A 57,671-nucleotide genomic window follows, 5' to 3' on the forward strand; every position below is an offset into this window, starting at 1 on the left:
CCCCCACGCCCACCCCGGAACCACCCGCCGTCGCCCTCAACATCCTGCTGATCGGGAGCGACAGCCGGGTGAATGAGCGGGCGGCGGCGGCCCGCGGCACCACCTCCGACCAGCGCGGCGACGCTCTTGTGCTGATCCACCTCCCGGCGGACCGGAAGAGCGTCTACGGCATCTCGATCATGCGCGATCTTTGGGTGGACATCCCCGGCCACGGAACCTCGAAGGTGAAYGCCGCGCTGGAACTGGGCGGACTGCCGCTGATGACGCGGACGGTGGAGGCGCTGCTGGGTGCGCACATCGACCACACGGTGATGCTGGATTTTCAAGGGTTCGCGGCCATGACGGACGCGCTCGGCGGTGTCGACGTCAACATCAAACAGTCATTCACCGCCACCGCAGATGACAAGGTCCACTTCCCGGCGGGCGTGAACCACCTCAACGGGCTGCAGGCCCTGGCCTTCGTCCGCGAGCGCCATGCCTTCGCCGATGGCGATTACCAGCGGGTCCGGAACCAGCAGACGTTCTTGAAAGCCATGATGGCCAAGTTGGCTTCCGAAGGCGGCCTGGCGGACCGCGGCACCGTCCGCAAACTCATCAAGACGGTGCTGCCGCACGTGACCCTGGACGCAAGCTTCACCCTGGAGTCGCTGGAAAACCTCGCCTTCGGCCTGCGGAGCACGCCGCCGGGACGTGGCGTGTTCTTCACCCTGCCGACCGCCGGCACCGGGACCAGCCGGGACGGCCAGTCGATTGTCCTGAAGGACCCTGCCGCGACCGCAGCGCTCTCCGCCGCACTGCGCTCGGGAACGCTTGCCGGCTACGTGGCGGCCAACAATCTGCAGAACGGCAATTGAGGCGCCGCTCTTCGGTAGATTGGGTCCATGACCCAGACTCCCGCCCAGCCGTCCCCGCAGCCTCCCGTCGCCCGGAAAGTTCCCTCGGTGCGCACCCATCACGGCGACGCGTTCGAGGACAACTACGAGTGGCTCCGCGACAAGGAGTCCGCAGAGGTCGTGGACCTGCTCAAGGCTGAAAACTCCTACCAGGAGTCCGTGACCGCGCACCAGGAGCCGCTGCGCGAGGCAATCTTCCAGGAAATCAAGGGCCGCACCCAGGAAACTGACCTTTCCGTCCCGAACCGCAAGGACGGCTGGTGGTATTTCACCCGCTCGGTCGAGGGCAAGGAGTACGGCATCCACTGCCGCGTGCGCGGCCAGGACACCGGGGACCGCGTCGCGGACTGGACTCCCCCGGCCGTGGAGGCCGGCGTCGTCATCCCCGGCGAGGAGGTCCTGCTCGATGGCAACCTCGAGGCCGAGGGCAAGCCGTTCTTCGCCGTGGGCGGGGCCGCCACGACCATCGACGGCACCCTCTACGCCTACGCCGTGGACAACGCCGGCGACGAGCGCTTCACCCTGCGCATCAAGGACCTCCGCACCGGCGACTTGCTGCCGGATGTGATCGAGAACGTCTTCTACGGCATCTCCTTCTCCCCCGACGGCAGCCGGATCTTCTATACCGTGGTGGACGATTCGTGGCGGCCGTACCAGGTCAAGTCCCACGTGCTCGGCACACCCGTCGGCGAGGACACGGTCATCTACCAGGAGGACGACGTCGCCATGTGGCTCGGCTTCGAGCTCTCTGCCGACCGGCGGCACCTGGTGCTCAGCATCGGCTGCTCCGAGTTCAGCGAGACCCGCCTGCTGCGCTTTGATGACCCCGACGCCGGCCTGCGCACCGTGATCTCCCGCGACGAGCGCATCCTCTACGAGGCCGAGCCGTTCCTGCTGGCGGAAGCCACGGGACGGGGCCGGGAGCGGATTCTGCTCACGCACAACAAGGACGCCATCAATTCCATGGTCTCGCTGGTGGAGCCGGCCGAGCTCGCAAAGCCGCTCGCCGAGCAGCACTGGGATACCGTCGTCGCCCATTCCGACCAGGTCCGGGTCAACGGCGCTGGCGTCACGTCGACCCACGCGGTGGTCTCCGTGCGCAAGGACACCATTGAACGGGTCCAGGTCCTGCCCCTGGCAGGACTGGGCACCCCGGAGCAGGGCGCCGCCGTGGAACCTGCGTTCGCCGAAGAGCTGTATACCGCCGGCGTCGCGGGCTCCGACTACGAGGCGCCCGTCATCCGGATGGGCTACACCTCCTACTTCACCCCGTCGCGGGTCTACGACTTTGTGCTGCCCACCCCGGAGCTCCCGGCCGGTGAACTCCTGCTGCGCAAGGAGAGCCCGGTGCTGGGCGGCTACACGCCGTCGGACTACGTCGCCACCCGGGAATGGGCGGTGGCGTCCGACGGGACCCGGATTCCGCTCTCGGTCCTCCGCCATGCCTCCGTCCGGCAGGATTCGACGGCGGCCGGCCTGGTGTACGGCTACGGCTCCTACGAAATGAGCATGGATCCGGGCTTCGGGATCCCCCGGTTGTCCCTGCTGGACCGGGGCATCGTGTTTGTGATCGCCCACATCCGGGGCGGCGGCGAGCTGGGCCGGCACTGGTACGACGACGGCAAGAAGCTGCACAAGAAAAACACGTTCACCGACTTCATTGCGGCCACGGACTGGCTCGCCGGTTCCGGCTGGGTCGACCCGGCACGGATCGCGGCGATGGGCGGCTCCGCCGGCGGCCTGCTCATGGGCGCGGTCGCCAACCTGGCGCCGGAAAAGTACGCGGCGATCGTTGCCGCCGTCCCGTTCGTGGACGCATTGACCACCATCCTGGACCCCGACCTGCCGCTCTCGGCGCTGGAGTGGGAGGAATGGGGCAACCCGATCACCGACCCGGCCGTGTACGCGTACATGAAGTCGTACACGCCCTACGAGAACGTCCGTGCCGTGGCGTACCCGAAGATCGCCGCGGTCACCAGCTTCAACGACACCCGCGTGCTCTACGTGGAGCCGGCCAAGTGGGTGCAGCGGCTGCGCGAGGTGAACACCGGCAGCGAACCCGTCGTCCTGAAAATCGAGATGGAAGGCGGCCACGGCGGCGCGTCGGGTCGGTACGTGCAGTGGCGCGAACGGGCCTGGGACTACGCGTTCGTCGCCGATTCCCTCGGCGCCACCGAACTGCTGCCCGAATCCGGACTGAAGTAAGAACCCCATCGGTTGCTCCGTGGGCGCCCTTTGGGACCTCCATGAGGGCACTTACGGAGCAATCGATGCGTTTTCCGGCCGGTCAGCAGACTTTCCGGCAATAATCCGGGAGCCCGCTACCGATATTTGGTCATCATGCTTACTATTTACTGGCATGATGGGCACTTCGACGTGGAACCCGTCCGCTGGGGGCGGGGCGTCGTAGGGCTTTGACCGGGCACAGGGTGCCGGAGATGGAGTTTGTTATGAGCGTTGAGCAGGGAATGACCCCGTTGACTGATGATGAGCTGATGGCGCAGGGCGGCACGGCTCTCCCGGACAAGGAAGTCGCCTCCGTCCTGGACCTGAACGCCGACCTGAACCTGGGGATCAGCGCCGCGGCGCCGATCGACCTCGGCATCGCGGCCAACGCCAACGTTGCCGCGCCGATTGATGCGGCTGCCTCGGCAAACGTGCTCTCTTTCGGGTCTGAGTCCCAGGCCCTCGCCGACCAGGGCACCATTATCAACCAGGGCGTCACAGGCGATGCCACGGCAGACTCCACCCAGGACAGTGTCATCGACCAGGGCACCGGTACGGATGCCGGGACCACAGCAGATTCTGCCGCAGCGCCTGCCCCCACCGATGCGGCCACGCCTGCCGCCACGGCCGATCTCGGCGACGCTGTACCCGCCGGCACGGTACCCGCCGATGCCACCGGCGTCTTGCCGGATGGCACGGCCCCGGACCTGGGCGGTGCGCTGCCGACTGACGTGGGAGCCGCTGCCGGCGCCGCGGGTGCCCTCAACGGCAACCTGCTCAACGTCGATGTGAACCTGGACGCCAACGCTGGCATCGCAGCACCGATCAACGGTGCGGTGGCCGCCAACGCCAACGTGGCCGCGCCGATCGACGCTGCCGTCGGCGCCAACATCGGCTCTATCGACAGCAACGCGTTCGCCGTCGCCCAGCAGGATGCCATCATCAACCAGGACATCCATGGTGACGCTACGGCGTCGGCTGACCAGCAGTCCGACCTGAAGCAGTAGCACCTAGATGAGCACTGTGCACGGAGGGCCGTCCGGGCAGGACGGCCCTCCGGCCCTGTCTGCCACCGGCGGCGCCACATCCGCCGCCACATCGCCCGGCACCGACTCCGGAGCCGGTGCACGCGGCGACGCTGCCGGCCCGGCGGCGTCCGCGGCGGTCGGCCTGCACCCGGTTCCGGTGCGGGCCGCCGGCGTCCAGCTGATCGGCGAGGCGAAGGGGTCCGGTTACAAGGAAGCCCCGTCCCTCGTGCGCCGTTCCGACGGCCAGACCATCCAGCTCACCCGACTGCTGTACCTGGTGCTCGAGGCGATCGACGGCGAGCGGGGCCTGGAAGAAATCGCCGGGCACGCCAGCGACAGTTTCGGACGGCTCGTCAGTGCCGAGAACGTCCGCACCCTGATCACTTCCCAGCTGCTCCCCCTCGGCCTTCTGCAGCTGGCGGACGGCTCCGAGCCCGCGGTAAAGAAATCGAACCCGCTGCTGGGTATGCGCTTCCGGTACTCGGTGACCGATCCGGACCGCACCCGGAAGATCACCGCGCCGTTCGCCACGCTGTTCAACCCCTTGATCGTGGTGGCTGTGACCGCGGCCTTCCTGGCCACGTGCTGGTGGGTGTTGATGGTCAAGGGTCTGGCATCGGCAACGCATGAGGCCTTCGCCAACCCMGGCCTGGTGCTTCTGATCCTGGTGGTCACGGTGCTCTCGGCCGGTTTCCATGAGTTCGGCCACGCCGCCGCCGCCCGCCGCGGCGGAGCCACCCCCGGCGCCATGGGGACCGGCCTGTATCTGATGTGGCCGGCCTTCTATACCGACGTTACGGATTCCTACCGGCTGGGGCGCGGCGGCCGGCTGCGCACGGACCTCGGCGGACTGTACTTCAATGCCATCGTGGCCGTCGCGATCATGGGTATCTGGTGGGCCACCGGCTTCGATGCGCTGCTGCTGGTGGTGGTCACCCAGATCCTGCAGATGGTCCGGCAGCTGATGCCGCTGGTCCGCTTCGACGGCTACCATATCCTGGCCGACGCTACCGGTGTCCCGGACCTGTTCCAGCGCATCAAGCCCACGCTGCTGGCCCTGGTGCCGTGGCGGAAGACAGATCCCGAAGCCGGGCTCCTGAAGCCCTGGGCGCGGGCCGTGGTCACCATCTGGGTGCTGGTCACGGTCCCCCTGCTGCTCTTCAGCATGGCCACCATGGTGCTCACCCTGCCGCGCGTCCTGGGCACCGCCTGGGACAACGGCCTGAAACAGCAGGCCATGCTGTCCCACAGCGTCGCCACCGGGGACGTCGCCGACGCCGCCGTGCGGGTGATCGCGATCGCCTGCCTGGCGCTGCCGGTGCTGGGCATCTTCTACATCCTGCTGCGCCTGGTCCGCCAGCTGGCCACCGGCCTGTGGCGCAAGACCCGCGGCAAGGCCCTCCAGCGTGCCACCGCCATCCTTGCGATCGCGGCGGTGGCGGCGGGCCTCGCCTGGGCCTGGTGGCCGGGAGCTGACACCTACCGCCCGGTCCAGCCCTACGAGCGCGGCACCCTGGCCGACGCCACCACCGCCGTCTTTCCGGCCTCCGCCGCGTCCCGGATGGCCGAGGGCCAGTCGGGAACGACCGTTGCCCTGTGGCCGGAGGGCGCCCGGCGGCCCACACGCGAGGACCCGCAGCTGAGCATGGTCCTGGTGCCCCGGCAGTCCGGCACGGCCAGCACCGCAAACCAGACCGGCCCCGCGGCGGCGCCGGCTGCCCCTTCCTGGGTCTTCCCCTTCGACAAGCCGGCCGCTCCGGAGGACGACGGCAACCAGTCGCTCGCGGTCAACACCACTGACGGTTCCGTGGTCTACGACGTCGCCTTCGCCCTGGTCTGGGCCGAGGACGGTGACACCGTGGACACCAGGAATGAGGCGTACGCCTTTGCCAGCTGCGCGGACTGCGCCGCCGTGGCGGTGGGCTTCCAGGTGGTCCTGATCGTGGGACAGACCGATGTGATCGTTCCGGAAAATCTCTCGGCGTCGGCGAACTACAACTGCGTCCGGTGCCTGACCTACGCCTTGGCCAGCCAACTTGTCCTGACCCTGGATGGGCCCCTGAGCAGCGACGGCATGACCAGGCTCAACGAGCTGTGGCAGGAGATCGCCGCCTACGGCAAGGACCTGCGGAACCAGCCGCTCTCGGAGATCCAGGGCCGGCTCAGCGCGTACAAGGAACAGATCATGGCGGTCATCAAGGCCGATCCGAGCGCCACCCCGGCCGGGTCCGCCGGCACAGCGCCAACTCCGGGCGCCACGCCCGGCGCAACCTCCGGCGCCACGCCTGGTGCCGGTACCGCTGCCACGCCCGGTACGACGTCGGGAGCCACTGCCGAAACCACCCCCGGCAGCACGCAGGCCCCGGCCCCGGGAACCACGGGAGCCACGGGAGTCGCGGCGCCGAGTGACGGTACGACGTCGTCCGGTCCCGCCCCGGGCTCCGGTGCCACGGAGCCGGCAGGGCAGCAACTGACGCAACCCGCGGCTCCCGCACCGGGCACGGTCTCACCGGCGCCGGTATCCACCGCGCCGCCGGCACCCTAAGGCGGGAACTCGAATCGGGTTCGGCTTGGGCCCGAATTGGTTCCGAATGGACGCAGATGGCCGGAATGAGGACTTCATTCCGGCCATCTGCGTCAGATCGGCGTCCCGACAGACCGCCACCTCGTCAGAGCGCTATCCAGGTCGGTACTTCCCTACGATTTGCGCGTCCMTTAGATTGGGGCTTCGCTGCGCCTTCGGCCGCCGGATACCTGCTGCCGGGCCTTCCATTCATCCGCGGGGATGGTGTACACCATTTCCGTGGCCCGTTCGTCCTTGTTGTGCCACTTGCCACCTGCCGTGATTCCAGGCCCAGCCCGGGCCGGTGAACCCGGCACCCAGGCCCCAGCACCCAGGCCCCAGCACCCAGCACCCGGCACCCAGCACCCAGCACCCAGCACGGAGAGGCAACACGATGAGACTAACGCTGACTGAGTTCCTCACATTGGACGGCGTGGCGCAGGGTCCTGGATCGCCCGATGAGGATACCAGCGACGGCTTCTCACAAGGAGGTTGGTTCGTCCCCTATCTTGACGAGGAATTCATCCAGCAGGCGGCGGACTGGCTGGGTGAGGCGGATGCGTTGCTGTTCGGCCGCCGCACCTACGTCAACTTTGCGAGGGACTGGCCGAGAATCACGGACCCTGATGATCCGTTCTCTGAGAAGATGAACGGTTTGCCGAAGTACGTGGCCTCGCAGAGCCTGGCGCAGGCTGGTTGGGCGCCCACGACCATCCTGTCCGGGGACGTCCCCGCACAGGTCGCTGAGTTGAAGAGGCAGCCCGGCCGGGAGTTGCAGATCCACGGGAGTGCCCGGCTGGCCCAGTCGCTGCTGGCGAAGGGGCTGATCGACGAACTGAGGCTGGTGATCGCCCCTGTGGTGGTCGGTAACGGCAGGCAACTGTTTCCGGCCGGAGGCGCCCCGGCGGGCCTGCGTCTGGTCCGCAGTGAGGCGACGCCGGGCGGACTCGCGATTCTTGTCTATGAGTCGGCAGGGCTTCCGACGTACGGGACCTATGAGCCTGGTTCGTCCGGCACCTGAGGCCCGTGGGTGAGCTTGCGGCCGGTGGTTGAGTCGGCCGCTACGCTGCACCCTCCTTCGTCACCGCGGCCCTCGTCTCCACGGCATCCCTGCCGGCCGGGCGGGGAAGACAGCCCTCAAGGTACTCAGGCGGAGTTGACCGGGTTCAAGCGCCGGGCCCGGTCAGCGGTCCTTCCACTCGTCCGCGAGCATGGCGTACACCACTTCCGTGGCCCAGTCGCCCTTGTAGTGCCATTTGTCCACCTGCCGTGATTCCAGGCGCATGCCGAGCCGTTCACAAAGCGCCGCCGAGGCTGTGTTCAGGGCATCGAGCTTGGCGTCGATGCGGTGGAAGCCCAGGTCTTCAAACCCGAGCTTCAGCAGTGCCCGGGCGGCCTCGCTCGCGATGCCCCGTCCCCGCGCCTCCGGGGCCAGGCTCCAGCCGATCTCGGCCTGCCCGCACCCCTCCAGCCACTTCAGCACCACCTCGCCGAGGAGGCCGGGCGAATCCTGGGCCTCAATGGCCAGGGCCACCCAGTCGCCCTCCTTCTCGAACTCGAAGTTGGCGTACCGTCCCACCGTTTCCATCGACTGGGTGTAGCTCTTGGCCTCGCGGGGCAGGAACCGGGCGGTTTCCGGGAGCGAGTGGTAGGCATGGAAGGCATCGAGGTCGGCGGCTGCAAAACGCCGCAGCACCAGCCGCTCGGTGCGGATGGGCAGCGGCGGCAGTGGCTTGGGTTCATTCATGTCCCCAACGCTACCCATCCGTTGCTCCGGAAGCGCCGTTTTGCGCGCCCAAAGGGGCGGCTACGGAGCAACGGATGCCTGCGCGACGGCGGCGGCCGTTGCCTCCGCGATCGCCCGTTCCTCGTCAGTGGGGACCACAAGGACCGGCAGGGCCGACGTCGGGGTGGAAATGACGCGGGGTTCCCTGGACCGTTCCCGGTTCAGCCCGGCGTCGAGTTCGACGCCGAGGGCACCGAGCCGCTGCGCCACCAGGTTCCGGAACTGGTGCGAGTTCTCGCCGATTCCGGCCGTGAAGACAAGAGCCTTCGCGCCGCCCACGGCCACGTGGTAGCCGCCGATGTACTTCGCGAGCCGGTAGGACGCGACCGCCAGGGCCATGGCCGCCTTGGCATTGCCGGCTTCCGCGGCCTCCACCACGGAGCGCATGTCGTTGTTGCCGGCCAGGCCTTTGAGCCCGGACTGCCGGTTCAGCATCGAATCCAGGTCCTCGGGTGACCATCCGTTCCGGCCGAGGAAGACCAGGATGGACGGATCGAGGTCGCCGGAGCGGGTGCCCATGACGAGACCCTCGAGGGGCGTGAATCCCATGGACGTGTCGATTGACTGGCCGCCGCGGATCGCGGTGACCGAGGCGCCGTTCCCCAGATGGGCGATCACGGCGTCGAACTCCTCGACCGGAACATCCAGCAGCGCCGCCGCCCGGTGCGCAACGTATTCGTGCGAGGTGCCGTGGAAGCCGTAGCGGCGGATCCCGTGGTTCGTGTAGAGCTCGTCCGGCACCGCATAGCGCCAGGCGTGCTCGGGCAGGGTGCGGTGGAAGGCGGTGTCGAACACGGCCACCTGCGGCAGTTCGGGCCACTTGTTCGAGATCGCGCGGATGCCGAGGACGTTGGCGGGGTTGTGCAGCGGGGCGAGCGGGTTCAGCCGCTCAATGGCCCGGGTGATCTCGTTGTTGACCAGCACCGGCTCGGCGAAGCGCTCCCCGCCGTGCACCACGCGGTGGCCGACGGCATCCAGCACGCGGTCCCCCAAGGCGTCGTGGATGGCGGCGTCCACCTGCTCCAGCGCCTGGGCGTGGTCGCGCGGGCCCTCGATCTGGCCGTCGCCCTCACCGCCGGCACCCATGCCGATCTTCTCGACCAGGCCTTCGGTGAGCACGCTGCCGGCCTCGACGTCGCGCACCTGATACTTGAGCGAAGACGAGCCAGAGTTGATGACGAGCACGAGCATGGGGCCTCCTAAGCCTTGGCTTCGACGCTACCCGAGGGTGCGCCGGGACTGGCATCACGCCGGAGCCTGGCCGAGCGCTCCGTGGGATCCACTATAAATTGCCGGACCAAATTGCCGGAACGCCAGTGGCGCCCATCCGTTGCGAAAGCCGGGCCGGGCGCCTAGAGTCGGCGGACCAACTGGACAACTCACGAAGGGGATTTCCATGACTGACGACGCGACCCAGCCGGAGGGCACCGAACCAGCGGGCACCGAACCCGCCAGCGGTTCCGGTAAACCGGATCCCACCGGGGTCGTCGGCGCGAACCCGGCCCTGGACGACACAGGAAACCCCAAGGCCGCCGAGGTCGGCGAAGCGCCCGAGGCCCCCGAGAATCTGGAGGACCTGGATCTCACGCCGGCGGGCCTGGCCGATGAGCCTGCCAAGGAGGAAGACCCCGAAAGTCCGGCACAGCCGGAAAACAGCTGACGGAAAACAGCTGACGGAAAACAGCTGACCCGGAACAGCTGACTATGCGCGGGCAGCCGCAGGTTCCGGCTCGGTAGCGGGCTCCACGGACTGCGCCTGCACGGCGGTGATGGCCACCGTGTTCACGATGTCCTCGACGGTGCACCCGCGGGAGAGGTCGTTAACCGGCTTCCGGAGACCCTGCAGGACCGGCCCGACGGCGACCGCACCCGAGGACTGCTGCACCGCCTTGTAGGTGTTGTTGCCGGTGTTCAGGTCCGGGAAGATGAACACGGTCGCCTGCCCTGCCACGGACGAGCCCGGCATCTTGGACGCGGCGATCGCGGCGTCGACGGCGGCGTCGTACTGGATGGGGCCTTCAACGGCCAGATCCGGGCGGCGGTCCTTCACGACTTCGGTGGCCTGCCGGACTTTGTCCACTGCTTCCCCGGTCCCGGATCCGCCGGTGGAGTAGGACAGCATGGCCACCCGCGGCTCCACGCCGAACTGGGCTGCCGTCTCGGCCGAGGCCAGCGCGATATCCGCCAGCTGCTCCGCGTTCGGGTCAGGGTTGACCGCGCAGTCGCCGTAGACCAGCACCCGGTCCGGCATCAGCATCAGGAACACCGAGGAGACGATCTTGACGCCGTCCCGCGTCTTGACGAACTCCAGCGCGGGCCGGATGGTGTGGGCCGTGGTGTGCGCGGCGCCGGACACCATGCCGTCCACCACGCCGAGCTGCACCATCATGGTGCCGAAGTAGCTGCCGTCGAGCATGACCTCCAGCGCCCGGGCCAGGTCCACGCCCTTGTGCGCCCGCAGCTCCGCGTACTTCTGGGCAAACTGCTGGCGCAGCTCCGACGTCGCGGGGTCCACGATGCTCATGCCGGAGAGGTCAATGCCCTGGGTGGACGCCAGCTCCCGGACCGCCGACTCATTGCCCAGGATCGTGAGGTCGCAGACGTCCCGCCGGTGCAGAATTTCGGCGGCCCGCAGGATCCGCACGTCGTTCCCCTCGGGCAGGACAATGTGCCGGCGCTGCAGCCGGGCCCGCTCAATGAGGTCGTGCAGGAACCGCAGCGGCGTCATCCGCTCCAGCCGCGGCAGGTGCAGCCGCTCCACCAGCTCGGCCTCGTCCACGCGCTTAGCCCACAGCCCCACGGCCGAGGCCACCTTGCGGCGGTGCCCCGACCAGATCTCGCTGCGGACCTCGGACACCCGTTTGGCGGTGGTGTAGGTATCGTCCGGGGCCGCGAACACGGGGAATGGCGCCTGCGCCAGCAGCGAGTAGATGTTGGGGTCCGGGGCCAGGCCGCCGGTGAGGATGAGCGCCGACGGCACCGGAAACTCCGGCGAGAACGACGACGCGAGGCACGCGACCATCACGTCCGCACGGTCGCCCGGGACGATCACGAGGGCGCCGTCGTCGAGCACGTGCAGGAAGTTGGCCACATTCATCGCCGCCACCTTGATGGAATGGACGTCGCGTTCCATGTCCTGCCGGCCGGCCACCTGGCGGATCCCAAGGGCCGAGGCCACCTCCCCGGTGGTGGGCCGTGCGATGTCCTCCAGTTCGGGGAAGACGTAGACGGGGCGGCCGGACGCGCCGGGCTTCACGGCGGCGACGATCCCGTCCACGTCCTCCGGGTTGGCCCGGTTCACCATGATGGCCAGGAGGCTGCAGTGTTCCGCCGCCAGTTCCTTGCGGGCAACCTCGACGGCGTCGGCAGCCTCCGCGACGGTCCGCCCCTTCGCGCCCACCACGGCGACGATCGAGGCGGCCAGGTTGTTCGCGAGGCGAGCGTTGAGGTCGAATTCGACGGCGGCATCCTGGCCGGTGAGGTCCGTCCCCTCCACAATCACCACGTCGCAGTGGCGGGACATTTCGGCGAAGATCTCCACGCAGCGGGCGTCGATCTCGGCCCTGTTGCCCTCGGCCAGCAGCCCGCGGACCTCGGCAAACGTCAGGCCGCCGCGGCAGCGCTGGTCATCAAGATCGAACCGGGCCTTCATCAGCGCCACCATCGGGTCCGCCGCGGCGTCGTTGCCGTGAACCACAGGCTTGAAGAATCCGATCCGGTCCGCGTGCCGGTGGAGGGTGTCCGCCAACCCCAGCGCTATGAGGGACTTGCCGGAGCCCGGGGTGGTCGCGCTGACGTAAATTCCTTTGGCCATGTGTCCCAGCATACTTACACCCCTTGACAGCGGGCACCCACATGGGATTACCTAATGAACATTCGGTAAATAAAGCTGGAGGCAACGACGCATGGCTGAACTGACGGTTTCCGGGGCCACCCACCCCATCCTGAAAGACGACTACGCCTCGGAATGGATGGGCATCGAAGTCCTGGCGCTGGACGACGGGCATGCCACGATCCGAATGACGCTCCGGCAGGAAATGCTCAACGGCTTCGGCATGGCCCACGGCGGAATGATCTTCGCCTTCGGCGACACCGCCTTCGCCCTCGCCTGCAACCCGGCCAGCCCGAAACCCGGCGAAGCCGGGATCGACAGCGGCAACATCACGGTTGCTGCCGGCGTCGACATCAACTTCCTGAAGCCCGCCTTCCGCGGACAGGTGCTGACCGCCGTCGCGAACCGCCGCGCCAGCACCGGACGCAGCGGGCTGTACGACATCCAGATCTACGCCGCCGACCCTGGCGCGGGTATCCCGGCGGCACCGGCCGGCGCGGCCCCCGCAGCAACCCTTCCGGGCCAGCTCCCCACCGATACCGCTACCGACGCCCCTACGTGGGAACTCATCGCCGAGTTCCGCGGCCGCAGCCGCACCATCTCCAAGAAATAGAAACAGGGAACCACTGATGACCCAAGAAACTGCCGCCGCCACTACCGACGCTGTCCTGGACCGCGAGGAAACCATCTCCCGCGACGAGCTCGAGGCCCTTCAGCTCAGCCGCCTGCAGCACACGGTGGCCTACGCCTATGACCGCGTCCCCCTGTACAAGCGCAAGTTCGATGAGGCGGGCGTCCACCCGGCGGATCTGCGTGAGCTCTCCGACCTCGGCAAGTTCCCCTTCACCACCAAGGAGGACCTGCGCCTCGAGTACCCCTTCGGCATGTTCGCCGTGCCGCAGAACGAGGTAGCGCGGATCCATGCCAGCTCCGGCACCACGGGCCGCGCCACCGTGGTGGGCTACACGAAGAAGGACCTCGCCGACTGGGCCAAGCTTGTGGCCCGCTCGCTGCGCGCCTCCGGCGTCCGGCCCGGTATGAAGGTGCACAACGCTTATGGCTATGGCCTGTTCACCGGCGGCATGGGCGCCCACGCCGGCGCCGAGGCCCTCGGCTGCACCGTCATCCCGATCTCCGGCGGCCAGACCGAGCGCCAGATCACCCTCATCCAGGACTTCAAGCCCGATGCCATCCTGGCCACCCCCACCTACCTGCTGACCATCGCCGACGCCATGATCAAGCAGGGCATCGACCCGGCCTCCACGTCGCTGAAGTACGCGGTCCTGGGCGCCGAGCCGTGGACCGAGGAAATGCGGCACGAGCTCGAGACCACCATGAACCTCAAGGCCTGCGACATCTACGGCCTCTCCGAGGTCATGGGCCCGGGCGTCGCCGGCGAAGCCGTGGAAACGCAGGACGGCAGCCACATCTGGGAGGACCACTTCCGGCCCGAAATCATCGACGCCTTCGACCCCACCGTAGTGCTGGSCGACGGCGARCCGGGCGARCTSGTSTTCACCTCGCTCACCAAGGARGCGCTGCCGATCATCCGGTACCGCACCAAGGACCTCACGCGGCTCCTGCCCGGCACCGCACGGCCGGCACACCGCCGCATGGGCCGCATCACCGGCCGCAGCGACGACATGATCATCCTGCGCGGGGTGAACCTGTTCCCGTCCCAGATCGAGGAGATCGCCCTGCGCATCCCCGAGCTCAGCCCGCACTTCCAGCTGGAGCTGACCCGGCCCGAGGGCCTGCGCATGGACCAGCTGACCGTCAAGATCGAGCGCCGCGACACCGTCACCGTCGAGGGCGCCACGGCCGCCGCCAAGGTCCTGCAGCAGCAGATCAAGATCCACGTCGGCTCCTCCTGCACCGTCGACGTCGTCGACCCCGGCTCGCTGGAGCGGTCCAACGGCAAGCTGCGCCGGATCTACGACATGCGCCCCAWGGGCTGAGCGAGCACCAGATCGTGAGAAACTAGCCACTATGCCCAGCACAGCAACCACCACCAAGCGCGGCCGCCCCGGCTATGACCAGCAGTCGGTGCTGGTCATCGCCGTCGACGTCTTCAACCGCCACGGCTACGATGCCACCTCGATGGGTATCCTTGCTGAGAACCTGGGCATCTCCAAGTCCGCGATCTACCACCACGTCCCGTCCAAGGGCGACCTGCTGAAGCTCGCCCTGGACCACGCCCTGGGCGGGCTCGAGGCGATCCTGGACCAGCCCGGGGCAACCTCCGGTTCGGCCGATGCCCGGCTGGAGTTCGTGGTCCGCCAGACCATCTCGGTGCTGGTGGAGCGGCTGCCCTTCGTGACGCTGCTGCTGCGCCTGCGCGGGAACACGGAGATCGAGCGGGATGCGTTGGAACGGCGCCGCACCTTCGACCACAAGGTCGCCGCATTGATTTCCGAGGCTCGGGATGRGGGCTCGCTCCGCCAGGACATTGACCCCCGCACCGTCACCCGGCTGCTGTTCGGCACCATCAACTCGATCGTCGAGTGGTACAAGCCGGGCGGCTCGCTGTCCCCGGAGAAGCTGTCCGACGACGTCATCACCATGGCGTTCCACGGCCTTCACGTCCCCCGCTGACCGCCTGCCGGCCGGCGGGTGGCCGGGTCAGTCGTTGACGGCGGGATAACGGACGCCCACCCTGTAGTCATGGCCACGAAGATATCTGACGTCCTCTTCAGCACGTTCCCCGATTTGCGTTACCAGCCCACCGCGAAAAGGGTCCGTGCCATGGTGGGCGGGCGTGCCGTCGTCGACACTCTGGGTGCGCTCTTGGTGTGGGAGCCCAAACGCATCACCCCCGTCTACGCCGTTTTCGAAGGCGACCTCCGTGCCGAACTGGCGCCGCCGGGGCAGCAGGCGGGCGACGTCCCGGAACACGGCTTCCGAGTGAGCCGGGAGGGGCCGCGGGCGCTGGATCCRCGCACGGCGTTCGGCAGGCACACGGCGGCCGGTGAGGAGCTCGACGTCGTCGCTCCCCATGCGAGGCTGCCCCGCGCTGCCTTCCGGCCGGCGGACCCCGACCTCGCCGGCTACGTGGTGCTGGATTTCAACGCTTTCGGCTGGCTCGAGGACGACGAGGAGATCATCGGCCACCCACGTGATCCGTTCCACCGTGTGGACATCCGGGCGTCCTCGCTCACCGTTGAGGTAGGGCTCGACGGCGTAACGCTCGCCACGACGAACGGCGCGCAGCTGCTCTACGAAACCATGCTGCCGGTGCGCTACTACATTCCGCCGTCGGATGTGCGGCTGGATCTGATGCAAGAGAGCCCCAAACGGACCATTTGCCCGTACAAGGGCCAGGCGAGCTACTGGAGCTACCCTGGCTCCGAGCAGGGCAGGAACGTCGCGTGGAGCTATGACCGGCGGCTCCGCGACGCCGCGCAGATCCACGGACTTGTCAGTTTCTTCAATGAGCGAGTGGACATCACGGTGGACGGCGTCCGGCAGGAGCGCCCGGTCACGCCGTGGTCACGCCCGGACGGAGCGGGGGCACCCGGGGTGTGACCGCAACGCTTTGGTTCTCTTTCACCCGCATTGGGTGACGACTGCCCCCTTGGAAGGGTTTAGCTTGGAGAACATCTGAAGGACCACCTCTATCGCTTGTGAGACCTCGCTAAAGGCTCCCGCCGTCTGGCGGAAGGAGGAGGGATGATGTTCTGCTCGTTGATCATCGGTGACCCGCGGTGTTGCCGGCCGGGCACGCCGCCCCGACCTGGAAGAAGGACATTCGGGGTCACCCGGATCGTCACAGTCGCGCCGGGTTGCCGGGAATGAGCGAGCCTGCCGCATCGCCGCCCAGTTTCGATCCGGCCGTCGTCATTCGTTCCAGGGCGTACATCTCTGCGCTCGTGCTGGCTGCGGTCTTGGGCGTTCCCATCTCGGTCATTGCGTACGGCTTTCTCGCTTTGGTCGCGGTTGTCCAGCAGTACGTCTTCGTCGGCCTGCCTGAACAAGTCCTCGGGGGTCCCGCTCCTGCCTGGTGGCCGGTTCCGTGGTTGCTGCTGTGTGGGCTGTTGACGGCGTCGACCATCCGGTATCTGCCGGGAACCGGGGGCCACTCACCGGCTTTCGGCTTCAAGACGGGCGGCGGTCCGCCCAGCGGCCGGGAGCTCGTGGGCATTGTTCTCGCGGCGCTGACCACGCTCAGCCTGGGTGCGGTGCTCGGGCCGGAGGGTCCGTTGATCGCGATCGGTGGCGGCCTCGGGGCGTTGGCGGTGCACCTGGCGAAGAAGGACGCTCCGCCGATGGCCCTGACGATCATGGCGTCGGCTGGCAGCTTCGCAGCGATCAGTACCCTGCTCGGGTCCCCCGTGCTCGGTGCATTCCTGATCATGGAGGCCGCCGGGATCGGGGGAATGACGCTGAGCCTGATGGCCCTGCCCGGACTGCTCGCGTCCGGCGTCGGGGCGCTGGTGTTCGTCGGCCTGGACGGCTGGACCGGGCTGGGCAGCTTCTCGCTGGCGCTGCCCGTCGTGCCGCCTGCTGTGCCGCCGACCCTGGCGACGCTGGGCTGGGCGGTGATCATGGGCGTCGTCGGTGCGCTGTTGGGATGGTTGATCCGCTGGGTCGGGCTCTCGCTTCGTCCGCTCGTGCACCTGAACCGGATGTTGGTGACCTCCGGGCTCGGCCTGCTGATCGGTCTTGCCGCAATGGCCTACCAGTTGATCTCTGGGAACAGCTTCACGCAGGTCTTGTTTTCGGGGCAGGACGCCCTTCCGGATCTGGTCGAACACGCCACGGACTACTCGCTTGCGGCGCTCCTCCTGCTGATCGTTTGTAAGGCCTTGGCCTACGGGCTCTCCCTGAGCGCTTTTCGTGGTGGGCCCGTGTTCCCTTCGATGTTCATCGGTGCGGCGCTCGGTATTGTCGCGAGCGGGTTGCCCGGAATGAATCTCGCGGCAGGACTCGGCATGGGCATGGGAGCCATGTGCGCAGCCATGCTGCGGCTGCCGTTGACGTCGACCCTGCTGGCCACGCTGCTGCTGGGAGTGGACGGTGTGGCGGTAACACCGCAGGTGGTGGTGGCGGTGGCGGTGGCCTTCGTGATCTCCAACGTGCTCCCGGTCCCGGGCCCGAAAGGGCCCGTGGCGTCTGACGCTGGCGGCAAGGTCCACCATCGGGCTGCCTCGAGGGCCGACAATGACTGAGATCTCGAGCGCGGGCCGTTTGACCGTACGGGACCGGTGGACCGCCTGGTTGTTCATCATTGGCTCGAGTCTGTTCGCCCTGGGAGCGGTGCCGCTATACGCCGAGGCCGTGGGATTGCGCTGGTGTGCAGCCACGTTCTTCGTCGGTTCGCTGTTCTTCACCTGTGCGGCGTTCCTGCAGTACCGCGAAGCCGTTGACGCGCTCCCGGCCGTGGGTGCCACGCGGCGCCATTCGTTTTGGGTATGGGCGCCACGGAATCTCGGCTGGCTTGCTGGCGCGGTTCAACTTGCCGGCACGCTGTGGTTCAACTGGAGTACGGCAAACGCAATGCGGGTCAATCTCAGTGCGGCGCTGACCGAGCAGCAAGTGTGGCGACCCGACGCTTTGGGGTCAGTCGCCTTCCTCGTTTCAAGCGGGGTGGCGTTGCGGGATGCCGGTCGCGGCGCCATTGCCGGCCGGCCCAGGACTCGAACGTGGAAGATCGGCGTGATCAACGTGGCCGGCTCCGTTGCGTTCGGCATCTCGGCTGTCGCGGCGTTTGTCATACCGTCGAGCGGCGATGTCTGGAACGCCGAGCTGTCCAATCTCGGCACATTTGTGGGAGGCCTGTGCTTTCTCACCGGCGCGATTCTGATGCTGAGTCCAGAATCCACCGACGCCTCGACTCCTGCAAGCCGTGGAGCTCATCCGTAACCCCCTTTCAACAGTCTCTTTAGGAGAAGTGATGTCAATAAATTCCCAGCCGGCGGACGCCGACGTGGCACTGTTCGGCAACCGATTTGTCACCCAGGAGGTTCCGAGCCGGGAGTTCCCGGAGACCGGCATTCCTGCTGAGGACGCTTTGCGGCTGGTGTCGGAGGACCTGGCGCTGGAGGGTGATCCGGCCCGGAACCTGGCGACCTTCGTAACGACATGGATGGAGCCGCAGGCCCAGCAGATCATCGCAGCGAACCTACACCGCAATTTCATCGACCACGCCGAATATCCCCGCACGGCCGAAATCGAGCAGCGCTGCATTCGGATGCTCGCAGATCTTTTCCACGCTCCCGGCGAGACGACGGGCGCCCGGACCCAGGGATCGTCCGAGGCGATCATGCTCGGCGGCCTGTCCCTGAAGTGGAACTGGCGCAAGCGCCGCRAGGCCGCCGGCGCATCGACGTCGAGCCCTAACCTGGTGTTCGGCGGCGACGTGCATGTTGTGTGGGAGAAGTTCTGCCGCTACTTCGACGTCGAGCCGCGGATCGTGCCCCTGCAGCCGGGGAAGTACACGATCGGCCCGGAGGACGTGCAGGCCCATATCGATGAGAACACCATCGGCGTCGCAGCCGTGCTGGGCACGACGTTCACCGGGCACAAAGACGACATCGTCGGCATCAACGACCTGCTGGTCCGGATCAAGGGTGAGCGGGGCCTTGATGTGCCGCTGCACGTGGACGGGGCCAGTGGGGGGTTTGTCTGGCCCTTCCTGTACCCGGACTCCGAGTGGGACTTCCGGCTCGAGCAGGTCCGCTCGATCAATGTCTCCGGGCACAAGTTCGGACTGGTCTATCCCGGCATCGGCTGGCTGATCTTCCGGGAGAAGGCCGACCTGGCCAAGGACCTTGTTTTTGAGGAGAACTACCTCGGCAAGACCGACTCGACGTTCACCCTGAACTTCTCCACCGGCTCGTCGATGGTTCTCGCCCAGTACTACAACTTCGTGCGCTATGGCCGCGCCGGCTACACCTACATCATGCAGAACATGCAGACCAACGCCCGCGCCCTCGCCGAGAAGTTGGAGGCCATGGGCCGGTTCGAGATCATCGGCCCCGACGAGGAGCAGCTTCCCCTGGTTGCGTTCCGGCTCGCCGGCGACCCCGGTTACGACGAGTTCGACATTGCCTGGCAGCTCTCGGCCGAACGCGGCTGGATGGTGCCGGCCTACACCCTGCCGCCGAACGCCCAGGACGTGACGATCATGCGTGCGCTGGTCAAGGAAACGATGAGCCGCGAGCACGTCGACACGCTCGCCCGGGATATCGAGGAGGCGTGCTCAACACTGGCAAAGAAGGGCGGCGCGCACGAATCCGAACGAAAGAAGATCGTGACCGGACCCGGGCATTGACCGGGTGGCGCCAACAATGAGCACGGTGGAGGAACGGTCGGTCATTTCTTCTCCCTGACTGCGGCCGCTGCCGTTTCGCGCTGGGTGGCGGCCCAGCTGGCGAGGACTTTCAGGGCGTCCTCGGAGGGTGTCCCGGGATCTGCCGTGTAGACGTTGATGCGCAGCCCTGGGTCCGCGGGCAGTTCCAGTGCCTCGAAGCTCAGGTCCAGGTCCCCCACGATCGGGTGGTGGAGCCGTTTGCGGCCGGTGCGGTGGTACTTCACGTCGTGCCTCGCCCACCGGGTGCGGAACTCCTCGCTGCGGGTCGAAAGCTCTCCGATCAGGTCCGTGAGGTCCCTGTCGTAGGGGTTTTTCCCGGCGGTGGACCTCAGGACCGCGACGATGTCGTCCGCGCTGCGTTCCCAATCGGCGAAGAACTCCCGCGCTTTCGGGTTCAGGAAGGTGAACCGTGCACTGTTCGGCGGAGTCACCTGCTCAGCCATCATGTCCAGGTAGAGCGCACGGCCGAGTTCGTTGGCGGCAAGGACATCCCCGCGGTCGTTGCGGACCCAGGCCGGCGCCGTCGTGATCGCATCAATGACGCGTTGCACGCTCGGCCGCACTGTCTGCGGGCTGCGCTTTCGCCGCACCCGGGGAGCGGCCGTGGCCGCGCGGGCCAGGTCAAAAAGGTGGGCCGTCTCGGCGTCGTCAAGCTTCAGTGCACGGCAGAGGGCTTCAAGGACGCTGTCCGAGGCGCCGGAGAGGTTTCCGCGCTCAAGGCGTATGTAGTAATCGATGCTCATCCCGGCGAGCATCGCGACTTCCTCGCGGCGCAGCCCGGTAACGCGGCGGTTTCCGCCGTAGACCGGGAGGCCGGCCTCCTCCGGCGTGATCCTGGCACGGCGGGAGGTCAGGAACTTCCGCACGTCGTCGCTGTGTGTCATGGCCTCCACGCTACCCGCGGCCAATGCGACGAGGGAGGCACTGGCATTACCCGGAACGACCGTGACTCCCCTCCATTGGGAAATCACAGTTCCATGGAAAACATGAATCCTGCACCCGCAACTACTGCCCACCCGGCGGCGATCCTGGCGATCATCCTCGCCAGCTACCTGACACCGCTCGGGGCCGCACCCGCACCCCTGGCCGAGGCCGCCCGCTGACCTGGCTACATCCGAAAAGGGGGTACTCACGTGCCCTCCCATAATCCCGCACACCTGAATACCGTGAAAGGCATGCACATGGAACTTACTCTCAATAACGGCGTCACGATGCCCGCCCTCGGACTGGGCGTCTTCCAAAGCGCGCCGGAGCAAACGACGGCGGCCGTCGAAGCGGCGCTGGCGGCCGGCTACCGGCACATCGACACTGCCGCGGCGTACGGCAACGAGCGGGAGGTCGGTGAGGGCATCCGCAACTCGGGCCTGGACCGTTCCGACGTGTTCATCGAGACCAAAGTCTGGGTCAGTGACTACGGCTACGACCAGACGTTGCACGCCTGGGAAAAGGCTGTTGGCAAGCTCGGCGTCGACTACCTGGACCTGTTCATCCTGCATCAGCCCGCCCCCGACCGCTTCGAAAGAACCGTCGGCGCGTACAAGGCCCTGGAGACCCTGCTTGCTGACGGGCGCGTCCGGGCGATCGGTGTCAGCAACTTCATGCCGCATCACCTGGAGCAGCTGCTGGCGGCCACAGACGTCGTCCCGGCGGTGAACCAGATTGAGCTGCACCCGTACTTCGCCCAGCCGGCCGTCCAGGCAACGGACACCGAACACGGCATCCTTACCCAGGCGTGGTCACCGATCGGCGGCATCACTTTTTACCCCGGATGGGGCGAGAAGCGCAGGAACGTGATGGAAGACCCGACGATCGCCGGCATCGGACAAACACACGGAAAGAGCCCCGCCCAGGTCATGATCCGCTGGCACCTGCAGCAGGGCCGCTCAGCCATCCCGAAGTCGACCAACCCCGCACGCATCGCCGAGAACTTCGACGTCTTCGACTTCGAACTCGGCGCCGACGAACTCGCCGCCATCGACGCCCTCGACACCGGTGTGCGCAACGGACCGGACCCCGACGAGGCCCGCGAAGAGCGTTTCGCCATGGTCATCCCCGAAGCCTGAGACCGAGAGAAGCCACCACCATGGAATACCGTCCCCTTGGCCGCACAGGCGTGCAGGTCAGTCCCCTATGCCTCGGCGCGATGATGTTCGGCCCCTGGGGCAACAACGACACCGCGGACTCCATTCGAATCATCCACCGCGCCCTCGACGCGGGCATTAACTTCATCGACACCGCCGATGTCTACTCCGGCGGGGCATCCGAGGAAATCGTCGGGCAGGCACTGGAGGGCCGGCGTGAGGCCGTGTTCCTCGCCACGAAGTTCTTCATGCCCATGAGCGAAGACGATCCCAACCAGCGGGGTGGATCCCGCCGCTGGATCATGCGGGCGGTGGAAGACTCCCTACGCCGCTTGAACACCGACTACATCGACCTCTACCAGGTGCACCGGCCCAGCCCGGATACCGACGTCGAGGAGACTCTCGGCGCCCTCACTGATCTGGTCCGCCAGGGGAAGGTGCGGTACATCGGCTCCTCGTCGTATTCCGGGTCGCAGATCGTGGAAGCCCAGTGGGCATCCCGGGAACGCAACCTGGAGCGGTTTGTCACCGAGCAGCCGCCGTACTCGATCCTGGTCCGCGGCATCGAGGAGGACATCCTTCCCACGGTGCAGCGCCACGGCATGGGAACCCTCACCTACAGCCCGCTCAGCGGCGGCTGGCTCTCCGGGCGCTGGCGYAAAAACGCAGCCTCCGYGCCCACCTCAACCGCGCGTCCGAACGCCCGGTTCGACATGACGAGCCCGGCCAACCAGCGCAAGCTCGACATCGTCGAAGAACTCGCCCAGCTGGCCGAACAAGCCGGATTGACGCTCATCGAACTGGCCATCGCCTTCGCGATCAACCACCCCGGCGTCACAGCCGCCATCGTCGGACCCCGCACCATGGAACAGCTCGAGTCCTACCTGCCCGCCGCGGACATCACCTTGGCCAGCGACGTGCTGAACCGCATCGACCAGCTCGTCGCACCCGGCGTTACCGTCAACCCCGACGACAACAGCTACGGCACCAACGAACTCACGCCCCTGGCGCGGCGACGGAAGCAACTGTGACCGCCGAGGCGCCTGAAGCCCTGCATGAAGCTCTGTGCAGCAGTTCGAGCTTCCACTGAAAGAAGGAACATCATGACTGACCAACCCCAACAGATCGGCGGCGGCCGGAACATGTTCGGAGACTTCGCCCCGAAGCTCGCCGAGCTCACCGACGACGTCCTGTTCGCGGACGTCTGGAACCGCCCGGAGCTTCCGGCCCGTGACCGCAGCCTTATCACCGTCGCCGTTCTCACCGCCGGCGGCAACACCGAACAGCTCGGCTTCCACCTTGGTCGCGCCATTGAGAACGGCGTCACCCGGGAAGAACTCATCGAAGCCATCACCCATGTCACGCTCTACGCAGGCTGGCCCAAGGGCATGGCCGCCATGGGCGTCGCCAAGCGGCTCTTCACCGAGAGCAAGTAAGGATCACCATGAACATCGAACCCACTGTCCCCACTGCGAAGAACCCGCCGGCCCGGTTCGCCGGCGACGTCTGGCTCGATCCGATCGCGCTCCCGCACGAGCCGGATCAGACGATGGTGGTCGCGACCGTCCGTTTCGCGCCCGGAGCCCGCACCGCCTGGCACTCCCACGAACACGGCCAGTACCTCCGCGTCACCCAGGGAGTTGGCCGGTTCGGAACCTGGGACGGCAAGATCGTCGAAGTCCACCCCGGCCAGACGCTCTACACGCCGCCCGGCGAGGAGCACTGGCACGCGGCCGCCCCTGGCTGCTTCATGGAACATATCGCGATGCTCCAGAACGGCGAGGACGCAGCGACGACCACCACGTGGGGCGAGCACATCACCGACGACGAGTACAACGGAAGCTGACCAGCCCGCGAACCAATTGCAGGGACGCAGCTGAGGACAATCCCTCTCGTGAACCTGGGCCTGGGCGCCACCGGAAGGCGGCGAGGCGCCCTGGATGGCCGCGGGCAACAGAAAAGGGCGCCCCGCTGAGCCGGAGCGCCCGAAAATCCGCCGTTGCCCGCCGTTTAGAGCTGGTAATCAGCTGCCGTGGTGATGTTCTCGTGCACGCACAAAATATTGTGCTCGGAGTCCATGAACCAGGCGCACTTCTCTGAATCCGTTGTACAAATATGGTTCTCGGTCTTGAGGTCCGGGCGATCGTAGTCCTGGAACATGACGCCCTTGGCTTCCATTTCCTGGACCGTGCGCTCGATCTCGCTGACTTCGAAGCTCAGGGTGGTGTGCTCTGAATGCATTCCATCCTTGACTGGCATCAGCTGCAGCATTGGGCCGCCTTCTGAGCCGAACAATTCGCTTCCGTCATCTGCCACGCCACGGTGCGGGAGCCCCAAAGTGTCCGCGTAGAAATGCCGGGCACGCGCTGCATCATCAACTGGCAGGACTGTTGTGGCTTTATTGAGTACTAGGGTCATTTCGCCACCTCCTACGAGCAAGATTTTACGCCGGAGCGGGATGGAAAGAGCCCGCCAATTGCTCCCTGCACGGCGAAGCCCGCCCCTGTCCCTCCCCGGTTGCCCTATCACTTGTGGCGGTCATTTCGACCTTTTGGCAGCCACAAGTGATAGCGCAACGGGAGGTAAGGCGGGAGTGAGCGGGACGGGCTACTTCTCTACGAGGGTCAGGACGTCGTAGGTCGCGACGATTTCGTCGTTCTGGTTGGTCAGGACGGCGTCCCAGGCCACCTCGCCGTACTCGTCGGTCTCGCGCGGGGTGATCTTCTTGGCCGTCAGGGTCACGCGGATGGAATCGCCCGCGGCCACGGGGGTGATGAACCGCAGGTTCTCCAGGCCGTAGTTGGCCAGGACCGGTCCCGGTGCGGGCTCCACGAACAGGCCGGCTGCCCAGCTGAGCAGGAGGTAGCCGTGCGCCACGATGCCCGGGAAGAAGGGGTTGGCCGCGGCGGCTTCCTGGTTGGTGTGGGCGTAGAAGGTGTCGCCGGTGGAGTTCGCGAACTTGGTGATTTCCTCCAGCGAGACCTCGCGCAGCTCCGAGCGGATGGAGTCGCCGATGTGCAGGGTGGCGAGGGATTTCCGGAACGGGTGCTGGCCCTCGGTCTCGAGCGTGAAGTTGCGGTCCGCTCCGGTGTGCCAGAGCCCTGTGACGGCGGTGAGCATGTTCGGCGAGCCCTGGATGGCGGTGCGCTGCATGTGGTGCATCACCGAGCGGATGCCGCCGAGCTCTTCGCCGCCGCCGGCGCGGCCGGGACCGCCGTGGACCAGGTGCGGGACCGGGGAGCCGTGGCCGGTGGAGCTGCGGGCGTCCTCGCGGTTGAGCATGAGCACGCGGCCGTGGTGGGCCGCGATGCCGGTGACCAGCTGCTGGGCCACGGCGGGATCGTTCGTGCAGACCGTGGCGACCAGCGAGCCGCCGCCGCGGGCGGCGAGGCGGACGGCGTCGGCCAGGTCGGTGTAGCCGATCACCGAGGACACCGGGCCGAAGGCCTCCAGCGAGTGGACCTCCTCGGCTTCCGGGTTGGCCCAGCTCAGCAGGACCGGGGACATGAAGGCGCCGCCGTCGACGACGCCGATGCTGCCGTCCGCGCTGGTGACCTTGGGCGCGTCGAGCGTGCCGTAGGCGAGCTCCCCGCCGGCGTCGAGCATGGACTGGACGGCGGCGCGCACGTCTGCGAGCTGCTCAAGGGAGGCCAGGGCGCCCATGGTGACTCCCTCGGCGCGGGGATCACCGAGCACGACGCGTTCGCGGATGCGGTCCCCCACGGCGGCGGTGACGTCGGCGACGACTTCCTGCGGCACGATCGCGCGGCGGATCGAGGTGCATTTCTGGCCGGCCTTGGCGGTCATCTCGGTGACGAGGGACTTGATGAAGGCGTCGAATTCCGGTGTGCCCTTGACCGCATCCGGGCCCAGGATCGCGGCATTCAGGGAGTCGGTCTCGGACGTGAAGCGGACCCCGCCCTTGACCACATTGGGGTGCGACTTGAGCGTGTTGGCGGTCGACGCGGAGCCGGTGAAGGCCACGAGGTCGCGGTAGTCCAGGTGGTCCAGCAGCGTACGGACCGAGCCGGAAATCAGCTGCAGCGAGCCGGTGGGCAGGATGCCGGATTCGTCGATCGCCTTGACCACGGCGGCGGCCACGTACCCGGTGGGGGTGGCGGGTTTGACGATGGTGGGGACGCCGGCGAGGAAGGCCGGGGCAAGCTTCTCCAGCATGCCCCAGACAGGGAAGTTGAAGGCGTTAATCTGCACGGCGACGCCGGGGATGCGGGTGTAGATGTGCTCACCGGCGAACGAGCCGTCGCGGGACAGCACCTCCATGGGGCCATCCACCACCACCTGGGAGTTGGGCAGCTCCCGGCGGCCCTTGGACCCGAAGGTGAACAGGACGCCGATGCCGCCGTCGATGTCGATCATGGAGTCGATCTTGGTGGCGCCGGTCTGCGCCGAGAGCGCGTAGAACTCCTCGCGGCGGCCATTGAGGTACTGCGCCAGTTCCTTGAGCTTGAGCGCGCGCTGGTGGAAGGTCAGTGTGCCAAGTTCCGCCTGGCCGGTGGTGCGGCCGTAATCCACGACGGCGGCGAGGTCGAGCCCCTCGGTGCTCACCTTCGCCAGGAGCTCGCCGGTGCTGGCGTCCAGTACCGGCGCCGCGCCGGCGGCGGCGGCGTCGTCGGGAGTCCACCAGGAACCCCGGATGAAACTGGGAACGATCTCGACAGTGTCTACTGTGGGTGCGGCTGTGGTGGTCATCGTTGACGGGTCCTTCCAACGGGGGAGCAAGATCAACACGGCCGGAACATTACTGACCGTCCGTTCGGTAATATGATCTACAGTACATGAATGAGGCCTGCCGCACACTAGCCGCGGCGGCACCGACCGTCCGGGACCCGGCCGGCCGGCAACAAAGGAGACGCTATGACGCCCGAGACCGGCCGCACCGAGTTGTGGAAAATCACCCTGGGGGAACTCGACGAGAAGATGGGCGTGAAGATCGTCGAGGAGTCCGTGGACCGCGTGGTGGCGACCATGCCGGTGGAGGGCAACCGGCAGTCGTTCGGGCTCCTGCACGGCGGCGCCTCACTGGCCGTGGGCGAGGCCGTGGGGTCCTGGGCCGCCGTCATCCACGCCAGCACCCTGGGCAAGACGGCGGTGGGCGTCGACGTCTCGGCCACGCACCACAAGTCGGCCCGCGAGGGACTGATCACGATCACGGCCACCCCCATCCATCTGGGCGGCACCCTGACCACCCACGAGGTGCTGATCACGAACGAGACCGGCCAGCGAATCTGCACGCTGCGGATCACCAACCTGCTGCTGGACCGCAAGGCCTGACTTCTGCCCCGAACCCTCGGGGTCGCCGGAGACCTGCGGGGTCGCTGTAACGTTCCGGCGACCCGGGAGCTTTCCGGCTAACTCGGGCCCAGGGCGGGAGGCCGTCTACACCGGACCCCACTCCCGATGTAGGGCCGATCGGCCCGGAAGGCGCGGTGCCGCGGCTGTTAGCTTGGAAGTGCTGAGTCGCCCGGCACCGCCGGGTATCACCGGTCTCACCGGAAGGGATCCACCATGCTCTCAGACACCTCACTTCCCGTCATTCAGGCAACGCTGCCCGTAGTCGGCGAGCACATCGAGGAGATCGCCAAGCGCTTCTACAAACATATGTTCGAGGCGCAGCCGGATCTTCTGGACGGGCTCTTCAACCGGGGAAACCAGGCGGACGGCCGCCAGCAGCAGGCGCTCGCCGGATCCATCGCGGCCTTCGCCGGCATGCTCGTGGAGAAACCGGACCAGGTGCCGGACCATCTGCTCTCCCGGGTGGCCCACAAACACGTCTCGCTGGGACTAAACCCGGACCAGTACCAGATTGTCCACGACCACCTCATGTGGGCGATCGTGGATGTTCTGGGCGATGCCGTCACTCCCGAGGTCGCCGCCGCCTGGGACGAGGTCTACTGGCTGATGGCGAACCTGCTCATCAACAAGGAGCGCGGGCTGTACAACGCAGTGCACCTCTCCCCCGAGACCATTTGGCGGACGTGGCGGGTGGTGCAGCGGATCCAGGAGACCGCCGACGTCGTCTCGTTCGTCGTCGAGCGGACCGACGAGCGGGACGTCAAGCCGTCCCTGCCCGGGCAGTACGTGACCCTCAAGATGACCATGCCCGACGGCGTACAGCAGCCCCGGCAGTACAGCCTGACCAAGGCCGACGACGGGCAGCACCGGCAGTTCGCCGTCAAGAGGGTCCACGGACTTACGACTCCCGACGGCGAGATGTCCAGTCTGCTCCACAATGACGTCCAGGTAGGCGACGAGGTGGTGCTCTCAGCTCCGTTCGGCGACGTTGTGCTGGAGTACACGGACCGGCCCCTGGTCATGGCCAGCGCGGGAATCGGCATCACGCCCATGGCCGGAATGCTCTCCCACTTGGTACAGTCCGGTTCACGCCGCCAGGTGGTGCTGCTGCATGCCGATGACAGCGAGGCATCCTTCCCGCTCCGCGCTCAGGTCAGGGAGAATCTGGCGAAACTCGCGGACGGGACCCTGACGACGTGGTTCCTGACTCCCGCGGGGACAGCGGAGACCGGCGGGACGGGCGAGGGAGCCGGGGCGCGCGAAACCGGCGAGGCGGGCGGTACCGGCGGGGCGTCCGGGGTGGCCGAAACCGGCGAGAGGGCCGGGGCGGGCAGTTCCGTGTTCTCCGGTTTCATGGACGTCAGCGACGTCGAACTCCCGGACGACGCCGAGTACTACCTCTGCGGTCCCCTGCCGTTCCTGAAGTCGGTTCGGAGCGCCTTGATTGCCGGTGGCGTCCCCGCCAAGGACATTCAGTACGAGGTTTTCGGCCCGGATCTCTGGCTGGCTGACTTCCAGTAACCCGCGGCTCGCTGTCCCGAACGCGCGGATTCGCCCAAAGCTTGCGGGGTCGCCGTAGCCGTACGGCGACCCCGCGGCTTTCCGGCGAGCCCGGGCTTGGAGGCCCCGGCTAACGCACCGCCCGGCGCCGGCCGAACGCCACGAAGGCCGCGCCGAGCAGCAGGGCTCCCGCGCCGAGACCGGCCACGGGCAGGAGCCCGCCGGCGCCCGTGCTCGCCAGCTGGCCTGAGGTGCCCGGCGTGTTGCCTGGCGCCGTGTTGCCTGGCGCCGTGTTGCCTGGTGCCGTGTTGTCCGGTGTTGTGCTGCCCGGTGCCGCGCCGCCCGCGACGACGGAGGTGTCCGACGGCGGGGCGGGAGCTTGCGCCGGTGTGACCGGTCCGGCGGGAGCCCCGGCAGGGTTGGCGGGCGGCACGGATCCCGGTGTCCCGGCGGGCTGCACGGATCCCGGTGTCCCGGCGGGCGGCCCGGCCGGAGTGCCCCCGGAAACGGGCGCGGCCTCGACGCTGAACGCCACGGCTGCCGGCGGCGATGCGACGCCGTCAATGGTTTGCGTCACGGTCAAGGTGTGCGCTCCGGCGTCCAGTTCCGCGGGGAACGTGACACTCCACCGGGCACTGCCGGCCAAGGTCTGCGCGGTCCCGGGCTCGAGCGCGGCATGGCCCGCTCCGGAACCGGAACCGGCCTGCACTGAGTCCACGGCCACCCCGTCCACAGCCACGGCCACGCCGGCACCTCGAAGGGCTGTGCCGGAGATGGTGGCTGGCAGGGCGTCCTGGCGCAGGTGTTGGCCGTCCCTGAGGTTCGACACCGCCGGAGCCGGCGGAATGACGGTATAGGTGCCGGTCGCCGCGGGACTGTCCATTTCTCCGGGGGCCGTGAGCACTGCCGTGACCGAAATTTTTCCGAAGACCGGCTGATCGGCCACGTTGATGCGCCAGCGGCCGTCTGCGTCGACGAGCCCGGTCCCGGTGAAGTCGCCGGAGAGCCGCACCGTGCCTCCGGCTTCTCCGGTGCCCTCGATGGCGTCGATGGCTGTGAGTCCCGGGCCGTCCGGCTGGCCGTCCACAGGTGAGGTGATGGCCGGAGCCGCGAGCCGGGAGACGCCGACGGACAGGGCGACTGCGCCGGAGCCGCTGAAGCCGTTCACGGTTTCAGCCGAGAACTTGAAGGGCCCGGCCAACGACGGTGCGGGGAACTGCCAGTTTCCCGACGCGTCGACCGGTACTTCCAGGGGCTGGCCGTCCTTCTGGCCGGAGGTCTGGCCTGGTTTCTGGTTCAGGACGGTGATGCGGACCTTGGAATTCGGAGCCACCACGGAGGCCGGGCCGGCATCGATGTGCCCGGTAATCGGCTCACCGGCTGTGACGGTTCCGTTGGATGCCGCCGCGAGCGCCGGCTTGGCCAGGAACAGTTGCAGCTGAACACCGCCGGGGACTTGGCCCATGGCGTCCTCGAGGCTGGTCGCGATGGCCCGAGTCTGGACGCCCTCGTCGGTACTTTCCGCCCCCGTGTGCAGCCCGACGGCGAAGTTCCCGCTGATCCACGGGCCGCCGGAGTCCCCGCCGCCGGAGGTGACGGACGTTGAGTCGAAGCCCCGGACCGCCCGGAGATCGTTGTCATAATCGGGCGGTAGTGAATTTGGCCCAACCATGGCCCAGATGCCGACCGAGTCCACCGTGCCGCACGTCCACCCTGTGGTCCGGCCGGACCGGCACACGGGCTGGCCCTGGAAAGGAGCCACTGTTCCCACGATCTTCACGGACGTCGGCCCCGGGTCGGCGGGCTTGTCCCATCGGGTGACGGCGGGCTGGAGGTCCAGGCCGCTCCTGATGCCGTGGAGGACGGCGATGTCCGTGCCGACGCTGGCGCCGTCCGTCGTTATCCTGGAATTTCCGGGGCCGCCGAATTGGCTGAACCCGAATGTGCCCAGGATCCCGGCGGCCGCGCCCGAACCTGCACCCCCGGCCGCTGGCGCGCCCGCCGGATTTTCGATCGCGGCCTGCTTCGCGGAGCCGTCACCGGCGCAGTGCCCGGCGGTCAGGACCAGAGGCTCGCCCGCGGGGCTGAAGGCCCCGAACCCGGCCGAGCACAGGGCTTGGCCGTCAACGATGTAGCCCTGGCCGCCAAAATAGTCTTCCTCGGTGGTGATCCGGGATCCTTGTTCCAGCGTCACGTTAGCGTAGCGGGCCACGAATTCGGCCGCGGACATCTTCGGCACCGTGCCCGGGGCTTTCGCCGGCTGCACACCGGCGCCAGCGGCGGGAACAGCGGCGGCGGGAAGGGCGTCGGCAGCCGGAACGGACTGCGCCGTGTTGGTGCCGCCGGTGCGGATGACAAAGTGGCCGTCTGTGTAGGTGACGGCCTGCAGCCCGGCGGCCCCGACCTCGCGGACGTAGGCCTCGAACAGTTGCTGGGTGCTGGAGGCAACCACCTCCGCGGCTGACGGGACAGCGACGGCGGCCGCGGGGGCGGCAAGCAGGAAGTCAGCCGGGCCGGACTGGTTCAGTTCGGCCACACGGGCCCGGAGCTCGGCGCCGCTGCCTTCAACCGCGATCTTGCCGCCGGCGAGGCTGATCCCCACATAACCCGGGAGGGCCCGAAGGGAGGGTGCGGCGTCGGCGGCCCGCCGGGCAAGTGCACCGGCGGCGTCGAATTCCGCGAGGGTCATGCCAAGGTCCCGCCGCACGGCCTCGGCGAGGCCGGCATCGCTGATCGGCGTCGCGGACGGCACCGGAGAAGAACCAGCCAAAGGCGCGTCAGCCGACGACGGCACCGGGACCGGGACCGCCGTCGAGATCGCAGACGCAGCCGGCGCTGGAACCGCCGTCGAGACCGGCACCGGCATCGGGACCGCCGTCGAGACCGGCGTCGCCATCGCCGATGCAGCGGGCGCCGGGTCGTCGGGGACTGGGGCGTTGGCTTCGGCCATCGCCGGGACCGCGGTCAGCGCAAAGGCAGGCACGGTACCGGCAAGCGCAATCGCGAGGGCCGCGGCGGCCCGCACCATCGGCTGGAACTTCGGAGTCTTCACTGGCCTACCCTAACTGCGCCCACCCTATCGGCCGAGCTTTCCGAGGATGGCCGCGAGTTCCGGGGTCGTCACGCCGTGGCGGAAGAGGTAGTCCGCAGTGTTGAGGGACCGGACAAATTGCAGCAGGCTCTGGCCCCGGGATTCCAGCAGGGGCGCCAGCACATTCTCGGGCAGGAAACGCTCGTGGGGATGCGGGACTGCGGCGCGCCGGAGGTGCTCGTTGATGCCCCGCATGGAGCGCTGGTAGCCGCTCACAATGGCCTCGTCGCACCGGCGAGGTCCTGGAGCATGGCGGCGATCATGCCGCTCCGGTCCCGCCCCGCGGAGCAATGGATGACCACACCGCCTTCCGCGGCGGCCACCGCCTTGAAGACCCGGGCCAGCAGGTGCGGGAACAACCTGGCGTTGTCCGCATAACAGGCGGGGTCGTTCAGGTAAGGCACGCAGAGCTCGCGGAATTCGCGGTTGTCCGGGTCTTCGGTGGGGGCCAGCACGACGTCGAAACCGGCCAGGGCCCCAGCCCGCACCGGCGGATCGGTCTCCCGGCGCCGGATTTCGGCTTCGTTGCGGAGGTCGATGACGGTCCGGATGCCCCGGCGGTGCACCTGCCGCCAGCCGGCCTCGGTGAGCCACTCCCGCCGTCCCATGCGGAACACGTCCCCGGCCACGTGCCACGCGTTGACGGCCCCATCCCACTCCACGGTTCCGGGCACCGCCTGCCCCTTGGCTTGGCCCAGGGGCGCTGCAGGAATCATCATCCAGAAAGCTAAGCACACGCACCGGCGCGATCCGCGGCAGGATTCACAAACGTTATACACAATGGGACCATTGGCATGGTGCGGGGTTTACGCTTCGCAACACGTTTTTCACGGCACGGGCGCTGAACCCAGGGTGCCACTGAGGAGAACACCATGGGACGTCTGAAACTTCGACGCCGGCGGACGGCTCTGGCGGCCGGTCTCGCCGCCCTGGCCATGGCGGCCGGTGTGGCGGCGGTACCGGCGGAGGCGGCAGACAGGACCCGGTACGTCGCGCTCGGAGACTCCTATGCCGCCGGGCTGGGGGCGGGGCCGTACCTGGATGATTGCTACCGCAGCGAGAACAGCTATTCCGAACTCGCTGCCCACACGAAGACCATCAAACTCGTCGCCAACGCGGCCTGCAGCGGCAAGACGACCCAGGACGTCGTCAACACCCAGCTCAGGCGGCTGACCAGGACCACCGGGCTCGTCACCATCACTGCCGGCGGCAACAACCTCCGGTTTGCGGAAATCCTCGCCTCCTGCGGCGCCGCCATGGTCAATCCCGCTGCGGGTCCGCTGTGCGATGCCGCCAGTGCCTACGCCGAGGGCCAGATCTCCAGCCATCGACTGTCCGGCGACGTGACAGCGATGATCCAGCGCGTGAAGGCTGCCGCCCCCAACGCCAAGGTTGTCGTGACGGGCTACCCCTACCTCTACGATCCTGTCGCGCCCGGCCAGGCTGATTCGATGTCCCGGTTCATCTACAAGGCCACGGTCCTGGCGGACGGCTTGAACGGCTCCATCGCCGCCGCCGCCCGGGCCACCGGAGCGGAGTACGTCGATGTCCGGGCCGCTTTTGCCGGTCACGGCGTGAACTCTGCGGCTCCGTGGATCAATTTCAGCCGTACGGCCCTGGCCAGTCCCGAAAACTTCCACCCGAACGCGCTGGGCTACGAGGCGTACTTCGCATCGCTTAACGGGGCCAAGGCCTACTCGGCACGCTAGCGCCGCTTGGCCAGCCGGGATTCGAGGGCGTTCCGGACCATCGGCCATTCATGTTCCAAGATGGAATACACGACGGTGTCCCGCAGCGCCCCGTCGGCGCTGCGCGTGTGGCTGCGGAGCACGCCGTCCTGTTTGGCCCCCAGCCGCGTGATCGCCTCGCGGGACTGGTGGTTGAGCCAGTGCGTCCGGAACTCGACGGCGGGGCAGCCCAGCGTCTCGAAGGCGTGCCGCAGCAGCAGCAACTTGGAGTCCGGATTGCTGCCGGTGCCATGCGCGGACGCCGCGTTCCAGGTGGAGCCGATCTCCACCCGGGGCGTGGCGGCGTCGATGTTCATGTAGGTGGTCATGCCGATCACCTGGCCCGGTCCGCCGGCAGCGGGGTCGATCAGCCGCGTGGTGAAGGGCAGCATGGCGCCGCTGTCCTGCAGGGCCAGGCGACGCTCAATCTCGGCGGCCATGTGCTGCGGTGCGGGCACGCTGGTGTACCAGAGGTGCCACAGCTCGCCGTCGCGTGCCGCCTCGACAAGGCCGTCATGGTGGTCCTGGCTCAGCGGCTCAAGGACGACGTACTTGCCGGTCAGGGTGATGGGCGCGATCGCGGGGCGGTCCAGGGAGGTCACCGCACCATCCTAGAGGCAGAGAAGAATGCCGGTCACTTGGTCCAGTCGAAGAAGCCCTTGCCGGACTTGCGGCCCAGTTCGCCGCGGGCGACCTTGTCGCGGAGGATCTGCGGCGGAGCGAAACGGTCACCCAGCGTGGACTGCAGGTACTCCGCGATGCCGAGGCGCACGTCCAGGCCCACGATGTCGGTGGTCCGCAGCGGTCCCGTGGGGTGCTTGTAGCCCAGCACCATGGCGTTGTCGATGTCCGCCGCGGTGGCCACGCCCTCTTCCACCATGCGCATCGCTTCGAGGGCGATCGCGACTCCCAGCCTGGAGGAGGCGAAGCCGGGCGCGTCGTTGACCACGACGGCGGTCTTGCCGAGCGCCTCCACCCATCCGCGGGCGGCCTGGGCCAGGGCGTCGGAAGTCTGCTCGCCGAGGACCACCTCGATGAGCGTCGACGCCGGCACCGGGTTGAAGAAGTGCAGGCCCAGGAAGTTCTGCGGCCGCTTCAGTTCGCGGGCCAGACCGTTGACGGAGAGCGAGGACGTGTTGGAGGCGAGGTAGGCGCCGTCGGCGAGCCGTTCCTCGATGCCGCGCAGCGCGGTGATCTTCAGGTCCCAGTCCTCCGGAACGGCCTCGACCACCAGCTGCCGGCCGGCGAAGTCGTCGTAGTCCACGGTGACCGCGAGCCGGGAAACGATCTCGTCCAGGTTGCCGTCCACGGCGCCGCGCTCAATGCTCTTGGCGGCGGCGGACTCGACCCGCTCCCGGGCGGCCTCGGCCGAGGCCTCGTCGCGCTCGACGACCACCACGTTGGCTCCGTTGATCAGGAAGGCGTGGGCGATGCCTGCGCCCATGCGGCCGCCGCCGAGGACTCCCACGGAGTGGGGAAGGGTGGCGGGGAGTACGGAGTTGCCCATGTCTATTTCTGCTTCCCTGGTTCTTTAGCGGACGTGTTCTCTGGCTTCGTCACTGATTTCTTATCTGATTTCTTATCTGATTTCTTATCCAGGAATGTCTGCATACGGTCGAACTTGGCCTGGGATTCGAAGAGGATCCCCTGTGCCAGCTGGTCAATGAGGGGATGCGCCTCGGCCGGGGCATGGAACACGGATTTGGTGATCCGGACGGCGAGCGGATCCTGCGTGGCAATCCGGTCGGCGACGCTGTGGGCCGCGGCCATCAGATCGGACGATTCATGGATTTCGGTGATGAGATTGACCGCGAGGGCACGTTCTGCGCGCAGCACGGAACCGGCGAGCAGCATTTCCTTGGCGACGGGCTCCCCCACGAGTTCCTTGAGGCGCCAGCTGGCGCCGGCGGCGGCCAGGATGCCGAGTCCGGTTTCGGGATTGCCGATCCGGACGGACGGGGTGCCGATCCGGAAGTCGGCGGCGTACGCCAGTTCGGCGCCGCCGCCCAGGCAGAAGCCGTCCAGTGCCGCGATGACGGGCATCGGCAGCTTGGCAATCCGGACGAAAATGGTGGAATTGATGCCCTGCAGGGCATCGTCGCGGCGGCGTTCGCGCAACTGGCCGATGTCGGCGCCGGAGGCGAACACCCCGTCAGTGCCGGCGATGATGAGGACTTTGGGGTGCCGCTCGAGATGGGCGCAGACGGTGTGGAGTTCATCGACCATCTGCTGGTCGATCGCGTTGCGGACCTCGGGGCGGTTGAGCACCACCACCACGCGGTCCTCGCGCTCTTCGACCAGGAGCGTGCCGAAGCCAGCCGGGTCGAGGGCCGGGGCCGCCACTAGACGCGCTCCAGCAGCATGGCCGTGCCCTGTCCGACGCCGATGCACATGGTGGCGAGGCCGATCTTGGCGTTTTCGCGTTCCATCCGGCCCAGCAGTGTGATGGCGATCCGGGAACCGGAGGACCCCAGCGGGTGGCCCAGGGAGATCGCGCCGCCGTCGCGGTTCACGATCTCCGGGTCGAGGCCGAGCCGGCGCATGCTGGCCAGGGACTGGGTCGCGAACGCCTCGTTGAGCTCGACGGCGCCGAGGTCATCGACGCTGACCCCGGAACGGGCGAGCACCTTCTGGGTGGCCGGGACCGGGCCGATGCCCATGATCTCGGGCTCGCAGCCGGCTGAGGCGCCGTCGATAATGCGGGCGCGGGCCGTGAGGCCAAGCTTCTGGATCGCGGCCTCCGAGGCAACGATGATGGCGGATGCGCCGTCGTTGAGGGTGGAGGAGTTGCCGGCGGTGACGATCGAGCCGCCCTTGACTACCGGCCGGAGCCCGGCGAGGACGTCCATGGTGGTGCCGGCGCGGGGCCCCTCATCGGTGTCCACCACGGTCTCGCCCTTGCGGGTCTTGACGGTCACGGGGACGATTTCCTCGGCGAAGCGGCCGGCGGCGATGGCGGCCAGGGCGCGTTCGTGGGAGCGGACGGCGAAGGCGTCGGCGTCCTCCCGCGAGATGCCGTCAACCCGCCCCACCTCTTCTGCCGTCTCCGGCATGGAGTAGGTCATTTTGCCGTCCCGGGACAGCTCGCCCTTGGCGAACTGGGGGTTGACGAAACGCCAGCCGATGGAGGTGTCGAAGATTTCGCCCGGTTTGGCGAAGGCGGTCCGGGGTTTTTCCTGGACCCAGGGGGCGCGGCTCATGGATTCGACGCCACCCGCGATCACGATGTCCGCGGCGCCGGACTTGATCATGTGGCTGGCCATAATGATGGCGCTGAGCCCGGAGGCGCAGAGCCGGTTCACGGTGATGCCGGAGATGTGCAGGGGCAGCCCGGCAAGGAGGGTGGCCATGCGGGCCACGTTGCGGTTCTCTTCGCCGGCGCCGTTGGCGTTGCCGAGGATGACCTCGTCGATGGTGTCCGGATCGACGCCGGCGCGGGCCACAGCCTCGCGGACTACCAGTGCGGCCAGGTCATCGGGGCGGACTGCGGAGAGGGCGCCGCCGTAGCGGCCCACGGGAGTGCGGGCGCCGCCAACAAGAAAAGCCTCGACCATGAGAACATCCTTCACCAAGAAAGCGGGGCCGGCAGCAGAGTAATTTACCGACCGTTCGTTCTATAAAGATTACACGGCGGGGCAAGGGGGTCAACCGGATGCCGCCGGATTACGCGACGACGACGCCCAGATGAGCCGCGAGCAATGGAGCGAGCAGGGTGAGCTGGTGATCGTCGACGACGAGGCCGGACAGACTGCCCAGACCGCTGATGGTGCGGAAGTCGGTGCTCCGGAGGTCGAAGTCCTTGAGCCGGGCTCCGGTGAAATCGAGGGTGCCGATCGTGCAGTTCTTCAAAGCGACGCGCGTGGCGGTGCAGGAGCCCAGATCCAGCTCGTTAATGATGCAGTCGCTGATCTGCACGTCCGTGAGCTTGGATCCGCGCAGGTTCACGTAGTCGAGTTTGCCGCCGTCGATCCGAACGGACTGCCAGCCGCTTTCATAGAGCTCCGCCGATCCCCAGCGGGGGTTGCCGATCTCGACATCCCGCAGGCTGGTCCGGGCCGCCATCAGCACCGGGGCGTACGTCTCGGTCAGGATGCAGTCACGGAAAGTCGCGCCCCGCAGCTGCGTCTCATTGAAGGACACCCCGGTGAATTCGCACTCGGCAAAGTCCGTACCGCCCAGGTCCAGACCGTCTGCCGATGCGCGGCTGTAGCGGACGCCGTCGTACCGAACACCCCGCCGGAACTCCGGGGCAGGGTCGTCCTGCAGATCCCCGGGACGGACCGGCGCGAGCCGGGGGGCGGTGACCTTGGGGGTTTTCTCAGCCGCAGTGCGCCGGACCATCACTGGCACTCGGCCTTGGCCGCGATGTCCGCCAGGTCTTTTGCAAGCGCCTTGCGGGTGATGCGCATCCCGAGCGGACCGAACACGGTGAGCATGATCCTGCTGAACCGGGTCGGTTTGATGACTTCGGCGCCAAAGGTCAGCGTAAGGTCGGTTCCCCCGCCGCGCTCCGCGAGCGCGAACCTGGTGGTGTAGTCGGCGCCGCCCTGGAGGGCCTTCACAGTGGTGCTGCCGCCCCGGCCCTTCGACGGCGCCTCGGACTGGGCAACCCACATCTCCACCGTTTTCGCGCGCCCCATCATGGTGCGGATCTCCTTCCAGCGGGTACCCACGGCATAGGGTCCGTCGGTGAGCATCTGGATCGAATCGACGCCGGACAGGGTCGCCGCAGATCCGGGAATGTCCGACACCACCGCCCAGACCGCGTCCGCCGGAGCATTGATGTGCTGCGTGAGAGTGGTCTTGTGGTCCATGACCTCGAGCCTAGCCCGCGGGCCGGGGGGATTTCATCCTTTCGCGAACCGCACCGCCGCTGCCGCGGATGACGCTCCGGAGAATTACCCTGCGAGACCCCTTGAATTAGTAAGCATGCTTTGTGTTAGGCTGATCGGACAGTATTTTCAACCGGAACGAAAGGTGGCCTACACCATGGGTGTCGGAGACAAGATTCAGAACGAAGCGGAGCACCTCGGCGGCAAGGCCAAGGAAACTGCCGGAAACGCCACTGGCAACGACCAGCTGCGCGCCGAGGGCCAGAAGGACCAGGTTGTAGCCGACGCGAAGAAGGTCGGCGAAAACGTCAAGGACGCCTTCAAGAAGGACTAGTCTTTAGGACGTTGGCGGCGCCGGATTTTCCTTTGGGGGATCTCCGGCGCCGCTTTTTTGCGCCCGTGCAAGAATGGCCCCACAGACGACGGAGGGGTCAGAATGGCACGGACACACGCAGGACGCGGCAAGCCCGCCGCCCGGGATCTCAGCAATACCGACCTCGGCCGGTCCGGTGCCGCCGCCGGCGGTTCGCCGGCGCTGCGCGGCTACCTGGCGACGCCGCAGGGCGAAGGGCCGTTCCCCGCGGTCCTGATGGTCCATGAGGCGTTTGGCCTGGACGACATCACCGTCCGCCACGCCGACCGGATGGCGGCGGCCGGCTACCTGACACTGGCCGTTGACCTGTACAGCGACGGCGGGGCGCGCCGCTGCCTCGTCGCCACCATGCGCGCGCTGTCCGCGGGCGAGGGCCGGGCCTTCACCGATCTGGCCGCCGCACGGGACTGGCTGCGCGAAACCGGCCGGACCACCGGCAAGATCGGCGTCATCGGCTTCTGCATGGGCGGCGGCTTCGCCCTGCTGCTGGCCAATGACGGCTTCGACGCCGCCGCCGTCAACTACGGGCGGCGCCCAAAAGACCCCCGGGAGGCCCTCGCCGGTGCCTGCCCGATCGTGGCCAACTTCGGCGGCCGGGACCGCACCCTGCCCGGCGAAGCAGCGAAACTCGCGGCTGTGCTCGACGGGCTGGGCGTGGAGAACGACGTGAAGGAGTTCCCGCACGCCGGGCACGCCTTCCTCAACGACGTGGAGACCGGGCCGAAAGTGCTGCGGCCGCTCATGCGGGTCATGGGCATCGGCCCGGATCCGGAATCGGCCCCGGAAGCCTGGCAGCGGATCGAGGACCACTTCGCCAAGTATCTGAACCCCAGCTGAGTCGCGGCAGGGACCGTTTTTGGTCCTCAAACGGCCCTGTCGCGTCTTACTTGGGTGAGCGGGCGCCTGGCGTGAAACCATACGGAGCATGGCCCAGAAGATTGCGTACCAGGGTGAACCGGGCGCCAACTCCAATATTGCGTGCATGCAGATGTTCCCCGAACTGGAGAGCGTTCCCTGCGCGAGTTTCGAAGACGCCTTTGAACTGGTGGCCGTCGGCACCGCCGACCTGGCCATGATTCCGATCGAAAACTCCATTGCCGGCCGGGTGGCCGATATCCATGTGCTGCTGCCCCAGTCCGGGCTGCAGATCGTCGGCGAGTATTTTCTGCCCATCCACTTCGACCTGCTGGGCATCCCGGGCAGCACCATCGAGGCAGCCACCGAGGTCCACAGCCACCTCCACGCGTTGGGGCAGTGCCGGCGTCTGATCCGCTCCGCCAGCCTGCGCCCCGTGATCGCCGGCGATACTGCCGGGTCCGCCCGGGAAGTGCGCGACTGGAACGATCCCACCAAACTCTCGCTCGCTCCTCCACTCGCGGCTCAACTCTATGGCCTGGAGGTGCTCGCCTCCGCCGTCGAGGATGACCCCTCCAACACCACGCGGTTCGTGGTTCTGGCACGGGAAAAGCCGCTGCCGGCCCGGGACATCCTGTCCGGACCGGCCGTCACCAGCTTTGTATTCCGTGTCCGGAATGTCCCCTCAGCCCTCTACAAGGCGCTGGGAGGATTCGCCACGAACGGGGTAAACATGACGCGGCTGGAAAGCTACATGGTGGGCAATGAATTTGCGGCCACGATGTTCATGGCCGACGTCGAGGGGCACCCCGAGGATTTGCCGCTCAGACTGGCGCTGGAGGAACTGGAGTTCTTCACCACAGAGGTACGCATCCTTGGCGTCTACCCCGCCGCGGAATACAGGTCCAGGCAGGCAGCCGGCCTCTGACCGCCAGCCCGGACAAACCTTGCGAAGAAGGCCAACTCCACGCGGTCACACTGCCGCGGGCCGCCCTGCCCGCAACAGGGGTGCGAAGAACGCGGCAAGCTCCGCCGTGGCCGTCAGCGGCAGGACGTTGCCCACGTACTGGTCCGGGCGCACCACCACGATGACGCCGCCGCGGTCGATGCCGCGCAACTCAAAGATGTCCGCCGCCGGGTCGGTGCCGTAGACCTTTTCGAGGTAGGGGAGCTTGAACGGCCCCACCTCCGGTTTGAACACCGCGGGGACGTTGCCGATGTCGATGCCCGTGTGATCCTGCTGGTAGATCACCTTCACGTCGAACCAGGCGTCACGGTCGGCCCCCGCGGGGGTGGCGGCGAGCGGCGAGTCCGGCGCGCTGGCCAGCCACGCGGCGAGGTCCGCGGCGGGCGACGGGGCCCCCGCCTGTTGTGCTGGCGCCGCCTGGTCCGCGAAGACGTAGATGCGCCAGCGGCCGTCCGCCGTGGCCTGGTGGCCGAGCTGGACCGGGTTGGTGTCGCAGACCCGCACAACCGGCGCGGACTTGAAGCGCTTGCCGACGGGAAAGCCGGTGGCCAGCTGCTGGTGCGTGGCCTCGGCGACGACCATCGACGGCGAGTACTCGGTCATGAAGCCGGCAGGGAACTCGGCGGTGCGCACGTAGAAGTCCTCGAGCTCGGAGGGGTTTTCAAACTCCTCGGGCTTCTTCGCCATGAGCGTCGACCACACCTTGTCGAAGTCGATCAGGTTCTTCGCGACCACCTGCCGCTCGGCCGAGTACGTGGACAGCAGGCTCTCCGGGCTGCGTCCCTCCAGCACGTGGCCGAGCTTCCAGCCGATATTGAAGCCGTCCTGCATGGAGACGTTCATGCCCTGGCCGGCYTTGGCGCTGTGCGTGTGGCAAGCGTCGCCGGTGATGAACACCCGCGGCGTGCGGGTGCCCAGCTCCTCCGGGAGGACGTCGTCGAACCTGTCGGTGAGGCGGTGGCCCACCTCGTACACGCTGTGCCAGGCCACGTTGCGCACGTCGAGCGTGTAGGGGTGGATGATCGCGTTGGCCTTGGCGATGATCTGCTCGATGGTGGTCTTGCGGACCGCACCGCGGTCGTCCGCGGCGACCTCGCCGAGATCGACATACATGCGGAAGAGATGCCCGCCCTCGCGCGGGATCAGCAGGATGCTGCCGCCGTCGTGGGACTGGATGGCGCATTTGAGCCGGATGTCGGGGAAATCCGTGGAGGCGAGCACGTCCATGACGCCCCACGCGTGGTTGGCCTGGTCGCCCGCCATGGTGCAGCCGATCGAGTCGCGCACCTTGCTGCGGGCGCCGTCCGCGCCCACCACGTACTTGGCCCGCACGACGCGCTCCCGGCCCTCGTCAGGACCGGCGGTGTGCGCCAGCGTCACGGCGACCGGGTACTCGCCCTCGCCGGTGACCTCCAGGCCGCGGAACTCCAGCCCGTAGTCCGGGCTCATGCGGCTCGGGGACATGGCCATGAACTCGGCGAAGTAGTCGAGCACGCGGGCCTGGTTGACGATGAGATGCGGGAACTCGCTGATCCCGCCCGGGTCATCGAGGGTGCGCGCGCTGCGGACGATGTTCGAGGGGTCCGCGGGATCCGGCTTCCAGAACGCCATCTCCGTGATGCGGTACGCCTCGGCGATGATCCGCTCGGCGAAACCGAAGGCCTGGAAGGTCTCGACGCTGCGGGCCTGGATGCCGTCGGCCTGGCCGATCGCGAGCCGGCCCGGCCGGCGTTCCACGATCCGGGTGGTGACACCCGGGAACTGGGACAGCTGGGCTGCGGCGAGCATGCCGGCGGGGCCGGAGCCCACGATCAGCACATCTACCTCGTCGGGAAGGTGTGTGGGCCGGTCGATGCCGGCGCCGGCGGCCGGCTGSACCCGCGGGTCWCCGGAKACGTAGCCGTGGTGGTGGAAATGCACGGGCTTTCCTCACTTCGTTGTGTGGCGGCCTGTCAACGGCCTAGCGTGTTCGATATTAGAACGTGACGTTCGATAATAGAATTTCGGTCCCTGATCCAAAACTGTACGTCAGATATGACGCAGGTTACAAGTGTCCCCAAAGGCCCCGGCAAAGGCCCCGGCAAACATCCCCGCGCAAGGGGTTGACGCTCCCCGGCTTCCGGGCCATAGTGTTTCGTATACGATTTCGTACTCGATGAGGAGTAACACTTGGAACAGGTCACCGACCACATCCTGGCCGCGGCCCGCAAGGTCATCGCGGTGCATATCAACTACCCCAGCCGGGCAGCCCAGCGCGGCCGCACACCCGAGCAGCCCTCCTACTTCCTGAAGCCGTCCTCGTCGCTGGCTCTCGGTTCTGCATCAGCGCCTTCAACCGTGGAGCGCCCGGCCGGCTGCGAACTCCTCGGCTACGAGGGCGAGATCGCCCTGATCATCGGCAAGACCGCCCGCCGCGTGGGCCTCGAGGATGCGTGGAGCCATGTCGAATGGGTCACCGCCAGCAACGACCTCGGCGTCTACGACCTCCGCTACGCGGACAAGGGCTCCAACCTCCGCTCCAAGGGCGGCGACGGCTTCACGCCCGTGGGCCCGGGCCTGATCGCGGCAGACGCCGTCGATCCCGCCAAACTGCGGATCCGCACGTGGCACAACGGTGAACTGGTCCAGGACGACACCACCGTGGACCTGCTCTTCCCGTTCGCCCGGCTCGTGGCCGACCTGTCCCAGCTGCTCACCCTCGAAGAGGGCGACATCATCCTCACCGGCACCCCCGCCGGGGCGTCGGTGGCCACGCCGGGCGACGTCGTCGAGGTGGAAGTCAGCGCGACGACGGGAGGCGCCGCCGGCGGCGGGCTCACCACCGGCCGGCTGGTCACCCGGGTGGAGGAAGGCACGACGCCGTTCGCGGACTTCGGCGCCCGGCCCAAGACCGATGATCTCCAGCGGGAGGAAGCCTACGGTTCCCGTGAAGCGGCCGGCCTCGCCGCCGCCCAGCCGGCAGGGACGCCGGGCCTGTCCCCGGAGCTGAAGGCCAAACTGGAGTCCGTCTGCACGGCCACCCTGTCCTCCCAGCTGCGCAAGCGCGGCCTGAACAACGTCACCATCGACGGCCTGTCCTCCACCCGCCCGGAGCGGCGGATCGTGGGCCTGGCCCGGACCCTGCGCTACGTGCCCAACCGCGAGGACCTGTTCACGACCCACGGCGGCGGCTTCAATGCCCAGAAGAAGGCCATCGAYTCCGTCAACGAGGGCGAGATCCTGGTGATGGAAGCCCGCGGCGAAAAGGGCACCGGCACGATCGGCGACATCCTGGCCCTGCGCGCCCAGGTCCGCGGCGCCGCCGCCATCATCACCGACGGCGGCGTGCGCGACTTCACCGCCGTGGCCGCCATGGACATGCCTACGTACTATGCCAACCCGCACCCGGCCGTCCTGGGCCGCCGGCACATCCCCTGGGACACGGACATCACCATCGCCTGTGGCGGCACCACCGTGCAGCCCGGGGACATCATCGTCGCGGACGCCGACGGGATCCTGGTGATCCCGCCGGCCCTCGCCGAAGAGCTCGCGGACGACTCCATCGCGCAGGAACGCGAGGAAACCTTCATCGCCGAGATGGTGCAGCAGGGCCATAGCGTGGACGGCCTCTACCCGCTCAACGCCGCCTGGCGGACCCGGTACCAGGAATGGGAAGCAGGCAAGGCCCATGACTGAGACAGCCAGGGCCGCAGCCACGCCGGCCGCGACCTCCGGCAGCAAATCCGAGCAGGCCTATGCGGCCGTCAAGGCCCGGATCGTGGACGGGACCTACTCCCCCGGCTACCGGCTGGTGCTGGCCAAGATAGCCGAGGACCTGGGGGTCAGCGTGGTGCCGGTCCGCGAAGCGATCCGCCGGCTCGAGGCCGAGGGCCTGGTCAAGTTCGAGCGGAATGTCGGCGCCACTGTGTCCGGAATCGACCCCACCGAATACCTCTACACGATGCAGACCCTCAGCATCGTTGAGGGCGCCGCAACGGCACTCTCGGCCCCGCTGATCGGGGCGGCGGACGTGGCCCGCGCCCGGGCAGTCAACGCCGAGATGCGCGAATGCCTGCAGCACTTCGACCCCGTCCGGTTCACCCGGCTGAACCAGGACTTCCACAGCGTCCTGTTCGAGCACTGCCCCAACCCGCACATCCTGGACCTCGTCCACCGGGGCTGGAACCGGCTGGCGTCACTGCGCTCCTCCACGTTCCGCTTCGTCCCGGGCCGGGCCCACGAATCCGTCGACGAGCACGAGGCGCTGCTGCAGCTCATCGAATCCGGCGCCAGCCCGGATGACATCGAAAAGGCCGCCCGCCGCCACCGCAGCGCCACCCTGGACGCGTACCTCGCCCAAACCAACGCGGGGTCACTTAGCGCCCATTAAGGCGCCCGGCATGGGCCGTAAGTGACCCCGCGTTGCACTATCAGTAAGGAAAAACAATGACGTTTACTGCCGCAGAAACCACCGCCCACTACGTTCCGCAGGGCCTTCCCACCCACATCCAGCACTACATCAACGGCGAATTCGTTGATTCGGTGGGCGGGGCGACCTTCGATGTCCTGGACCCGGTGTCCAACACCAACTACGCCACCGCCGCCGCCGGCCAGAAGGAAGACATCGACCTCGCCGTCGCCGCGGCCCGCGAGGCGTTCACCAACGGCCCGTGGCCGAAGATGAAGCCCCGTGAGAGGGCCCGGGTCCTGAACAGGATCGCCGACGCCGTCGAAGCCCAGGAGGCCCGCCTGGCCGAGCTCGAAACCTTCGACACCGGCCTGCCCATCACTCAGGCCAAGGGCCAGGCGCTGCGCGCGGCTGAGAACTTCCGCTTCTTCGCGGACCTGATCGTGGCCCAGTTCGACGACGCCATGAAGGTCCCCGGCGCCCAGATCAACTACGTCAACCGCAAGCCGATCGGCGTCGCCGGGCTCATCACGCCGTGGAACACTCCGTTCATGCTCGAGTCCTGGAAGCTCGCCCCTGCCCTGGCCACCGGCAACACCGTGGTCCTCAAGCCGGCCGAATTCACCCCGCTCTCGGCCTCGCTCTGGGCGACGATCTTCAAGGACGCCGGGCTCCCCGACGGCGTCTTCAACCTCGTCAACGGCCTCGGCGAGGAAGCCGGCGACGCCCTGGTCAAGCACCCGGACGTCCCGCTAATCTCCTTCACCGGCGAGACCACCACAGGCCAGACCATCTTCCGCAACGCCGCGGCMAACCTCAAGGGCCTCTCCATGGAGCTCGGCGGCAAGTCACCGTGCGTCGTGTTCGCCGACGCCGACCTTGAGGCCGCGATCGACTCCGCCCTGTTCGGCGTCTTCTCGCTCAACGGCGAGCGCTGCACCGCCGGCTCCCGAATCCTGGTGGAGCGCGCCGTGTACGAGGAATTCTGCGACAAGTACGCCGCCCGGGCCAGGAACATCGTGGTCGGTGACCCGCACGACCCCAAGACCGAGGTCGGCGCGCTGGTCCACCCCGAGCACTACGCCAAGGTGGCCTCCTACGTGGAGATCGGCAAGTCCGAGGGCCGGCTGCTGGCCGGCGGCGGCCGCCCTGACCACCTGCCCGAGGGCAACTACATCGCACCCACGGTGTTCGCCGACGTCGCCCCGGACGCGCGGATCTTCCAGGAGGAGATCTTCGGCCCCGTCGTCGCCATCACCCCGTTCGATACCGACGAGGAAGCCCTCGCCCTGGCGAACAACACCAGGTACGGGCTCGCGGCGTACATCTGGACCCAGAACCTGACCCGCGCGCACAACTTCTCCCAAAACGTCGAGGCCGGCATGGTCTGGCTCAACAGCCACAACGTCCGCGACCTCCGCACCCCCTTCGGCGGCGTCAAGGCCTCGGGCCTGGGCCACGAGGGCGGGTACCGCTCGATCGACTTCTACACCGACCAGCAGGCTGTCCACATCACCCTGGGCACCGTCCATACGCCCAAATTCGGCGCCTAAGTTTCCCGCCGGCGCCACCCAGACCCCTTTCAAAGAAGAGAGAGCACCATGACCAACTTCGTCCCCACCCCCACTGTCCCGGCCCCGGACATCGTCCGCTGCGCCTACCTGGAACTCGTGGTCACGGACCTCGCCAAGTCCCGCCAGTTCTATGTGGACCTGCTGGGCCTGCACGTCACTGAGGAAGACGAGAACACCATCTACCTGCGCTCCCTCGAGGAGTTCATCCACCACAACCTGGTGCTCCGCAAGGGTCCCGTGGCCGCTGCGGCCGCCTTCGCCTACCGGGTGAAGTCGCCGGCCGAGGTGGACGCGGCCGAGGCCTACTACAAGGAACTGGGCTGCCGCACCGAGCGCCGCAAGGAAGGCTTCACCAAGGGCATCGGCGACGCCGTCCGCGTCGAGGATCCGCTGGGCTTCCCCTACGAATTCTTCTACGAGACCGAACACGTCGAGCGTCTTACGCAGCGCTACGACCTCTACTCCGCCGGCGAACTGGTCCGGCTGGACCACTTCAACCAGGTCACCCCGGACGTCCCGCGCGGCCGGGCGTACCTCGAGGACCTGGGCTTCCGCGTCTCCGAGGACATCAAGGACTCCGACGGCGTCACGTACGCCGCGTGGATGCACCGCAAGCAGACCGTGCACGACACCGCCCTGACCGGCGGCAACGGCCCGCGGCTGCACCACATTGCCTTCGCCACGCACGAGAAGCACAACATCATCCAGATCTGCGACAAGATGGGCGCCCTGCGCATCTCGGACCGGATCGAACGCGGCCCCGGCAGGCACGGCGTCTCCAACGCCTTCTACCTCTACATCCTGGACCCGGACGGCCACCGCATCGAGATCTACACCCAGGACTACTACACCGGCGACCCGGACAACCCCACCATCACCTGGGACGTTCACGACAACCAGCGCCGCGACTGGTGGGGCAACCCCGTGGTCCCCTCCTGGTACACCGAGGCCTCCCTGGTCCTGGACCTCGACGGCAACCCGCAGCCCGTGATCGTCCGTGAGGAAAAGAGCGAGATGGCCGTGACCGTGGGCGCCGACGGCTTCTCCTACACCCGCAAGGAAGAGGACGGCTCCGCCGGAGAAGCGACGGGCTTCAAGCTCGGGGCGCAGGTTTAGCGTGCTTGATCCCGCGACGATCGAGGCCATCGCAGACGAACTGCTGGAAGCCGGCCGCAGCCGTACTCCGGTCCCCCGCCTGACCACCCGTTACCCGGGGATGACGGTGGAGGACTCCTACGCAGTCCAGCGGCTGTGGCGGCGCCGCAACGAGGACGCCGGACGGACCCTCGTGGGCCGCAAGATCGGCCTCACGTCCAAGGCGATGCAGGCCGCCACCGGCATCACCGAGCCGGACTACGGCGCGATCTTCGATGACATGGTGCTGGAAACCGGCTGCTCCGTGGACTGGGACCGGTACACCCATCCCCGGGTGGAGGTGGAGCTCGCGTTCGTGTTGAAGAAGGACCTCGCCGGTCCCGGCTGCACCATCTTCGACGTCCTGAACGCCACGGACTACGTGGTCCCGGCCCTGGAGATCCTGGACTCTCGGATCGAAATGGAGGGACGGACCATCGTGGACACCATCGCGGACAACGCGGCGATGGGCGCCATGGTGATCGGCGGCAACCCCGTGCGTCCCGACGCCGTGGACCTGCGCTGGGTCTCCGCCATCCTCTACAAGAACCAGACCGTGGAGGAAACCGGCGTGGCCGCCGGCGTCCTGGACCACCCGGCCAACGGCGTGCACTGGCTGGCCAACAAGATCGCCGCCCACGGCGACGGCATAAAGGCGGGCGACATCATCCTCGCCGGCTCCTTCACCCGGCCCCTCTGGGTCTACAAGGGCGACACCGTGCACGCCGACTACGGCCCCCTGGGAGTTGTGACATGCCGTTTCGAGTAGAACCCGACGCCACCTTCAAGCACGCCCTGCGCACCCAAACCGGCACTGCCGGCCGTCCCCTGGCCGGGATGTGGGTCTGCTCCGGCAGCCCGCTCGTGGCCGAAATCTGCGCCGGGTCCGGTCTGGACTGGCTCCTGATCGACGCCGAGCACAGCCCGAACGGCCTCGAATCCATCCTGGCCCAACTGCAGGCCGTGCACGGCTACCCGGTCCATCCGGTGGTCCGGCCGCCGGTGAATGACACGGTGCTCATCAAGCAGTACCTGGACCTGGGCGTCCAGAACCTGCTGATCCCCATGGTGAACTCGGCAGCCGAGGCGGAGGCCGCCGTGGCCGCCACCCGCTACCCGCCCCACGGCGTCCGCGGGGTGGGCTCGGCCCTTGCCCGGGCCGCGCGCTGGAACCGTATCCCGGATTACCTCGCCCGCGCCTCCGGCACCGTCAGCGTCACCGTCCAGATTGAATCCGTTGCCGCAGTGGCCGCCGTCGGGGAGATCCTCGAAGTGGAGGGCGTGGACGCGATCTTCCTCGGGCCCTCCGACCTCGCCGCCTCCATGGGGCTGCTGGGCCAGCAGGAACACCCCCGGGTACGCGCCGCCGTCGAACGCTGCCTCGCCGCCGCCACAGCGGCCGGCAAACCTGCCGGCGTGAACGCCTTCAACCCGGCAACGGCCCGCGCTTACCTGGCCGCCGGCGCCGCGTTCGTGCTGGTCGGGGCCGATGTGTCCATCCTGGCCCGCGGCTCCGAGGCCCTTGCCGCCGACTACATCCCACCGGATGCGGTGGCTGAGCCCGGCGRCACCCCCGCCAGCAGCTACTGAGGGCCCTCCGCTTTAAACGCAGTTAAACGCGACGGCGGCAGCCACCTTTGCCAGGTGGCTGCCGCCGTCGCCGCGCTACGCTACACGTCGAACCGGTGGGTCCTAGCTGTAGAGCTCGCTCTTGGGCGCGTTGTTCTTGACCTTCTGCCAGCCCAGCCACAGCACCAGGGCGAAGAACGGGACGGTCGCCAGGGTCCACAGGCCCAGGTGGAAGACCTCGCCGGTCTTGCTGGTCATGGTGTCGAAGCCGATCAGCACGGTGATGGCCAGCAGCGCGACCAGCCCGGCCCAGCTGGTCCACGGCGAGCCCGGCATGGGCAGGCTGGAGACGCGGCCCTTCTGGTGGCGCAGCGCGATCTGGCTGGCGAAGATGGCGCCCCACGTGAAGATCACGCCGATCGAGGCGGTGTTCAGCGCGAGGTCGAAGGCGTGCGAGCCGCCGAGCCAGATGTTCAGCAGGATGCCCACGAGGTAGAAGGCGGCGATCGCCAGGATGGCCGCGTACGGCACGTGGCGCTTGGACATCCTGGTGAGCCACTGCGGGGCGTGCCCGTTGTTGGCCATAGTGCGGAAGACACGGCCGATCGAGTACAGGCCCGAGTTGCAGGAGGACAGTGCGGCGGTGATGACGATCATGTTCATCACGTCGCCCACCCAGCCGAGGCCCATCTGGCCAAACACGGTGACGAACGGGGACACGCCGGCCTTGTACTGGTCCGAGGGCAGCAGCATGGCCAGCAGCAGCACGGAACCGACGTAGAACACCACAATGCGCAGTACGACGGCGCGGATTGCCTTGGGCACTTCGCGCTTGGCGTTTTCCATCTCACCGGCGGTGATGCCGACGAGTTCGATGCCGTTGTAGGCGAAGATCACGGCGTTGAGCACGAGGACCATCACCAGGGCGCCCTTGGGGAACATCCCGCCGTCGTCGGCGAAGAGGTTGGCGACTGAGGCGTGGCCCGTGCCGACCTTGGCGTTGGTGACCACCATGAAGGTGCCGACGGCCAGGAAGATCAGGATGGCGCCGACCTTGAGGCAGGACGCCCAGAATTCAAATTCGCCGAACGCCTTGACGCTGAGCAGGTTGACGGCCACGAGCAGCGCGAGGGCGGCAATCGCCGAGGCTTCCACAGGCACGTTGGGGAAGAAGAACTGGAAGTACAGGCCGATCGCGATCAGTTCGGCAATTCCGGTCATGCCCCAGTTGATGAAGTACATCCAGCCGGAGAGGAAGGCGCCCTTCTTGCCGAACATTTCGCCGGCGTAGCTGACGAAGGAGCCCGAGGTCTGGCGGTACATGATGAGCTCGCCCAGCGCCCGCATGAGCAGGTAGGCGATCACGCCGGCGATGGCGTAGGAGAAGATCAGCGCCGGGCCCGTGGAGGCCAGGCGTCCGCCGGCGCCCATGAACAGGCCGACGCCGATTGCGCCGCCCATCGAGATCATCGTCACGTGGCGCCCGCTCAGGGTCTTCTTATAGCCCTCGGCGCTGAGGGTCGAGTCGACGGCGGATTCCGCGGGCGCGCTCTGGAGTTCTGTGGGGGTAATTGATGGCACAACGGTTCCTTGTAGGTCGGATTATGGCCGGGACGGGACCGGGATTCGGTTACATTCCATTCGGGTTTCTGCCCGGTGGGACAGCAAGATGTACCGAACCTCACAAGGAGTCAAACCCTCGCGCGGCTCATCCATCGTACTGGAATTCCCGGACCGGCCGTGACGCGGGCAACAGCAGTCAGGCGCTATGCCTAATTAATGACACCAAATCTGCCAAATAGCCGAATAATGTTCTATTTGGTCCGCGCAGGCTCCGGCGAATCGTTCTGCTACGCCAGGGCGCCGTCGCGCATCGAGTACCGGAGCCAGTTACCGGCGCCGTTTCCGTGCCCGGTTTCCTGCCTGGCGCCGTGCCTTGTTTCTCGGCTCGTTCCTCGCCGGGCGCAGGTGCTGAACCACTCACCCAGCGCGCGGTCGTGGCTGACCATGACCAGTGTCCCTGCGAACTCGGACAGGGCCGCTTCAAGCTGTTCCACCAGCACGGGCGCCAGGTGGTTGGTGGGCTCATCCACCAGCATCGTCCCGAAGCCGCCCAGCAGGAGCCGGGCCAGCGCCAGCCTGCGTTGCTGCCCCGCGGATAGGCTGCCCACCGGCACGTGGAATTCGCTGGTCCGGAAGAGCCCCAGGCGCAGCAGCGCCTCGGCGTGCTCATCGATATTGCCGCCCAGGCCCGCGGCAAAGGCGGGCAGGAGCCGCAGTCCCGGGCGCTGCGGGAGTTCCAACTCCTGCTGCAGATAGCCGATCCGGCCGTGCCTCACCACTTTGCCCTGGGCCGGTTCCAACGTGCCGGCGAGGACGGAGAGCAGCGTGGACTTCCCGGCACCGTTGGGGCCCGTAATGAGGATCTTCTGGCCGGCTCCCACCCGGAAATCCGTGGGTTCCAGCCGGCCGGGCACCGCGACCCCCTTCGCCTCGAGCGCCGGGCCTTCGGCCACGTCCGCCCGCAGGTCCGTTGCCAGTTTCAGGGGTACTGGGGGACGGTCAATGGGGTTTGCCTCCAGCCGGCGCAGACGCTCCTGGGCGTTGCGGACCTTGCTGGTGGCCGCCTTCTGCCACGTGCCGGCCTTGAAGTCGAACCCCATCTTGTCGCCGTCGCGCTGGCGGGCGTAGCCCATCTTGCCGGCAACCGTGTCCGCCTGGAGCCGTTCGGCCGCCATCGCGTCCAGCCACCCATGGTACTGCTGTGCCCAGCGCTGGCGCTCGGCAGCCTTCTCCCGCAGGTAGCCTTCGTAACCGTTGCCATACCGGTTGACCGACCGGCGCTCGGCATCGACCTCAATCACGGTTGAGGCCACTTTGCGCAGCAGCACGCGGTCGTGGGAGACCACCACCACCGTGCCGCGGTGCGCGGCCAGCCGCGCCTCCAGCCAGGCCGTACCGCTGGCGTCCAGGTGGTTGGTGGGTTCGTCCAGGAGCAAAATGTCCGCGGGATCGGCGAGAACGCAGGCCAGTGCCACCCGCTCCTGTTCCCCGCCGGAGAGCGAGCCCAGCGTCCGCATCCGGTCCAGCCCGCCCAGGCCGAGCCTGTCCAGCGCCGCTTCCACCCGGGATTCCGCGGCGTAGCCTTCCCGGAGCTGGTACTGCGTCTGCAGGTTTCCGTAGCGCTCCAGTTCGTCAGCTTCCGCGCCGGCCAGCCCGTCCTCCAGACGGTCCAGCTCGGCCTCCAGCGCGCGGAGCGATTCCAGTGCGGCGTCGATCGCGTCGCTGACAGTGAACAGCTCCGGCAGGCCATGGGTCTGGGCAAGGTAGCCCACGCGGCCGTGGCTGACGGACGTGCCCTCGTCCGGGGCCTCGAAACCGGCCAGGATCCGCAGCAGCGTGGATTTGCCCGCGCCGTTTTCGCCGACGATCGCCACATGTTCGCCAGCCGTGATGGCAACGTCGACGCCGGCAAAGAGCTGGCGGTCCCCATAGCCGTGGGATACGCCCGAAAGGCGGAGATGTTCGCTCAAGGAGTCCTCGCAGTAGGTGCCAGCCTGCCCGACGGCGGCTTGCGTCCTCAGTATGGCACCGCCGGCCGTCACTGGGCACTGAGGCACTGGGCACCGAGGCGGGTGCCGCCGTCGGGCGTCAGGTCTGCGATGGCGCCGGGGATCAGCTGGACCGCGTCCTCCTGCCTCGGCACTAGGCTGGGGGCATGGGCACAGCTCTCCGTACACCACCCGCGCCGCAGCCGGAGCTTTACCGGTTCTCCCCGCTGGATTTCATAACTGTTGGACTCTATGTTGCCGTGGCCGGTCTATTCGCCGTGGCGGGCAGCCTGCTGGAGCCGCTGCTGCTGCAGATATCGCCCAATCCTGCGGTGGCGTCCTACGCGGTGAACCTGATCTTCTACGCAACGGTCGGAGTCCTTGCCCTGACCGCCGCGCGGCATGTTGCGGTCCGTGATCTCCGCGTCCTTGCCACAAGGCCCTGGTTCACGGCCCTCATGGTGCCGCTGACCGTCGTGGCGATGCTCATTCTCACCGCGGTTCTCGTGGCCCTCAGCGGACCTGTGCAGACCTCCGCCAACCAGGCGGGCCTTCAGGCACTCATGCAGCAGGTCCCGGTCTGGCTCATGGTCCCCCTGCTGGTGTTGGTCGGCCCGTTCGTCGAGGAGTACATTTTCCGCCATTTGCTGATCGGCAAACTGAGCCGCCGGGTCAACCTCTGGGTCTGCTGCATCATGTCCGTGGTGCTCTTCGCGGCCCTGCACATCGTGGGCCAGGAGCAAATGACCCTGCAGGTGCTGATGCCGTACCTCGCCATGGGCGCCGTCCTGGTGTTCGTGTACGTCTGGACCGGGAAGAACGTGATGTTCTCCTACTTCGTCCACGCCTCCAAGAACCTCCTGGCGGTCATCTTCATCTACGCCATTCCGCCCGAGGTGCTCGAACAGCTGCAGCAAGTGCAGGGGTAACCGAAGCAGCGCGGCGGCGCATGGCACCCGGCTCCCCTCTGGTTGTTCGCCGGCGCATGCGTTATCTTGAGGGCACTTCGCGATGGTTTGGGAGGGCTGGAGCGGCAACCTTGTATTGGGGAGGACTGCCATGAAAGCCCACGCCCACCGAATGTTCGCACTCCCGGCAGCTGCGGCGCTGACGACACTTCTCGCGCTGAGCGGCTGCGTTTCCCTTCCCGGCGCCGCACCGACTGCACCGGCTGCACCGGCCACCCCAACGGCCACGTCTGCAGCGCCGGCGACCCCGCCGCCAACCAGCCAGACGGCCGTCACAGCACCAGCCCCGGTCGCTACCGGAAGCCGACAGCCGGGCGGGTGGGCCGGCACCGTCGCGAGTGTCCGCTCCGGAGTAGCAAAGATCAACGTCACGCTGTGCGACGCAGGCGGCGTCGGTACCGGTTTCCTCATCGAGAATGACCTCATCGTCACCGCCGCACACGTCGTGAAGGACCAAGCCGCCATCAGCATCAGCCTCGGAACAGAGATCTCGAGCGCGCAGGTACTCGGTATTGATGAGGCGGCCGACCTTGCCCTTTTGCGCACCGCCCGCCCGGTCAGCGGCCACATCTTCGACTTCGTCAGCGCTCCCCCGGCACTGGGCGAAGACGTGGCGGCGCTGGGCTTTCCCCTGGACGCCGACCTGACCTTCACCGCGGGACGCGTCAGCGGACTGAACCGGGAGCAGACAATCGGCACAAGGACGGTCAGCAACCTGATCCAGACCGACGCCGCCATCAATCCTGGAAACAGCGGCGGCCCGCTGCTGACCATGGACGGCAAGGTGGCAGGAGTCGTGAGCTCCAAGCGGGCCTGGGTTTTCGGTGCAGGCAGCGAAGGCAACTACAGTGCCGAGGGCACGGCCTTCGCTGTGGATGCCCGCAAGGCTGTCCTCGCCGTCGAGAGCTGGAAGAACCGCACCACTTCGCTGTCCCCGACAAGCTGCGGCCTTCCGGCACCGGCAGACACCAGCGCGATAGACGTTACGGTGAATTCCGATCACCCGCAGGCCGCCAACATCACCCAGAGCCTGGTATTTCATGGCCAGTCCATCAACCGCGGCGCATACGACCTCGCRTTCGCCATACTGACACCCGAGATGCAGGACCGGATGGGCGGACTCGAGACATGGCGGGAGGGGCTCGGCTCGTCTTTCTGGCGCACGCTGGAGGTCGAGGACGTATCCGCTGCCGGACCCGATCTCACGGCGTCCGTCCGGCTGAGGACCGTTCAGGACGCGCAGCACGGTCCCGACGGGCAGTCCTGCTCGGAATGGAAGCTCGACTACCTGATGACCTGGGATGGATCGATCTGGCGGATCGCGGACTCCCTTACGCCGCAAGGGCCTCCGGTGCCTTGCGGCGCCTGAACCCTACCGCCGCGGGCCGCGACGTCGTAGGTTCTTCCCATGACACTGAAAATCCAGATAGTCGTCGACTGCAAAAACCCGCACGAGCTCGCCGATTGGTGGGCCGAAACCCTGGAATGGGCCGTGGAGCCGCAGGATGAGGTTTTCATCCACTCCATGATCGAGCGGGGCTTCGCGACGGAGGCGGAGACCACCACGCACCGGGGCAAGCTCGTGTGGCGCGAGGGTGCCGCGATCCGCCCGCCCGAGGAACTCGACGCCAAGGCGCCCGCCCACCGCGTTTTGTTCCAGATTGTCCCGGAGGAAAAGACGGTCAAGAACCGGGTCCATTGGGACGTGCGGCTCGCGGGAGGGGACAAGGATGCCGTGCGGGCGGCCCTTGAAGCGCGTGGCGCCACGTTCCTCTGGTCCGCCAGTCAGGGACCGCATTCCTGGCACACCATGGCGGACCCGGAAGGCAACGAGTTCTGCATCAGCTGACGCGATTACTAGACTCGGACTGTGAGCAACGAAATCCCCGCCAAGGTATCCGACGTCTTTGACCCCTCCCGGTGGCGCACCGTGTCCGGTTTCGACGACTTCCAGGACATGACCTACCACCGGCAGGTGGAGCGCTCCGCCGACGGGGAGGTGGTCCGGGACCTGCCTACCGTCCGCATCGCCTTCGACCGCCCCGAGGTCCGCAATGCTTTCCGGCCCGGCACCGTGGACGAGCTCTACCGCGCCATGGACCATGCCCGGATGACCCCGGACGTGGCCACAGTCCTGCTCACCGGCAACGGCCCCTCCCCCAAGGACGGCGGCCACTCGTTCTGCTCGGGCGGGGACCAGAGGATCCGCGGCCGCGACGGGTACCGGTACGTAGTACAAAACTCAGCTGACGGCGAGACCAAGGAATCCATCGATCCCGCCCGCGCCGGCCGGCTGCACATCCTGGAAGTCCAGCGGCTCATGCGCACCATGCCCAAGGTGGTCATCGCCGTCGTCAACGGCTGGGCAGCCGGCGGCGGGCACTCCCTCCACGTGGTCTCGGACCTCACCATCGCCTCCCGCGAGCACGGCAAGTTCAAGCAGACCGACGCCACCGTGGGAAGCTTCGACGCCGGCTACGGCTCGGCCCTCCTGGCCCGCCAGATCGGCCAGAAGTCCGCCCGGGAAATCTTCTTCCTGGCCCGTGAATATTCGGCCGAGGACATGGTCCGGATGGGCGCCGTGAACGAGGCCGTGGACCATGGACGCCTCGAGGAGGTCGCCCTGGAGTACGCCGCTGACATTGCCCGGCAGTCCCCGCAGGCCATCCGCATGCTCAAGTTCGCGTTCAACCTCGCCGACGACGGCCTGGCCGGCCAGCAGGTCTTCGCCGGCGAGGCGACCCGTCTGGCGTACATGACGGACGAGGCCGTGGAGGGCAAGGAAGCCTTCCTCGAGAAGCGCGATCCCGACTGGTCCGCTTTCCCGTACTACTTCTAAGGCGCGCTGTGACTTCCGGAGCCATGAACATCGAGCCTGCGCTCAAGGCGCTGGCTGCTGCCCTCCACGGCGAGGGACCCGCCGTCGAACTCTCCGCCGGGCCGGACGGCTCGCCGGTGCTGGGGTTCCCTGACACGGCCGGCATCGAGGACGCGGCCGTCGTGGTCCGGACCTCCGGGTCCACCGGCACGCCGAAGGCGACCGTCCTGACCGTCGAGGCCCTGGCGGCCTCGTCTGTGGCGACCGCCTTTGCGCTCAAGGGCGAGGGCCAGTGGCTGCTAGCCCTTCCCGTCCAGTATGTGGCCGGCGTCCAAGTGCTGGTCCGCTCGCTTTTTGCCGGGACCCGCCCGTGGGCCATGGACCTCTCCGGCGGTTTTACGCCGGAGGCCTTCACCGCCGCGGCGCTGGAGCTCACGGACAAGATCCGTTTCACCTCGCTGGTGCCCACCCAGCTCCAGCGCCTGCTGGACGCGCCCTCCGCCGAGACGCTGGCGGTGCTGCGGCGCTTCAACGCCATCCTGCTCGGCGGCGGACCCGCGTCCGCGCAGCTGCTCGACGCGGCCCGGGACGCCGGCGTGCGGGTGGTGACTACCTACGGCTCGTCCGAGACCTGCGGCGGGTGCGTGTACGACGGCTTCCCGCTCGAGGACGTCCTGGTCAGGGTGGAGGACGACGGCCGCATCCTGCTGGGCGGGGCAACCATTGCCGCCGGCTATCTTCAGGCCCCAGAGCTCTCGGCAGCGGCGTTCATCGAAGCGGACGGCGTCCGCTGGTACCGGACTAATGACCTCGGCGAACTGGACTCCGACGGCCGGCTCACCGTACTCGGCCGGGCCGACGACGTCGTCATCACCGGCGGCGTCAAAGTTTCCGCCGCCCATGTCCAGGCTGAGCTGGAAAAGCTCGACGGCGTGCGGGCGGCTTTTGTCGCCGGTGTGCCGTCCGCGGAGTGGGGCCACGCCCTGGCCGCGTACGTCGCAGTGGCCGACAGTTCCCCGGAAGGGCTGGCGGCGTTCGCCGACCGCCGGAACCAGACCTGGGCACCGTCGCTGGGCGCACTGGCCCCGAAAACCGTGCTGCCCGCCGCGGAACTGCTCATGCTGCCCAACGGGAAACCGGACCGGCTGGGCATGACGGTCCGGCTGGACGCCCTCCATCAGGGAAAATAGACAAGCGCTTCCGGCTTCCGGCCGGCAACTCAAACCACCAACGAGCATTCAACCAACCAACGAGGTACTGACCGTGGCCACAGCCGCACAATGGATCCAAG

General features: G+C 67.6%; 51 protein-coding genes and 1 pseudogene (1 of these 52 running past the window's edge). 35 read left to right on the forward strand and 17 right to left on the reverse strand.

Annotated features, from left to right (window positions below):
• From AC1DHX_RS03660 to AC1DHX_RS03680, 5 genes are all read left to right on the forward strand, one after another.
• On the forward strand, positions 1 to 854 hold an 854-nt coding region (locus AC1DHX_RS03660; RefSeq protein WP_476899863.1), incomplete at its 5' end, for an LCP family protein.
• 27 nt (positions 855 to 881) lie between these two features.
• The gene (locus tag AC1DHX_RS03665; protein WP_476859312.1) at positions 882 to 3,098 is read left to right on the forward strand and encodes a S9 family peptidase; all 2,217 of its coding nucleotides are present in this window, start codon (positions 882 to 884) and stop codon (positions 3,096 to 3,098) included.
• 245 nt (positions 3,099 to 3,343) lie between these two features.
• Positions 3,344 to 4,126: a peptidoglycan-binding protein gene (locus AC1DHX_RS03670; RefSeq protein ID WP_476859311.1), complete on the forward strand. Its 783-nt coding sequence runs from the start codon at positions 3,344 to 3,346 to the stop codon at positions 4,124 to 4,126.
• A 7-nt stretch (positions 4,127 to 4,133) separates the two neighbouring features.
• Complete coding sequence (locus AC1DHX_RS03675) at positions 4,134 to 6,692, forward strand: hypothetical protein (protein WP_476859310.1); 2,559 nt, start codon at positions 4,134 to 4,136, stop codon at positions 6,690 to 6,692.
• Positions 6,693 to 7,104: 412 nt separating this feature from the next.
• On the forward strand, positions 7,105 to 7,731 hold the full coding sequence (locus tag AC1DHX_RS03680; RefSeq protein ID WP_476859309.1) for a dihydrofolate reductase family protein: 627 nt from the start codon (positions 7,105 to 7,107) through the stop codon (positions 7,729 to 7,731).
• Positions 7,732 to 7,893: 162 nt separating this feature from the next.
• Here AC1DHX_RS03680 and AC1DHX_RS03685 read toward each other — a convergent pair whose 3' ends face one another.
• Positions 7,894 to 8,457 (reverse strand): GNAT family N-acetyltransferase, encoded by a 564-nt coding sequence (locus AC1DHX_RS03685; protein ID WP_476859308.1) that lies wholly within the window; start codon positions 8,455 to 8,457, stop codon positions 7,894 to 7,896.
• A 60-nt stretch (positions 8,458 to 8,517) separates the two neighbouring features.
• Positions 8,518 to 9,687: an acetate kinase gene (locus tag AC1DHX_RS03690; protein ID WP_476859307.1), complete on the reverse strand. Its 1,170-nt coding sequence runs from the start codon at positions 9,685 to 9,687 to the stop codon at positions 8,518 to 8,520.
• Between the two features lie 205 nt (positions 9,688 to 9,892).
• On the opposite strand from AC1DHX_RS03690, the gene AC1DHX_RS03695 reads away from it, so the two are divergent.
• Positions 9,893 to 10,156, forward strand: coding sequence for a hypothetical protein (locus AC1DHX_RS03695; RefSeq protein WP_476859306.1), 264 nt, complete (start codon positions 9,893 to 9,895; stop codon positions 10,154 to 10,156).
• Between the two features lie 42 nt (positions 10,157 to 10,198).
• On the opposite strand, the gene pta is transcribed toward AC1DHX_RS03695, so the two are convergent.
• Complete coding sequence (pta, locus tag AC1DHX_RS03700) at positions 10,199 to 12,310, reverse strand: phosphate acetyltransferase (RefSeq protein WP_476859305.1); 2,112 nt, start codon at positions 12,308 to 12,310, stop codon at positions 10,199 to 10,201.
• Positions 12,311 to 12,401: 91 nt separating this feature from the next.
• On the opposite strand from pta, the gene AC1DHX_RS03705 reads away from it, so the two are divergent.
• The 7 genes from AC1DHX_RS03705 (at position 12,402) to gad (ending at position 19,601) form a co-directional block, all read left to right on the forward strand.
• On the forward strand, positions 12,402 to 12,941 hold the full coding sequence (locus AC1DHX_RS03705) for a hotdog fold thioesterase (RefSeq protein WP_476855576.1): 540 nt from the start codon (positions 12,402 to 12,404) through the stop codon (positions 12,939 to 12,941).
• Between the two features lie 16 nt (positions 12,942 to 12,957).
• Positions 12,958 to 14,286: a phenylacetate--CoA ligase PaaK gene (paaK, locus tag AC1DHX_RS03710; protein ID WP_476899864.1), complete on the forward strand. Its 1,329-nt coding sequence runs from the start codon at positions 12,958 to 12,960 to the stop codon at positions 14,284 to 14,286.
• Positions 14,287 to 14,317: 31 nt separating this feature from the next.
• Positions 14,318 to 14,923 carry a TetR/AcrR family transcriptional regulator gene (locus tag AC1DHX_RS03715; RefSeq protein WP_476899865.1) on the forward strand — a complete coding sequence of 202 codons (606 nt, stop codon included), beginning with the start codon at positions 14,318 to 14,320 and terminating at the stop codon, positions 14,921 to 14,923.
• A gap of 69 nt (positions 14,924 to 14,992) precedes the next feature.
• A complete protein-coding gene (locus AC1DHX_RS03720) occupies positions 14,993 to 15,853 on the forward strand; it encodes a DUF427 domain-containing protein (protein WP_476859303.1) in 861 nt (286 codons plus the stop codon).
• A gap of 266 nt (positions 15,854 to 16,119) precedes the next feature.
• On the forward strand, positions 16,120 to 17,496 hold the full coding sequence (locus AC1DHX_RS03725; protein WP_476859302.1) for a chloride channel protein: 1,377 nt from the start codon (positions 16,120 to 16,122) through the stop codon (positions 17,494 to 17,496).
• A complete protein-coding gene (locus tag AC1DHX_RS03730; RefSeq protein WP_476859301.1) occupies positions 17,489 to 18,190 on the forward strand; it encodes a hypothetical protein in 702 nt (233 codons plus the stop codon). Before AC1DHX_RS03725 ends, AC1DHX_RS03730 begins: the two co-directional genes overlap by 8 nt.
• A 31-nt stretch (positions 18,191 to 18,221) precedes the next feature.
• Positions 18,222 to 19,601 (forward strand): glutamate decarboxylase, encoded by a 1,380-nt coding sequence (gene gad, locus AC1DHX_RS03735; RefSeq protein WP_476899866.1) that lies wholly within the window; start codon positions 18,222 to 18,224, stop codon positions 19,599 to 19,601.
• A 41-nt stretch (positions 19,602 to 19,642) separates the two neighbouring features.
• Here the strand turns inward: gad and AC1DHX_RS03740 are convergent, their stop codons facing one another.
• On the reverse strand, positions 19,643 to 20,524 hold the full coding sequence (locus AC1DHX_RS03740; protein WP_476859300.1) for a helix-turn-helix transcriptional regulator: 882 nt from the start codon (positions 20,522 to 20,524) through the stop codon (positions 19,643 to 19,645).
• 297 nt (positions 20,525 to 20,821) lie between these two features.
• Here AC1DHX_RS03740 and AC1DHX_RS03745 point away from each other — a divergent pair, with 297 nt between their 5' ends.
• The 4 genes from AC1DHX_RS03745 to AC1DHX_RS03760 all read left to right on the forward strand — a co-directional run bounded on the left by AC1DHX_RS03745 (position 20,822) and on the right by AC1DHX_RS03760 (position 23,567).
• Positions 20,822 to 21,703, forward strand: a complete 882-nt coding sequence (locus tag AC1DHX_RS03745) for an aldo/keto reductase (RefSeq protein WP_476855569.1) — start codon at positions 20,822 to 20,824, stop codon at positions 21,701 to 21,703.
• Positions 21,704 to 21,723: 20 nt separating this feature from the next.
• Entirely contained in the window at positions 21,724 to 22,752 is a 1,029-nt protein-coding gene (locus AC1DHX_RS03750; RefSeq protein ID WP_476899867.1) for an aldo/keto reductase, read from the forward strand.
• Positions 22,753 to 22,824: 72 nt separating this feature from the next.
• Entirely contained in the window at positions 22,825 to 23,157 is a 333-nt protein-coding gene (locus AC1DHX_RS03755; protein WP_476850188.1) for a carboxymuconolactone decarboxylase family protein, read from the forward strand.
• 8 nt (positions 23,158 to 23,165) lie between these two features.
• Positions 23,166 to 23,567 carry a (R)-mandelonitrile lyase gene (locus AC1DHX_RS03760; RefSeq protein WP_476859298.1) on the forward strand — a complete coding sequence of 134 codons (402 nt, stop codon included), beginning with the start codon at positions 23,166 to 23,168 and terminating at the stop codon, positions 23,565 to 23,567.
• Positions 23,568 to 23,731: 164 nt separating this feature from the next.
• Here the strand turns inward: AC1DHX_RS03760 and AC1DHX_RS03765 are convergent, their stop codons facing one another.
• Complete coding sequence (locus AC1DHX_RS03765) at positions 23,732 to 24,139, reverse strand: VOC family protein (RefSeq protein WP_476855566.1); 408 nt, start codon at positions 24,137 to 24,139, stop codon at positions 23,732 to 23,734.
• 189 nt (positions 24,140 to 24,328) lie between these two features.
• Positions 24,329 to 26,431 (reverse strand): phenylacetic acid degradation bifunctional protein PaaZ, encoded by a 2,103-nt coding sequence (paaZ, locus tag AC1DHX_RS03770; RefSeq protein ID WP_476859297.1) that lies wholly within the window; start codon positions 26,429 to 26,431, stop codon positions 24,329 to 24,331.
• 165 nt (positions 26,432 to 26,596) lie between these two features.
• On the opposite strand from paaZ, the gene AC1DHX_RS03775 reads away from it, so the two are divergent.
• On the forward strand, positions 26,597 to 27,013 hold the full coding sequence (locus AC1DHX_RS03775) for a PaaI family thioesterase (protein WP_476859296.1): 417 nt from the start codon (positions 26,597 to 26,599) through the stop codon (positions 27,011 to 27,013).
• A 234-nt stretch (positions 27,014 to 27,247) separates the two neighbouring features.
• Complete coding sequence (locus tag AC1DHX_RS03780; protein WP_476859295.1) at positions 27,248 to 28,555, forward strand: globin domain-containing protein; 1,308 nt, start codon at positions 27,248 to 27,250, stop codon at positions 28,553 to 28,555.
• A gap of 109 nt (positions 28,556 to 28,664) precedes the next feature.
• Here the strand turns inward: AC1DHX_RS03780 and AC1DHX_RS03785 are convergent, their stop codons facing one another.
• Both AC1DHX_RS03785 and AC1DHX_RS03790 read right to left on the reverse strand, forming a co-directional pair.
• On the reverse strand, positions 28,665 to 31,586 hold the full coding sequence (locus AC1DHX_RS03785; RefSeq protein WP_476859294.1) for a S1 family peptidase: 2,922 nt from the start codon (positions 31,584 to 31,586) through the stop codon (positions 28,665 to 28,667).
• 24 nt (positions 31,587 to 31,610) lie between these two features.
• Positions 31,611 to 32,287: pseudogene (locus AC1DHX_RS03790) on the reverse strand (tyrosine-protein phosphatase).
• Between the two features lie 210 nt (positions 32,288 to 32,497).
• Between AC1DHX_RS03790 and AC1DHX_RS03795 the strand changes: the two are divergent.
• Positions 32,498 to 33,334 (forward strand): SGNH/GDSL hydrolase family protein, encoded by an 837-nt coding sequence (locus AC1DHX_RS03795; RefSeq protein ID WP_476859293.1) that lies wholly within the window; start codon positions 32,498 to 32,500, stop codon positions 33,332 to 33,334.
• On the opposite strand, the gene AC1DHX_RS03800 is transcribed toward AC1DHX_RS03795, so the two are convergent.
• The 6 genes from AC1DHX_RS03800 to AC1DHX_RS03825 all read right to left on the reverse strand — a co-directional run bounded on the left by AC1DHX_RS03800 (position 33,331) and on the right by AC1DHX_RS03825 (position 38,166).
• Positions 33,331 to 33,954 (reverse strand): GNAT family N-acetyltransferase, encoded by a 624-nt coding sequence (locus tag AC1DHX_RS03800; RefSeq protein ID WP_476859292.1) that lies wholly within the window; start codon positions 33,952 to 33,954, stop codon positions 33,331 to 33,333. The two genes, AC1DHX_RS03795 and AC1DHX_RS03800, sit on opposite strands and share 4 nt — an antisense overlap.
• Positions 33,955 to 33,986: 32 nt before the next feature.
• Complete coding sequence (locus AC1DHX_RS03805; RefSeq protein WP_476859291.1) at positions 33,987 to 34,859, reverse strand: 3-hydroxyacyl-CoA dehydrogenase family protein; 873 nt, start codon at positions 34,857 to 34,859, stop codon at positions 33,987 to 33,989.
• A gap of 2 nt (positions 34,860 to 34,861) precedes the next feature.
• On the reverse strand, positions 34,862 to 35,695 hold the full coding sequence (locus AC1DHX_RS03810) for an enoyl-CoA hydratase/isomerase family protein (protein ID WP_476859290.1): 834 nt from the start codon (positions 35,693 to 35,695) through the stop codon (positions 34,862 to 34,864).
• Entirely contained in the window at positions 35,695 to 36,906 is a 1,212-nt protein-coding gene (locus AC1DHX_RS03815) for a thiolase family protein (protein WP_476859289.1), read from the reverse strand. The genes AC1DHX_RS03810 and AC1DHX_RS03815 overlap by 1 nt, the downstream gene beginning before the upstream one ends.
• A gap of 109 nt (positions 36,907 to 37,015) precedes the next feature.
• Entirely contained in the window at positions 37,016 to 37,693 is a 678-nt protein-coding gene (locus AC1DHX_RS03820) for a pentapeptide repeat-containing protein (RefSeq protein WP_476859288.1), read from the reverse strand.
• The gene (locus AC1DHX_RS03825; RefSeq protein WP_476859287.1) at positions 37,693 to 38,166 is read right to left on the reverse strand and encodes an SRPBCC family protein; all 474 of its coding nucleotides are present in this window, start codon (positions 38,164 to 38,166) and stop codon (positions 37,693 to 37,695) included. The genes AC1DHX_RS03820 and AC1DHX_RS03825 overlap by 1 nt, the downstream gene beginning before the upstream one ends.
• Positions 38,167 to 38,341: 175 nt before the next feature.
• On the opposite strand from AC1DHX_RS03825, the gene AC1DHX_RS03830 reads away from it, so the two are divergent.
• The 3 genes from AC1DHX_RS03830 (at position 38,342) to AC1DHX_RS03840 (ending at position 40,340) form a co-directional block, all read left to right on the forward strand.
• Complete coding sequence (locus AC1DHX_RS03830) at positions 38,342 to 38,518, forward strand: CsbD family protein (protein WP_043435744.1); 177 nt, start codon at positions 38,342 to 38,344, stop codon at positions 38,516 to 38,518.
• 102 nt (positions 38,519 to 38,620) lie between these two features.
• Positions 38,621 to 39,394, forward strand: coding sequence for a dienelactone hydrolase family protein (locus tag AC1DHX_RS03835; RefSeq protein ID WP_476859286.1), 774 nt, complete (start codon positions 38,621 to 38,623; stop codon positions 39,392 to 39,394).
• An 88-nt stretch (positions 39,395 to 39,482) separates the two neighbouring features.
• A complete protein-coding gene (locus AC1DHX_RS03840) occupies positions 39,483 to 40,340 on the forward strand; it encodes a prephenate dehydratase (RefSeq protein ID WP_223913646.1) in 858 nt (285 codons plus the stop codon).
• A 45-nt stretch (positions 40,341 to 40,385) separates the two neighbouring features.
• On the opposite strand, the gene AC1DHX_RS03845 is transcribed toward AC1DHX_RS03840, so the two are convergent.
• The gene (locus AC1DHX_RS03845) at positions 40,386 to 42,299 is read right to left on the reverse strand and encodes an FAD-binding monooxygenase (protein ID WP_476859285.1); all 1,914 of its coding nucleotides are present in this window, start codon (positions 42,297 to 42,299) and stop codon (positions 40,386 to 40,388) included.
• A 249-nt stretch (positions 42,300 to 42,548) separates the two neighbouring features.
• Here AC1DHX_RS03845 and AC1DHX_RS03850 point away from each other — a divergent pair, with 249 nt between their 5' ends.
• From AC1DHX_RS03850 to AC1DHX_RS03875, 6 genes are read left to right on the forward strand one after another with little or no spacing between them, the layout of a single operon-like run.
• A complete protein-coding gene (locus AC1DHX_RS03850; RefSeq protein WP_476859284.1) occupies positions 42,549 to 44,054 on the forward strand; it encodes a fumarylacetoacetate hydrolase family protein in 1,506 nt (501 codons plus the stop codon).
• Complete coding sequence (locus AC1DHX_RS03855; RefSeq protein ID WP_026537409.1) at positions 44,047 to 44,748, forward strand: GntR family transcriptional regulator; 702 nt, start codon at positions 44,047 to 44,049, stop codon at positions 44,746 to 44,748. The genes AC1DHX_RS03850 and AC1DHX_RS03855 overlap by 8 nt, the downstream gene beginning before the upstream one ends.
• A gap of 56 nt (positions 44,749 to 44,804) precedes the next feature.
• On the forward strand, positions 44,805 to 46,319 hold the full coding sequence (gene hpaE, locus AC1DHX_RS03860) for a 5-carboxymethyl-2-hydroxymuconate semialdehyde dehydrogenase (protein ID WP_476859283.1): 1,515 nt from the start codon (positions 44,805 to 44,807) through the stop codon (positions 46,317 to 46,319).
• Positions 46,320 to 46,367: 48 nt separating this feature from the next.
• Positions 46,368 to 47,456, forward strand: coding sequence for a 3,4-dihydroxyphenylacetate 2,3-dioxygenase (gene hpaD / locus AC1DHX_RS03865; RefSeq protein ID WP_028276400.1), 1,089 nt, complete (start codon positions 46,368 to 46,370; stop codon positions 47,454 to 47,456).
• Between the two features lies 1 nt (position 47,457).
• Complete coding sequence (gene hpaH / locus AC1DHX_RS03870) at positions 47,458 to 48,243, forward strand: 2-oxo-hept-4-ene-1,7-dioate hydratase (protein ID WP_476859282.1); 786 nt, start codon at positions 47,458 to 47,460, stop codon at positions 48,241 to 48,243.
• On the forward strand, positions 48,228 to 49,064 hold the full coding sequence (locus AC1DHX_RS03875; protein WP_476899868.1) for an aldolase/citrate lyase family protein: 837 nt from the start codon (positions 48,228 to 48,230) through the stop codon (positions 49,062 to 49,064). The genes hpaH and AC1DHX_RS03875 overlap by 16 nt, the downstream gene beginning before the upstream one ends.
• A 102-nt stretch (positions 49,065 to 49,166) precedes the next feature.
• Here AC1DHX_RS03875 and AC1DHX_RS03880 read toward each other — a convergent pair whose 3' ends face one another.
• Both AC1DHX_RS03880 and AC1DHX_RS03885 read right to left on the reverse strand, forming a co-directional pair.
• Entirely contained in the window at positions 49,167 to 50,624 is a 1,458-nt protein-coding gene (locus AC1DHX_RS03880) for an amino acid permease (RefSeq protein WP_018775070.1), read from the reverse strand.
• Between the two features lie 269 nt (positions 50,625 to 50,893).
• Positions 50,894 to 52,576, reverse strand: a complete 1,683-nt coding sequence (locus AC1DHX_RS03885; RefSeq protein WP_476859280.1) for an ABC-F family ATP-binding cassette domain-containing protein — start codon at positions 52,574 to 52,576, stop codon at positions 50,894 to 50,896.
• A gap of 185 nt (positions 52,577 to 52,761) precedes the next feature.
• Between AC1DHX_RS03885 and AC1DHX_RS03890 the strand changes: the two genes are divergently transcribed.
• The 6 genes from AC1DHX_RS03890 to AC1DHX_RS03915 all read left to right on the forward strand — a co-directional run.
• Complete coding sequence (locus tag AC1DHX_RS03890; protein WP_476859279.1) at positions 52,762 to 53,523, forward strand: lysostaphin resistance A-like protein; 762 nt, start codon at positions 52,762 to 52,764, stop codon at positions 53,521 to 53,523.
• A gap of 130 nt (positions 53,524 to 53,653) precedes the next feature.
• Positions 53,654 to 54,931, forward strand: coding sequence for a S1C family serine protease (locus AC1DHX_RS03895; RefSeq protein ID WP_476859278.1), 1,278 nt, complete (start codon positions 53,654 to 53,656; stop codon positions 54,929 to 54,931).
• A 39-nt stretch (positions 54,932 to 54,970) separates the two neighbouring features.
• Complete coding sequence (locus AC1DHX_RS03900) at positions 54,971 to 55,411, forward strand: VOC family protein (protein ID WP_223913636.1); 441 nt, start codon at positions 54,971 to 54,973, stop codon at positions 55,409 to 55,411.
• Positions 55,412 to 55,432: 21 nt separating this feature from the next.
• The gene (locus AC1DHX_RS03905) at positions 55,433 to 56,401 is read left to right on the forward strand and encodes a 1,4-dihydroxy-2-naphthoyl-CoA synthase (RefSeq protein ID WP_476850211.1); all 969 of its coding nucleotides are present in this window, start codon (positions 55,433 to 55,435) and stop codon (positions 56,399 to 56,401) included.
• A gap of 23 nt (positions 56,402 to 56,424) precedes the next feature.
• Positions 56,425 to 57,570, forward strand: a complete 1,146-nt coding sequence (locus AC1DHX_RS03910) for an AMP-binding protein (protein WP_230010848.1) — start codon at positions 56,425 to 56,427, stop codon at positions 57,568 to 57,570.
• 73 nt (positions 57,571 to 57,643) lie between these two features.
• Positions 57,644 to 57,671 carry the 5' end (the start) of a 1,4-dihydroxy-2-naphthoate polyprenyltransferase gene (locus tag AC1DHX_RS03915; protein ID WP_028276409.1) on the forward strand. The gene runs 854 nt beyond the window's last position, so 28 of the gene's 882 nt are visible here — the first part of the coding sequence; it begins with the start codon at positions 57,644 to 57,646; the stop codon falls past the right edge of the window.

The sequence above is a fragment of the Arthrobacter sp. 05N33_2 genome (assembly GCF_056397425.1).

Coding starts and splice junctions, on each gene's coding strand:
- AC1DHX_RS03760 (WP_476859298.1), top strand. CDS start 23,166: ATGAACATCGAACCCACTGTCCCCACTGCGAAGAACCCGCCGGCCCGG.
- AC1DHX_RS03740 (WP_476859300.1), bottom strand. CDS start 20,524: ATGACACACAGCGACGACGTGCGGAAGTTCCTGACCTCCCGCCGTGCC.
- AC1DHX_RS03835 (WP_476859286.1), top strand. CDS start 38,621: ATGGCACGGACACACGCAGGACGCGGCAAGCCCGCCGCCCGGGATCTC.
- AC1DHX_RS03725 (WP_476859302.1), top strand. CDS start 16,120: ATGAGCGAGCCTGCCGCATCGCCGCCCAGTTTCGATCCGGCCGTCGTC.
- AC1DHX_RS03890 (WP_476859279.1), top strand. CDS start 52,762: ATGGGCACAGCTCTCCGTACACCACCCGCGCCGCAGCCGGAGCTTTAC.
- AC1DHX_RS03840 (WP_223913646.1), top strand. CDS start 39,483: ATGGCCCAGAAGATTGCGTACCAGGGTGAACCGGGCGCCAACTCCAAT.
- AC1DHX_RS03825 (WP_476859287.1), bottom strand. CDS start 38,166: ATGGACCACAAGACCACTCTCACGCAGCACATCAATGCTCCGGCGGAC.
- AC1DHX_RS03815 (WP_476859289.1), bottom strand. CDS start 36,906: ATGGTCGAGGCTTTTCTTGTTGGCGGCGCCCGCACTCCCGTGGGCCGC.
- AC1DHX_RS03910 (WP_230010848.1), top strand. CDS start 56,425: ATGAACATCGAGCCTGCGCTCAAGGCGCTGGCTGCTGCCCTCCACGGC.
- AC1DHX_RS03730 (WP_476859301.1), top strand. CDS start 17,489: ATGACTGAGATCTCGAGCGCGGGCCGTTTGACCGTACGGGACCGGTGG.
- AC1DHX_RS03705 (WP_476855576.1), top strand. CDS start 12,402: ATGGCTGAACTGACGGTTTCCGGGGCCACCCACCCCATCCTGAAAGAC.
- AC1DHX_RS03755 (WP_476850188.1), top strand. CDS start 22,825: ATGACTGACCAACCCCAACAGATCGGCGGCGGCCGGAACATGTTCGGA.
- AC1DHX_RS03855 (WP_026537409.1), top strand. CDS start 44,047: ATGACTGAGACAGCCAGGGCCGCAGCCACGCCGGCCGCGACCTCCGGC.
- AC1DHX_RS03680 (WP_476859309.1), top strand. CDS start 7,105: ATGAGACTAACGCTGACTGAGTTCCTCACATTGGACGGCGTGGCGCAG.
- AC1DHX_RS03820 (WP_476859288.1), bottom strand. CDS start 37,693: ATGGTCCGGCGCACTGCGGCTGAGAAAACCCCCAAGGTCACCGCCCCC.
- AC1DHX_RS03830 (WP_043435744.1), top strand. CDS start 38,342: ATGGGTGTCGGAGACAAGATTCAGAACGAAGCGGAGCACCTCGGCGGC.
- AC1DHX_RS03795 (WP_476859293.1), top strand. CDS start 32,498: ATGGGACGTCTGAAACTTCGACGCCGGCGGACGGCTCTGGCGGCCGGT.
- AC1DHX_RS03900 (WP_223913636.1), top strand. CDS start 54,971: ATGACACTGAAAATCCAGATAGTCGTCGACTGCAAAAACCCGCACGAG.
- AC1DHX_RS03685 (WP_476859308.1), bottom strand. CDS start 8,457: ATGAATGAACCCAAGCCACTGCCGCCGCTGCCCATCCGCACCGAGCGG.
- AC1DHX_RS03690 (WP_476859307.1), bottom strand. CDS start 9,687: ATGCTCGTGCTCGTCATCAACTCTGGCTCGTCTTCGCTCAAGTATCAG.
- AC1DHX_RS03665 (WP_476859312.1), top strand. CDS start 882: ATGACCCAGACTCCCGCCCAGCCGTCCCCGCAGCCTCCCGTCGCCCGG.
- pta (WP_476859305.1), bottom strand. CDS start 12,310: ATGGCCAAAGGAATTTACGTCAGCGCGACCACCCCGGGCTCCGGCAAG.
- AC1DHX_RS03670 (WP_476859311.1), top strand. CDS start 3,344: ATGAGCGTTGAGCAGGGAATGACCCCGTTGACTGATGATGAGCTGATG.
- paaZ (WP_476859297.1), bottom strand. CDS start 26,431: ATGACCACCACAGCCGCACCCACAGTAGACACTGTCGAGATCGTTCCC.
- AC1DHX_RS03780 (WP_476859295.1), top strand. CDS start 27,248: ATGCTCTCAGACACCTCACTTCCCGTCATTCAGGCAACGCTGCCCGTA.
- AC1DHX_RS03695 (WP_476859306.1), top strand. CDS start 9,893: ATGACTGACGACGCGACCCAGCCGGAGGGCACCGAACCAGCGGGCACC.
- hpaD (WP_028276400.1), top strand. CDS start 46,368: ATGACCAACTTCGTCCCCACCCCCACTGTCCCGGCCCCGGACATCGTC.
- AC1DHX_RS03775 (WP_476859296.1), top strand. CDS start 26,597: ATGACGCCCGAGACCGGCCGCACCGAGTTGTGGAAAATCACCCTGGGG.
- AC1DHX_RS03765 (WP_476855566.1), bottom strand. CDS start 24,139: ATGACCCTAGTACTCAATAAAGCCACAACAGTCCTGCCAGTTGATGAT.
- AC1DHX_RS03805 (WP_476859291.1), bottom strand. CDS start 34,859: ATGGGCAACTCCGTACTCCCCGCCACCCTTCCCCACTCCGTGGGAGTC.
- AC1DHX_RS03745 (WP_476855569.1), top strand. CDS start 20,822: ATGGAACTTACTCTCAATAACGGCGTCACGATGCCCGCCCTCGGACTG.